Source organism: Nostoc sp. 'Peltigera membranacea cyanobiont' 213, from assembly GCF_002245975.1.
Lineage (GTDB): Bacteria > Cyanobacteriota > Cyanobacteriia > Cyanobacteriales > Nostocaceae > Nostoc.
The window spans coordinates 1-41850 of the sequence record NZ_NOLI01000066.1 but is presented as its reverse complement, the minus strand read 5'-3'; the positions used below and the strand labels follow the sequence as shown (position 1 = coordinate 41850).

10 protein-coding genes are annotated in these 41850 nt (G+C 41.0%); 9 read left to right on the top strand and 1 reads right to left on the bottom strand.

The window, feature by feature from the left end; genetic code table 11:
• On the top strand, positions 1–368 hold a 368-nt coding region (locus CDG77_RS18560; protein WP_143857053.1), incomplete at its 5' end, for a sensor histidine kinase.
• 69 nt (positions 369–437) lie between these two features.
• Here the strand turns inward: CDG77_RS18560 and CDG77_RS18555 are convergent.
• Positions 438–1133, bottom strand: coding sequence for a Uma2 family endonuclease (locus tag CDG77_RS18555; protein ID WP_094330816.1), 696 nt, complete (start codon positions 1131–1133; stop codon positions 438–440).
• A gap of 85 nt (positions 1134–1218) precedes the next feature.
• Between CDG77_RS18555 and CDG77_RS18550 the strand changes: the two genes are divergently transcribed.
• The 8 genes from CDG77_RS18550 to CDG77_RS18515 all read left to right on the top strand — a co-directional run.
• Entirely contained in the window at positions 1219–7062 is a 5844-nt protein-coding gene (locus CDG77_RS18550) for a trifunctional serine/threonine-protein kinase/ATP-binding protein/sensor histidine kinase (RefSeq protein WP_094330815.1), read from the top strand.
• A 77-nt stretch (positions 7063–7139) separates the two neighbouring features.
• Positions 7140–12563 carry a trifunctional serine/threonine-protein kinase/ATP-binding protein/sensor histidine kinase gene (locus tag CDG77_RS18545; RefSeq protein WP_094330814.1) on the top strand — a complete coding sequence of 1808 codons (5424 nt, stop codon included), beginning with the start codon at positions 7140–7142 and terminating at the stop codon, positions 12561–12563.
• 74 nt (positions 12564–12637) lie between these two features.
• Positions 12638–18475: a trifunctional serine/threonine-protein kinase/ATP-binding protein/sensor histidine kinase gene (locus CDG77_RS18540; RefSeq protein ID WP_094330813.1), complete on the top strand. Its 5838-nt coding sequence runs from the start codon at positions 12638–12640 to the stop codon at positions 18473–18475.
• Between the two features lie 74 nt (positions 18476–18549).
• Positions 18550–24333, top strand: a complete 5784-nt coding sequence (locus tag CDG77_RS18535; protein WP_094330812.1) for a trifunctional serine/threonine-protein kinase/ATP-binding protein/sensor histidine kinase — start codon at positions 18550–18552, stop codon at positions 24331–24333.
• Positions 24334–24407: 74 nt separating this feature from the next.
• A complete protein-coding gene (locus CDG77_RS18530) occupies positions 24408–29834 on the top strand; it encodes a trifunctional serine/threonine-protein kinase/ATP-binding protein/sensor histidine kinase (protein WP_094330811.1) in 5427 nt (1808 codons plus the stop codon).
• Between the two features lie 74 nt (positions 29835–29908).
• Positions 29909–35368, top strand: coding sequence for a trifunctional serine/threonine-protein kinase/ATP-binding protein/sensor histidine kinase (locus CDG77_RS18525; RefSeq protein WP_094330810.1), 5460 nt, complete (start codon positions 29909–29911; stop codon positions 35366–35368).
• A 78-nt stretch (positions 35369–35446) separates the two neighbouring features.
• Entirely contained in the window at positions 35447–41347 is a 5901-nt protein-coding gene (locus tag CDG77_RS18520; RefSeq protein WP_094330809.1) for a trifunctional serine/threonine-protein kinase/ATP-binding protein/sensor histidine kinase, read from the top strand.
• Between the two features lie 78 nt (positions 41348–41425).
• A partial coding sequence (locus CDG77_RS18515; RefSeq protein WP_143857052.1) for a protein kinase domain-containing protein occupies positions 41426–41850 on the top strand: 425 nt, incomplete at its 3' end.

The following is a 41850-nucleotide window of genomic DNA, read 5'->3' as shown; positions in this document are numbered from 1 at the left end:
AATGCTTTCCTGGGCAACTAAATCAGGTATTTATGAATATTTTGGCTAATGCTATTGATGCCTTGGATGAATCTAATCAGGGACGCAGTTTTGAACAAATCAAAACCAATCCTAACCGAATTACAATTACCACATCAGTAGAAAATTATCTGGTTAAAATTACCATTACTGATAATGGCAAGGGAATGAATGAATCAGTCAAACAAAAAATCTTTGACCATTTATTTACTACGAAAACTGTTGGTAAAGGAACTGGATTAGGGTTGGCGATCGCTCGGCAAATCGTCGAATCAACCCACGGCGGTAAATTAAGTTGTAACTCTGTTTTAGGTGAAGGTACAGAATTTATGATTGAAATTCCGGTGTAAATTTATTGAAAAATAAGATCCCCGACAACTTTTACGAAGTCGGGGATCTGGACACCGCAGATTTTCACGTTACAAATTATCTGGATCGATACCTCGCTGTTGAAGACGATAACGCAAGTCTTGTAGGGCTTGTTCAGCCTGTTCTATGCGTTCATCGGGGGTAAGGAAGCGATCGCCATCTCGATCGAACCAAAATAACCAGTCTCGCTCCCAACCTTTATGAATCCCCGCAGCTACCCCAATTCCCAACTGCAACTCCGGTATCCAAAACTGCTCTTGCGATTGCAACACAAATTCATCATCAACCCGTCGATACACTTCAAAGGGAGCGTGATTATCTCGTTGCGAATATTCTGGATTGTAGATGACGTAATACAATACCCCTAAATCTAAATATTTGCCCATTTTAATATCGTATTCTCCACCATAGGTTTGAGAGACGATTTCGACAACCAAAATGGGTGGTGTCCAATTTTCTTCCCAAAGCACATAACTGAGTCTTCCATTCGGCGGTCGTCGCCGTCGTTGGACACCCAAGCTCAAAAAGCCATCGGGGACAATGGATTTTCTCGGTGCAGTTGGGAGGTAGTAGATACTCATGTCTACACCAAAAAACCAATCGGTGCGATCGCTCCAAATTGCGGACAAAATAGCTAACAGTAAGTTAGGAATCAGGTTTTGCAGCTCGTTATCCACAGGAGTATCATCAGAATCGGGGAGTTCAGCCGAAGTTGGGAGCAGGGGTAAGGGAATGGAGTATTCCATAGGATAAATTCCCTCGCAACAATAAACCCATTTTACGATCTGGGAATACTAAATCCAGAATTGTCAAAATTTTGGTGGCAGAACAATGACTCTAGTTAGTATTCCCGGATATCAAGTTAGTGAAGAACTCTACAATGGTTCTCGCACTTTGGTTTATCGTGCAGTTCGAGAAATCGATCGAGAACCTGTAGCGATCAAACTGCTGAAAAATCCTTATCCCAGTTTCTCGGAATTAGTACAGTTTCGCAATCAGTATACCATTGTCAAAAATCTCAACTCACCCCTGATCGTTCAAACCTATAGCCTAGAACCTTTCCAAAATGGCTATTCGCTGGTGATGGAAGACTTTGGGGGAATTTCCTTAAAAGAATATTTTGCTGTTCTAGAAACCCGATATATCGCGTCTATAGAGGAGTTTTTAGAAATTGCGATCGCAATCTGCAACACCTTAGATATTCTCTACCACGAGCGCATTATTCATAAAGATATCAAACCCAGCAATATCTTAATTAATCCCGAAACCAAACAAGTCAAATTAATTGACTTTAGTATTGCATCACTTCTACCACGAGAAACGCAAACCCTTGTTAACCCCAATGTGTTGGAAGGAACACTAGCTTATATTTCTCCTGAACAGACAGGGAGAATGAATCGGGGAATCGATTATCGCACAGATTTTTATTCCTTGGGTGTAACTTTTTATGAATTACTCACGGGTGAGTTACCATTTGCATCAAACGATCCAATGGAATTGGTACATTCTCATCTTGCTAAAACAGCACCTTTAGGACATAAAATTAATCCACAGATTCCGGCAATTATCTCAGAAATTGTCAGTAAACTGATGATGAAAAATGCTGAAGATAGATATCAGAGTGCATTAGGATTGAAATTTGATTTAGAAAAATGTTTACATCAGCTAAAAGAAACTGGTGAAATTCAAAGCTTTGAAATTGCTAGTAAGGATTTGTGCGATCGCTTTATAATTCCTGATAAACTTTATGGCAGAGACCAGGAAGTTCAAACCCTACTAGAAGCATTTGAAAGAGTCAGCCTTGGCGCAACAGAAATGATGCTGGTAGCTGGGTTTTCCGGGATTGGCAAAACAGCCGTTGTCAACGAAGTTCATAAACCCATTGTTAGACAACGGGGCTATTTTATTAAAGGTAAATATGACCAATTTCAACGGAATATTCCCTTCAGTGCTTTTGTGCAAGTATTCCGCGATTTAATGGGTCAATTGTTAACAGAAAGTGATGTTCAACTAGAGGAGTGGAAAAATAAAATATTAGAGGCTGTTGGCGACAATGGAAAAGTAATTATTGATGTTATTCCCGAATTAGAGAAAATTATTGGCGCACAACCACCAGCAGCAGAATTATCAGGAGCAGCAGCGCAAAATCGTTTTAATTTATTGTTTGAAAAATTCACCCAAGTCTTTACAACTAAAGAACATCCCTTAGTGATGTTTCTCGATGATTTGCAATGGGCTGATTCTGCATCGCTAAAGTTAATGCAGCTATTAATGGCTGATACCGGGCATCTTTTCATTATTGGTGCATATCGTGATAACGAAGTCAATCCTGGACATTCATTAATGTTGACCTTGAGTGAAATCCAGAAAACACAAGCAATAATTAACACGATTACCTTAGCACCATTAAGTAAGGTACAAGTCAATAAGTTAGTTGCTGATACACTCAAATGCAGTAATAATTTAGCATCATCTCTAGCAGAATTAGTATATCAAAAAACTCAAGGAAATCCATTTTTTACCACACAGTTTATCAAAGCGTTGCATCAAGATAAATTAATCACATTTGACTTTGAATTAAATTGTTGGCAGTGTGACATTATCCAGATAAAAACTTTAGCAGCAACAGATGATGTGATAGCTTTTATGAGTTTACAACTGCAAAAACTACCGCTATCAACTCAGCAGGTGTTGCAGTTAGCAGCTTGTATCGGTAATCAATTTGATTTAGGAACTTTGGCTATTGTTGCTGAACAATCTCAAATCGAAACCGCAGCCTGTTTATGGAAAGCATTACAAGAAGGATTGATTTTACCAATTGGGGATGTTTATAAGTTTTACGTCGGGCAAGAAAGGATAATATCTACTTCCGAAAATCAGGAGATTGTTACTTACAAATTTTTACACGACAGAGTGCAACAAGCGGCTTATTCTCTGATTCCTGATGACCAAAAACAACTAAAGCATTTAAAAATTGGGCAACTTTTGTTGCAAGGAAATTCTCAGATCGAACAAGAAGAATACCTATTTGACATTGTAGGTCATTTAAATCTAGGTTTTGAGTTACTTCATTCAACAGAGAAACCAGAGTTAGCTCGGTTAAATTTAGCTGCTGGACAAAAGGCGAACATTTCTACGGCTTATAGTGCTGGAGCAGAGTATGCTCTTTTCGGGATCAAATTACTAGAGGCAAACTGTTGGCAACATCAATATCCTTTAGCATTAGCACTATATGAAACAGCCGCAGAAGGTACATATCTCAGTGGCGATTTTGAACAGATGGATCGGTTGACTGAAGTGGTTTTGCAAAAAGACAATCCGCTTCTCGACAAAATAAAATCCTATGAGCTAAAAATCCAGAAATTTCAAGCTCAGAATAAGTTGCTTGATGCTGTCAAATTAGCTCTTGATGTTCTCGAACTTTTAGGAGAGAAATTTTCCCTAGAACCAGACACTTCTGAAACTGAGCAAGCATTCAAAGAAACATTATTAATTCTAGACAACAGAGATACTTTAAGCTTAATCGATTTACCAGAGATGACAGATCCGTATAAGCTTGCAGTGATGCGGATTCTGTCAACCATGTTTGCCTCCACTTATCTATCAAGTCCTAAATTATTACCGTTGATTATCTTAAAGCAAGTTAATTTATCTCTAGAATACGGAAACGCCTCTGAGTCTGCCTCTGCTTATGCTAAATACGGGCTACTTTTGTGTGCAATTGTCAACAATATCGATCTGGGCTATCAATTTAGTGAGTTAGCTTTAAGGCTATTAGAAGATGCCAAAGTCAAAGACAGTAAAGCTCAAACAATTAATGTAGCTTGCGCCGCAGTTCAGTTTTGGAAAAAATCGCTCAGAATAGCAACTCAACTTTTTATAGAAGGGTATCAAAGTGGTTTAGAAAGCGGTGACATTCAAAATGCTTCCCACTGTATTATGAATTATTTAAGTTATGCCTATTATTATGGCAAAGAACTATTTGAACTCGAACGAGAAATGTCAATTTATGGCGAAGTGATTGCCAAGCTTAAACAGAAATCTTGCCTACAAAACATTAACAGTCTTCAACAAACTGTGATGAATTTAGTTATTAAAGTAGAAAATCCTGAGTTTTTGGAAGGCGATTTTTTTAGTGAAAATATAGAAATACCACGGCTCAATCAATCTAACGATCGCACTGCCTTGGCTTTTCTATATATTCAAAAACTGATGCTAAGTTACTTATTTGGAGAGATTGCACAAGCTAAGAAAATTGCAGTCATAGCCGAGCAATATTTAGACGGAGTTCCAGGAATGTTCTGGGTTCCTATCTTTTATTGGTATGATACATTAACTCAATTAGCTGGATATTCTGAATTAATAGATGTGGAGCAAAAAGAGAACATCTGGCTTCATGTCTTGGAAAAGCAAGCAAAAATGCGGCAATGGGCAGATTATGCTCCCACGAACTTCTTACATAAGTATGATTTAGTAGAAGCTCAGAGACATCAAATCTTGGGTAAGACAACTGAAGCCATAGACTTATACGATCGCGCGATCGCTGGTGCTAAAGAAAATGGCTATATCCAAGAAGAAGGTTTAGCTAACGAATTAGCAGCAAAGTTTTACCTCGACTGGGGAAAAGAGAAAGTCGCCGCAGGTTATATGCAGGAAGCATATTATTGTTATGCGAAGTGGGGAGCAAAAGCCAAAGTCGCCGACTTAGAACAACGCTATCCCCAATTACTCGCGCCTATATTACAGCAAAGCCGTTCGGTTTTTTCAACTAACGAAACTATCTTCACCGTGGGGACTGTCACATCTAGCAGTACCAGTGTTTCAGATACCCTAGATTTAACAGCAATTCTCAAAGCATCTCAAACGATCTCTGGTGAAATCGAACTTTCCAAACTAATTTCATCCTTACTTTCCATCATCATCGAAAATGCCGGGGCTGATAAATGCGTGTTAATGCTGTTGCAAGACAATCATTTACTAATTGCCGGATCAATTAGCCAGGAAACACAACCCGTTGTATTGCAAAGTCTTCCCATTGAAGACAGTCAGGATATTCCCCACAAGCTCATTTACAAAGTCAAGCGCAATCAAAAGACTTTTGTCTTGTTGGATGCAACCGCAGATATCACTTTCGCCAATGACCCCTATATTATCCGTCAACAGCCTCAAAGTATCTTGTGCAACCCGATTTTACACCAAGGCAAATTACTGGGCATTTTATATCTGGAAAATAATTTAGTAAAGGGGGCATTTACGAGCGATCGCGTCGAACTCCTTAACTTTCTGTGCGCCCAAGCCGCAATTTCTTTGGAAAATGCTCGACTTTACGAGCAGCAGCTAGAGTATTCCCAACAGCTAGAGCGATCGCTTGAGGAGTTAAGCACCGCCCAGTCTGTCTTGCAATCATCCCAGCAACGACTCCAGCTATTGGTTCAGCAAACTCCACTAGCAGTCATAGAGTGGGATACCAATTATCAAGTTACTGACTGGAACCCAGCCGCAGAAAGAATCTTTGGCTACAGCAAACAAGAGGCTTTGGGTTGTGGATTCAAATTCATCATTCCTGAAAAGATTCAAGGAGAAATGGAGCGAGTCAGCGTCGAAATTATCTCGCAGGAGGGCGGCAATTACAGTATCAATGAAAATTTGACAAAGGATGGTAAAATTATCATTTGTGCTTGGTATAATAATCCCCTTGTAAGTGCAGATGGCGAGTTAATCGGAGTTGCTTCCCTAGCAGATGATATTACAGAACAGCAAGCTGCGCTACGCGAACGCAAAGTTGCCGAAGTCCAACTTCAAGAAAAAGCACAAGAGCTAGAAGCTGCTTTACAAAACCTGCAACAAGCACAATTACAAATGGTGCAAACTGAGAAAATGTCTGCACTAGGCAACTTAGTTGCTGGTGTAGCTCACGAAATGAATAATCCCCTTGGTTTTATTGCTGCTAGTCTCAAACAAGCGAAACCTACTATCGCTGATATTGTTGAACATCTCAGACTATATCAATCAAGTTTCCCCAACAAAAGCGATGAAATCAAAGACCACGCCGAAGAAATCGACTTGGATTATAGCTTAGAAGACTTACCCAAGATGATTGATTCTATGTCTATGGCGTGTGACAGGCTAAAGAACATCAGCACCAGTTTAAGAACTTTCTCTCGTGCCGATCGAGACTACAAAGTACCTTTCAATATCCACCAAGGCATTGATAGCACTATTCTCATTCTCAAACATCGTCTTAAGGACAATGAACAACGTCCGGCGATTCAAGTTGTTGCAAACTACGGTAATTTACCTGAAGTAGAATGTTTTCCCGGTCAATTAAATCAGGTATTTATGAATATTTTTGCTAATGCTATTGATGCCTTAGATGAATCTAATCATGGACTCAGCTTTGAAGAAATTAAAGCCAATCCTAACTGCATTACTATTACAACCTCAGTCGAAAATAATCTCGTTAAAGTTGCCATTCGGGATAATGGTAAGGGAATTAATGAACAAGTTAAACAAAAAATATTTGACCATTTATTTACTACGAAAGCTGTTGGTAAAGGTACAGGGTTGGGGTTAGCGATCGCTCGGCAAATTGTCGAATCAACCCACGGCGGAAAATTAAGTTTTAACTCGGTTATAGGTGAGGGGACAGAATTTATCATTGAAATCCCAGTATAAGTTTTGTATGTAATGTTAAACACGCTTCAGATATCTGGGAATACTAAACCTGGAAATCTAAGGATTTAGCAGTATATATGGTTAGCACTCTTGTCAGTATTCCCGGATATCGGATCAGCGAAGAACTCTACAATGGTTCGAGAACCGTAGTTTATCGAGGATATCGAGAGACTGACTCATTACCTTTAGCCATTAAATTGCTGAAAAATCCATATCCAGATTTCAACGAACTCTTGTCGTTTCGGAATCAGTACACCATTGCTAAAAATCTCAACTCTCCTCTGATTGTCCAAACCTACAGCCTCCAAGCATACCAAAATGGCTATGCGCTGATGATGGAAGACTTTGGGGGGATTTCTCTCAAGGATTGGGAAGTTAAGGTAAGGGGGCAATCTCTACAGGAGTTTTTAGAAATTGCGATCGCACTCTGCAATACCTTAGATATATTGTATCGAGAGCGGATTATTCATAAAGATATCAAACCAGCCAATATTTTAATTAATCCCGAAACCAAACAAGTTAAGTTAATCGACTTTAGTATTGCATCTTTACTACCACGAGAAACGCAGACACTTGTCAATCCTAATGTTTTAGAAGGGACACTAGCTTATATTTCCCCAGAACAAACGGGGAGGATGAATCGGGGGATTGATTACCGCACAGATTTCTATTCTTTGGGTGTGACATTCTACGAATTACTTACGGGAGTTTTACCATTTGAATCAAACGATCCGATGGAGTTGGTACATTCTCATATTGCTAAACTTCCACCACTTTTAGGCAATAGAGAAGAGATTCCCCAAGTTATTTGTGATATTGTCATGAAATTGATGGCAAAAAATGCCGAATCCAGATATCAAAGTGCATTGGGACTGAAGTTTGATTTAGAAAATTGTTTACATCAACTACACGTTTCTGGTATAATTAAAGGTTTTGAGATTGGGCTTAGGGATGTTTGCGATCGCTTCATCATTCCCGACAAACTCTACGGACGAGAAACCGAAGCAGAAACTTTACTGCAAGCATTTGAGCGAGTCAGTCTTGGTGGAACAGAAATGATGCTGGTAGCAGGTTTTTCGGGTATTGGGAAAACCGCCGTTGTCAACGAAGTTCATAAACCAATTGTTCGGCAACGCGGCTACTTCATCAAAGGGAAATATGACCAATTTCAACGCAATATTCCCTTCTCTGCTTTTGTACAAGCATTTCGGGATTTAATGGGGCAATTGTTAACCGAAAGTGATGTCCAACTAGAGCAATGGAAAAATCAAATATTAGAAACTGTTGGAGAGAACGGTCAGGTAATTATTGAAGTCATTCCCGAATTAGAAAAAATCATTGGCGAACAATCACCAGCAGTAGAATTATCAGGAACGGCAGCCCAAAATCGCTTTAATTTATTGTTTCAAAAATTCACCCAAGTCTTTACTAGCGCCGAACATCCATTAGTGATGTTTTTAGATGATTTACAATGGGCTGATTCAGCATCATTAAAGTTGATGCAGCTATTAATGGCTGATACAGGTCATCTTTTCATCATTGGTGCTTATCGGGATAATGAAGTCAATCCAGCCCATCCATTAATGCTGACTTTGAGTGAAATCCAAAAAAACCAAGCAGTCATTAATACTATTACTTTAACACCCCTGAGTCAATCCCAAATCAATCAATTAGTCGCTGATACCCTAAAAAGTACAGAAACTTTGGCATTACCCCTTTCACAATTAGTCTATCAAAAAACTAAAGGCAACCCATTTTTTGCCACCCAATTTCTCAAAGCCCTACACGAAGAAAATCTCATTCAATTTAACTTGGAGTTAGGCTGTTGGCAATGCGATCTGTCCAAAATTAATCAACAAGCCTTGACCGATGATGTCGTAGAATTTATGGCGTTGCAGTTAGAGAAGTTACCCTTAGCAACCCAGAATATTCTGAAGTTAGCCGCTTGTATTGGCAATCAGTTCGATCTAACAACATTAGCAATTGTTTCAGAACACTCAGAAGTAGAAACCGCAGCCAATTTATGGAAAGCATTGCAAGAAGGTTTGATTTTACCGCTCAGTGATGTTTATAAGTTTTATCAACAAGAGTCATTAGTCATTAGTCATCTGTCATTAGTAGATAGTCAAAAACAAATGACCAATGACAATGGACAAATGACAGTTTCTTATAAATTTTTACACGATCGCGTTCAACAAGCAGCCTATTCCTTAATTCCCGATGACCAAAAACAAACGACTCATTACCAAATCGGACAACTGCTTCTACAACAGATTTCCGCACAAGCTAGAGTTGACCGGATTTTTGAAATCGTCAATCAATTAAATCACGGAACTGTTTTAATTACCCAACCAACTCAACGAGAAGAATTAGCCCAACTCAATTTAATTGCCTGTCGCAAAGCTAAAACTTCAACCGCCTATCAAGCAGCGCGTGAATATGCGACAGTGGGATTGTCTTTGTTAGAAGAAAATACTTGGCAGCAGCAGTATGAAATGACCCTCGCCTTATATGAATTAGCTGCGGAAGTAGCAATGCTAAACGGTAACTTTGAGGTGATGGAACAGTTCATTGATATTGTTATTCAAAAGGCACGCTCCTTACCTGAAAAAGTCAACGTTTACTGTATTAGAATTCAATCTCATATTTCCCAAAGTAAACTGACATCAGCGATCGCGATCGCCCAACCAATCTTACAACAGCTTGGTATAACCTTTCCTGAAACACCGACACCATCAGATATTCAACAGGAAATCCAACAGATTAAGGAACTCATTGGAGATCGGGAAATCGCTGATTTGGTTCACTTGCCTGAAATGACCGATGCAGAAAAACTCGGTACTCTTCAAATTGTCAATATCATCAGCCCAGCAGCTTACCTCACTGGCTCTGCGCTGTACCCATTGCTGAATACTTTGTCCGTTAAACTCTCGATTCAGTACGGTAACACATCGACTTCTGCTTTCGGCTATGCGAACTATGCCAATATTCTCTGCAATTTCTTCCAAATCGTGGATACAGGATCGCAGTTTGCTTCCCTGGCACTCCAAATTATTTCAAAACTCGATGCCAAAGCAAGTAAAACAGATGTTTTGATGATGTTGGGGTTATTTGTTGTACACCGCAAATCTCACATTAAAGAAACACTACCCCTCTTGCAAGAAGGTTACACCACTGCCATAGAATTTGGGAACTTGGTACTTGCTGGGTACAATGGCCACAGTTTTTGTCTCAATTCTTTTTGGAGCAGTCAACCCCTCGCTACCTTAGAGCAGGATATTTGCGCCTACTGCCATAGTTTGATGCAATTAAATCAATTGACAACCGCAAATTATAGCCGGATTTATTGGCAACCTGTTTTAAATCTGCTAGGTCTTGCAGAACATACCACCCTTTTGTCTGGAAAAGCTCTTGAAGAAACAGAATTTCTCCAGCAGCTACAGTCTGCCAAAGATGGATATGGATTGTATGTTTTCCATTTGTATAAACTAATGCTTTGTTTCTTGTTTGGAGAAATTGAGCCAGCGAAAAATCATGCTATTGAAGTCAGGCGCTATTTTATGGCTGGTGCGGGATTAGTCACCGAACCAGTATTTTATCTTTATGATTCTCTGCTAACTTTGGCACAATTAAATCCACAGTTAGATGAAACATCAGAAGCATTGCAGAGTGTAACAGAAAATCAAACCAAGTTACAGCAATGGGCGGATCATGCACCCATGAATTATCAACATAAGGTTGATTTGGTAGCGGCAGAAAAATGTCGAGTGTTAGGACAAAAAGCCGAAGCAATTGAGTTTTACGACAAGGCGATAACTCTAGCCAAAGCCAACGAATATACCCAAGAAGAAGCACTTGCTAACGAACTGGCAGCAAAATTCTACCTAGATTGGGGCAAACAGCGCATTGCTGGGGACTACATGATTGAAGCCTATTATGCCTATGCTCGTTGGGGTGCAAAAGCCAAAGTCGCTGACCTAGAAACTCGCTATCCGCAACTACTTAGACCTATATTAGAGCAAACCCGTTCTCCTCTCTCCACTCACGAAACTCTGTTCACATTGGGTAGTGTCACCTCCACCAGTTCAGCCATATCCAGTAGTAATGTTTCTCTGGCTTTAGATTTAGCTACTATTCTCAAAGCTTCTCATACTATTTCCGCTGAAATCGAACTGGAAAATCTACTTTCATCGTTGATGACGATCGTCATCGAAAATGCGGGGGCTGATAAATGCGTGTTCATGCTCTTGCGAGACTCGCGCCTGTTAATCAAAGGGTCAATTACCACAGGTTCAAAGCCAGTTGTCTTGCAGCGTATTCCCATTGAAGATAGCCAGGACATTCCCCACAGGCTGATTTACAAAGTCTTGCATGACAAGCAAACTGCTGTGTTGGTGAATGCAAGTGCCGATCGCACCTTAGCCAATGACCCCTATATCATCCATCAGCAGCCGAAAAGTATCTTGTGTAGCCCGATTTTGCATCAAGGGAAGTTGCTGGGCATTTTATATCTAGAAAATAATTTAGCAACGGGGGCGTTCACCAGCGATCGCGTGGAACTACTCAACTTACTCTGCGCTCAAGCAGCAATTTCTTTGGAAAATGCCCGACTTTATGAGCGATCGCAGCAATATGCCCAACAACTAGAACAGGCATTAAACAATCTGCAAAATGCCCAACTCCAAATAGTTCAAAGTGAAAAAATGTCTGCACTCGGTAACTTAGTCGCCGGAGTTGCCCACGAAATCAACAATCCCGTTGGCTGTATTATTGGCAACGTTGCCGCTGTCCAAAATTCCATCAATGACCTATTTGGACTGATTGACCTCTATCAAGAGGAATTCCCGCAACCCAGCCCCACCATTGCAGAGGAATTAGAGACAATCGACCTGGAATATTTACGGGATGATTTACCCAAATTAATCAGAGCGATGAAAGATGGTGGCGATCGCATCAAGTCTATCAGCAAGAGTCTCCGCACTTTCTCCCGTGCCGATAGCGACCAAAAACAAACCTTCAATCTCCACGAAGGCATTGATAGCACCATCTTGATTTTACGCCATCGCCTCAAAGCTTCGGAGACTCGTCCAGCGATTGAAGTTGTCACCAAATATGGTAATTTACCTCAAGTAGAATGCTTTCCTGGGCAACTAAATCAGGTATTTATGAATATTTTGGCTAATGCTATTGATGCCTTAGAAGAATCTAATCAGGGACGCAGTTTTGCAGAAGTTCAAGCGAATCCTAACTGCATAACCATTCAAACATCGGTCGAAAATGAAATGATAAAAATTGCGATCGCTGATAATGGGAAGGGGATGAATGAACAAATCAAATCAAAAATATTTGACCATTTGTTTACTACGAAAGCTGTGGGTAAAGGGACGGGGTTGGGGTTGGCGATCGCTCGTCAAATTGTGGAAGAAACCCACGGCGGGAAATTGAGTTTTAACTCAGTTTTGGGTGAAGGAACCGAATTTATCATTGAAATTCCGGGATAATTTTTAGTGATTTTTGGTAAACAACTTCAGATATCTGGGAATACTAAATCTGGAAATCTTCAAAATTTAGCAGCATGGTCAGCAATCGTGTTAGTATTCCCGGATATCGCATCAGTGAAGAACTATACAATGGTTCGAGAACCGTAGTTTATCGAGGGTATCGAGAGACTGACTCATTACCAGTAGTGATTAAACTACTGAAAAATCCTTATCCCAGCTTCTCTGAACTCTTGTCGTTTCGCAATCAGTACACCATTACCAAAAATCTTAACTCACCCCCGATCGTTCAAACTCATAGCCTGGAAGCGTACCAAAATGGCTATGCGTTGGTGATGGAAGACTTTGGCGGGATTTCTCTCAAAGATTATTTCACCTCTGACCAGACGCGATATATCGCCTCTAGTGAAGAGTTTTTACGAATTGCGATCGCACTCTGCAACATTTTAGATATATTGTATCGGGAGCGAATTATTCATAAAGACATCAAACCTGCCAATATTTTAATTAATCCAGAAACTAAACAAGTTAAATTAATCGACTTTAGTATCGCCTCCTTACTACCACGAGAAACGCAGACACTCATCAACCCCAACGTCTTAGAAGGGACACTTGCTTATATTTCCCCAGAACAAACGGGGAGAATGAATCGGGGGATTGATTACCGAACTGATTTTTATTCTCTGGGTGTGACTTTCTACGAGTTACTTACTGGAGTTTTGCCATTTCAATCAAACGATCCAATGGAGTTGGTACATTCTCATATTGCAAAACAACCTCCTTTAGTTATCAGAGATCAGATACCGCAGGTGATTTCAGATATCGTGATGAAATTGATGGCGAAAAACGCCGAAGATAGATATCAGAGTGCGTTGGGACTGAAGTTTGATTTAGAAAATTGTTTACATCAGCTACAATTTAATGGTATAATAAGCGCTTTTGAAATTGCACAAAGGGATGTGTGCGATCGCTTCATCATCCCTGATAAACTCTATGGACGAGAAACCGAGGTATCAACTCTATTGCAAGCATTTGAAAGAGTTAGCCTTGGTGCAACAGAAATGATGCTGGTAGCTGGGTTTTCGGGGATTGGGAAAACTGCGGTTGTCAACGAAGTTCATAAACCAATTGTGCGTCAACGGGGTTATTTTATCAAAGGGAAATATGACCAGTTTCAACGAAATATTCCCTTCAGCGCCTTTGTGCAAGCATTCCGAGATTTAATTGGACAATTATTAACTGAAAGTGATATCCAAATCCAGCAATGGAGAAACCAAATATTAGAGGCTGTAGGAGAAAATGGGCAAGTAATTATTGAAGTTATCCCCGAATTATCAAGAATTATTGGCGAACAACCAGCCGCCATAGAATTATCAGGAATGGCGGCAGAAAATAGATTTAATTTATTGTTTCAAAAATTTATCCAAGTTTTTACCAGTGCTGAACATCCCTTAGTGATGTTTTTAGATGATTTGCAATGGGCAGATTCAGCATCGCTGAAGTTAATGCAGCTATTGATGGCTGAGACAAAGCATCTTTTATTAATTGGTGCGTACCGTGATAACGAAGTCAAGCCAGCACACCCATTAATGTTGACTTTGAGTGAGATTCAAAAAAATCAAGCAACGATTAATACGATTACTTTAGCACCACTGAATCAAGTCATACTGAATCAATTAGTTGCCGATACACTTAAATGTACAGAAAGTTTGGCATCGCCTCTTTCTCAATTAGTCTCTCAAAAAACTCAAGGTAATCCGTTTTTTGCAACCCAGTTTCTCAAAGCATTGCATCAAGATAGGCTAATTGAATTTACCCCTCCAATCCCCCCTTACCAGGCAGGGGGGTGGCAATGTGACATCGTACAAGTAAATCAGCAAGCGGTTACAGATGATGTTGTGGTTTTTATGAGTTTTCAATTGCGAAAACTACCAGAATCAACTCAACAGATATTACAGTTAGCTGCTTGTATTGGCAACTCTTTTGATTTAGAAACTTTGGCAATTGTTTCTGAACAATCCCCAATCGAAACGGCTTCAGATTTGTGGAAAGCGTTGCAAGAAGGGTTGATTTTACCGATTAGTGATGTTTATAAGTTTTATCAAAATTCGTCATTAGTCATTAGTCATTGGTCATTAGAAAATAACAAACAAATGACAAATGACATAGGACAAAGGACAGCTTCATATAGATTTTTACATGACCGAGTACAGCAAGCTGCCTATTCCCTGATTCCCGACGAGCAAAAACAAGCAACTCACCTCAAAATTGGAAAATTACTACTGCACAGTTCCTCGGAAGTAGAACTGGAAGAAAAACTGTTTGATATTGCCCTACATTTAAACCAAGGAATTGAGCTAATAGCTCAACCGCAAGAACGGGAAGAATTAGCCCAAATTAACTTCAAAGCTGGAGTGAAGGCGAGAAATTCTACAGCTTATACTGCGGCAAGAGTTTATTTACAAACAGGGATTGAAATACTGACAGCCAACTGCTGGCAAGATCAATATGAATTGACTCTGAATCTCCATGTTGCTGCTACCGAAGCTGCTTATTTGAATGCTGATTTTGATGGCATGGAAAAAATAGCAGCACTGGTGTTACAAAAAGCTGAGACGATTTTAGACAAAATCAAAATTTACCAAATTCAAATCGTCGCCCAGACAGCCCAGGGCAAGATGTTAGAAGCGATCGCAGTCGGAAGAGATGCACTCTTGCAATTGGGGGTTGAACTCCCCATTGCACCTGACGAAGCCAAAATTGCTCAAGCCCTACAAACCGTAGCTAGTCTTCAAGGTGATAGAGGAATTGAGGAATTAGTCGATCTACCTGTAATGAGCGATTGCCAGACTCAGGCAGCTATGCAACTCTTAGGATTATTATTTTCATCGATTCTACCGGCAATGCCCGGATTACTGCCCATACTGAGCGCGACGATGGTGAGTTTATCACTCCAGTTTGGCAATGCACCAGGCTCGACTGTGGGGTATGCGATTCACAGTATGGTGTTGTGTGCCTTTTTGGGAGAAGTGAAAACAGGGTATAGCTTTGGGCGATTGGCAATCAACTTGCTAGATCAATTTAATGTCGGGGAATTCAAGTCTAAAGTTCTACTGCTGTTTGCTGTCTGGGTTCAACATCATCAAGAATCGCTCATGGTAACAACACTGACGATGAAAGATGGCTATGCAACTGGTATAGAAACTGGTGATTTTCTCAACGCTGGCTATAACTCGCTTAATTACTTTATTGCCAAATTTTTTGCGGGGTTAGAACTGGATATTTGGGAACAGGAAATAGCAGATTACAGGGCTGTCTTAGTGCAGATAAAACAAGATTCTGCCCTGACTTATTGGGATATGACGCAGCAAACTGTACATAACTTGAAGGAAGCCCGGATTCTGTCAGATTGCTTAGTTGGCAGTGCCTATGATGAAACGGTGATGATTCCTAAGCACCATCAGGACAAGGATCTTAGTGCGATCGCTCTTGTTTACACTTACAAACTGATGCTGGCATACTTTTCTGGTAACTACACCTCTGCCCTAGAATATAGTACCCAAGCGAAACCGTATTTAATGGCACTATCAGGGATGATTTCTATTCCCATTTTCCATTTCTATACAGCCCTGACGCATTTGGCACTCTTGTCCACACAGCCAGAGTCGGAGCAAGGCGAATTTTTGTCTTTGGCCCAAACCCATCAAACCACTTTGCAACAGTGGGCGCAAAATGCTCCGATGAATCATCTGCATAAATGGCATTTAGTTGAGGCAGAAAAACATCGGGTTTTAGGCAATAAAGCCGAAGCAATTGAACATTACGATCGCGCCATCATTGGAGCCAAAGAAAATGATTATATTCAGGAAGAAGCGCTGGCTAATGAACTAGCTGCAAAATTTTACCTCGACTGGGATAAACAGGAGATTGCCCAGGTATACATGATGAAGGCTTACTATGGCTATGCTCGTTGGGGTGCAAAAGCCAAAGTTGCTGACTTGGAAAGACGCTATCCCCAACTCTTGGCTCCTATTCTCCAAAAAACTCGCACGGCTCTCTCGGTTAACGAAACCGTCTTCGCATTAGGAACAGTCACCTCCACTAGTTCTTCTAGTTCTTCCTCCACCGTCTCCGATTCTCTCGATTTAGCTGCTATTTTCAAGGCTTCCCAAACTATCTCCGGTGAAATCGAACTAGAAAAACTGCTCTCATCGTTGTTGAAGATCGTCATCGAAAATGCGGGGGCTGATAAATGCCTGCTAATGCTCTTGCGAGACGAACGCCTGCTGATCGAAGGGTCAATTACTCTGGGTTCGGAGCCGGTAGTGTTGCAGCGCCTTCTGGTTGAGGAGAGTCAAGATATTCCCCTAAAGCTGATTTACAAAGTGAAGAACAACAGACAGACTGCTGTGCTACTGGATGCGACGGCCGATCCGACTTTAGCCAATGACCCGTATATCATCCGTCAACAGCCTCATAGTATCTTGTGTAGCCCGATTTTACATCAAGGGAAGTTGCGGGGCATTTTATATCTAGAAAATAATTTGGCAACGGGGGCGTTTACCAGCGATCGCGTCGAATTGCTCAATTTACTTTGCACTCAAGCCGCAATTTCTTTGGAAAATGCCCAACTCTATGAGCGATCGCAGAACTATGCCCAACAGCTAGAGGAGTCATTTGCCGAATTGAGTGCGAGTAACTCTCGCTTTGAGAAATTGGTAGATAATGTTCCTGGCGTTGTTTATCAATACTGCATATCTGCTGATGGTGCAATGTCTCTACCCTACATGAGTGCAGACTGTTATAAACTCTACGAAATTACTCCAGAGCAAGCGATGGCATCGGTGCAGCTGCTTTTGGAGAGAATACATCCAGATGATATTGCAAGTCACCAAGACTCTATTGCAGATTCAATTCAAACGCTGACTCCCTGGCGCTGGGAGGGACGAATTATCACAGTATCAGGTATTCTCAAGTGGATTCATGGGGAAGCTCGAATCCAAAAATTTGCCGATGGGTCTATAGTTTGGGATGGATTCTTATTGGATATTAGCGATCGCAAACGGGCAGAGCAAGAACTGCAAAACGCCCAATTACAAATAGTGCAAAGTGAAAAGATGTCAGCTTTGGGTAATTTAGTCGCAGGGGTAGCTCACGAAATGAATAATCCCCTCGGTTTTATTGCTGCCAGTCTCACACAAGCTAAACCCAGCATTGCTGATATTGTTGAACACTTGAAACTCTACCAAGAAAATTTACCAAATCCAGTCGATGAAATTACAGACCATGCTGAAGAAATCGACTTGGATTATACTTTATCAGACTTACCAAAAATACTTGATTCGATGTCTATGGCGTGCGATCGCCTGAAAAACATCAGCACCAGTTTACGTACTTTCTCTCGTGCAGACCAAGATTACAAAGTGCCTTTCAACATCCACCAAGGGATTGATAGCACCATTCTCATTCTCAAACATCGTCTGAAAGCTAACGAACAACGTCCTGCCATTGAAGTTATCACCAATTACGGTGATTTGCCCCAGGTTGAATGTTTTCCTGGTCAATTAAATCAGGTATTTATGAACTTGCTTGCAAATGCTATTGATGCATTAGATGAATCTAATCAGGGACGCTCTTTTGAAGAAATAAAAGCTAATCCTAACTGGATTACAATTAGAACCTCAGTCGAAAATAATCTAGCTAAAATTGCCATTAATGATAATGGTAAAGGGATGAGTGAAGAGATAAAACAAAAAATATTTGACCATTTATTTACGACGAAAGCTGTTGGTAAAGGGACAGGATTAGGACTCGCGATCGCTCGTCAAATCGTTGAATCAACCCACGGCGGGAAATTGACTTTTAACTCTGTTCTGGGTGAAGGTACAGAATTTAACATTGAAATTCCAGTGTAATGTTTGGATCTTGTTGGTAAACAACTTCAGATATCTGGGAATACTAAATCTGGAAATCTTAAGGATTTAGGAATATGGTTAGCAGCATGGTCAGTATTCCCGGATATCGCATCAGCGAAGAACTCTACAATGGTTCGAGAACCGTAGTTTATCGAGGGTATCGAGAGGCTGACTCATTACCTGTAGCCATTAAACTGCTGAAAAATCCATATCCAGATTTTAACGAACTCTTATCGTTTCGCAATCAGTACACCATTGCTAAAAATCTCAACTCACCCCTGATCGTTCAAACCTACAGCCTCCAAGCACACCAAAATGGCTATGCGCTGGTGATGGAAGACTTTGGGGGGATTTCTCTGAAAGATTATTTCATCGCCGACCAGGGGCGATATATCGCGTCTAGTGAAGAGTTTTTACGAATTGCGATCGCACTCTGCAATACCTTAGATATACTTTATCAAGAGCGGATCGTTCATAAAGATATTAAACCCGCCAATATTTTAATTAATCCTGAAACCAAACAAATCAAATTAATTGACTTTAGTATTGCCTCTTTACTCCCACGAGAAACCCAAACTCTCATCAATCCCAATGGATTAGAAGGGACACTCGCTTATATTTCCCCAGAACAAACAGGCAGAATGAATCGGGGGATTGACTATCGCACAGATTTTTATTCTTTGGGAGTAACTTTCTACGAATTACTGGCAGGAAAGTTACCTTTTGAATCCAAAGATCCGATGGAGTTAGTCCATTGTCATATTGCCAAAAATCCACCGCATTTAAGTGAAATAAAGGGGAGAGAGATTCCACAAGTTTTATGCGATATCGTTATGAAACTGATGGCTAAAAATGCAGAATCTAGATATCAAAGTGCATTGGGACTGAAGTTTGATTTAGAAAAATGTTTAGATCGGCTACAAGTTGATGGTGAAATTCAGAGTTTTGAAATTGGACAACGGGATGTGTGCGATCGCTTCATCATCCCCGACCAACTTTATGGACGAGAAACCGAAGTCTCAACTCTACTGCAAGCATTTGAACGAGTTAGCCTTGGGGCAACAGAAATGATGCTGGTAGCTGGGTTTTCGGGAATTGGTAAAACTGCGGTTATCAACGAAGTTCATAAACCAATTGTCCGGCAACGCGGTTATTTTATTAAAGGGAAATATGACCAGTTTCAACGCAATATTCCCTTTTCGGCATTTGTTCAGGCATTCCGGGATTTAATGGGGCAATTGCTATCAGAATCAGATCGGCAAATCCAAACCTGGAAAAACAAAATATTAGCCGCCGTAGGAGACAACGGACAAGTTTTAATTGACGTAATTCCTGAATTAGAAAACATTATTGGCTCACAGCCAGCAGCTACAGAATTATCAGGAACGGCTGCCCAAAATCGATTTAATTTGTTATTGCCAAAATTTGTGCAAGTCTTCACAAGTATTGAACATCCTTTAGTGATGTTTTTAGATGACTTGCAATGGGCCGATTCAGCCTCACTGAAATTACTGCAATTATTGATAGTAGAAACCGGACATTTATTGGTATTGGGTGCGTATCGAGATAATGAAGTGTCACCCGCTCACCCCTTCATTCTCACTGTAGATGAAATCGTCAAAACTGGCGCAGCAGTCAACACCATTACACTACAACCGTTAAGTTTAGTCAATCTGAATCAGTTGGTAGCAGATACGCTAAATTGCGAATTATCCTTAGCTCAACCTTTGACCGAATTGGTGTACCAAAAAACTCAGGGTAATCCCTTCTTTGCCACCCAGTTTCTCAAATCATTGCATGAAGATAAATACATTAATTTTGACTGGGAAACACGACATTGGCAATCCGATATTGCGGCAGTGCGGTTGCTTTCTCTGACAGATGATGTCGTCGAGTTTATGGCACTACAATTACAGAAATTGTCGCTGACAACTCAGAATACTCTTAAACTGGCTGCTTGTATTGGGGCACAGTTTGATTTGAATACCCTGGCGATTGTTTCAGAAAAATCCCCGGAAATAACCGCAGATGATTTATGGAAAGCCTTACAAGAAGGTTTGATTATTCCGAATACAGAAATCTATAAGTTCTTTATTCAATCTGACAGTGGATTGGTTGCTAATACAACAGCGAATCCAACTTATCGATTTTTACACGATCGCGTCCAACAAGCCGCCTATTCCCTGATTCCCGACGACCAAAAACAGACGATTCATTACCAAATCGGACAACTATTACTCCAACAGATTTCCCCAGAAGCTAGAGTTGACCGGATTTTTGAAATCGTCAATCAATTAAATTATGGCACGGCTTTAATTAGCGAACAAACACAACGAAATGAACTAGCGCAACTTAACCTCATCACCTGTCGCAAAGCCAGAACTGCCACCGCCTATCAAGCAGCGCGTGAATATGCCGTAGTTGGATTGTCTTTGTTGGGAGAAGACGCTTGGCAACAGCAATATGAAATGACTCTCGCCTTCCATGAATTAGCGGCGGAAGTGGCAATGTTATGCGGTGACTTTGAGACGATGGAACAGTTTATCGATCTTGTCACCGAACAAGCACATTCTTTATTAGAACAAGTCAATGTTTACCGCATTAGGATTCAAGCCAAGACTTCCCAGCGTCAACTCAGTGAAGTACTGGCGATCGGCATCAAGCTGCTGCAACAGTTGGGCGTAACGATCGCCGAATCACCCACACCAGATGATATTCAACAGTCAATCCAAGAAATTAACGAATTAATTGGCGATCGCAAAATTGCAGATTTTATCTACCTCCCTGTGATGACAGATGCAAATAAAATCGCCATTACCCAAATTGCCAGTAGCATCATGGCAGCAGCTTACACCTGTGGATCTCTTTTGTATCCATTACTAGCTACCTTGTTAGTCAAATTATTCCTGCGGCACGGCAATATATCTGTTTCTGCTACTAACTATGCTTGTTACAGCCTCGTTCTCTGTAATATGCAGAAAAATATAGATTTAGCTACACAGTTTGGACAGTTGGCATTGAATGTGGCAACAAAATTCGATGATAAAGCAAGTAAACTGGAAGTATTTTTCCTGCTGGGAAATTTTATCCTCCACCGCAAATCTCACCTCAAAGAAATGTTACCCCTCTTGAGTGAGAGTTATACCTTTGGGCTAGAAGTTGGAAACCTGGAATACGCTGGTTATGCGGTTCACAATTTCTGTTTAATTTCTTTTTGGTGCGGTCAACCCCTTGCTAACTTGGAGGAAGATACACGCACTTACTACCATGCATTAGTGCAACTGAAGCAATTGGGAGCAGCTAATTACTGTCTGATTGATTGGCAAGTAATTTCAAATTTACTAGGTTTGGCAAAGCATCTCACCATTTTGTCTGGATCGGCTTTCCAAGAGACAGAATTTATCCCCCTGTTGCAGTCTGCAAATGATATATATGGATTATATATTTTCTATTCGTATAAGTTGATGCTTTGCTTTTTGTTTGGGGAAGTTGAGCCAGCTAATAACTATGCCTTTGAGTGCAGAAACTATTTGATGTCGAGTGCGGGAACAGTTGCCGAACCTGCATTTTATTTCTATGATTCTTTGATAGCTCTAGCCCAATTGAGTCAAATGTCAGGCGAGGTATCAACCGCATTAGAAAGGGTGGCAAAAAACCAAACTCAGTTGCAGCAGTGGGCGCACTATGCACCGATGAATCATCAGCATAAGTTCGATTTGGTAGAAGCGGAAAAATGTCGATTTTTAGGACAAAAAGCAGAAGCTATAGAGTTATACGATCGGGCAATATCTGGAGCTAAAGCTAATGAATATATCCAAGAAGAAGCCTTAGCCAACGAATTGGCAGCTAAATTCTACTCCGACTGGGGCAAACAGCGCATCGCCGAAGAATACATGACTCAAGCCTACTATGGCTATACCCGTTGGGGTGCTAAAGCCAAGGTTGCTGACTTGGAAAGACGCTATCCTCAACTGCTAGCTTCTATCCTCCAACAAACTCGCACTGCTTTCTCGGTTAACGAAACCGTCTTCGCATTAGGAACAGTCACCTCCACTAGTTCTTCCTCCAAGGTCTCTGATTCTCTCGATTTAGCTGCTATTCTCAAAGCTTCTCAAACTATCTCAGGCGAAATCAAACTCGAAAAACTGCTTTCATCATTGCTTTCCATCGTCATTGAAAATGCGGGGGCTGATAAATGCGTGTTAATGCTGTTGCGAGACGATCGCCTGCTAATTAAAGGGTCGATTTCCGAGGGAACACAGCCAGTTGTGTTGCAGCGCCTTCCCATTGAGGAAAGTCAGGACATTCCCCTGAAGCTAATTTACAAAGTCTTGCATAACAAGCAGACTGTTGTGCTAATTAATGCGATCGCCGATCCGAACTTAGCCAATGACGACTATATCATGCGTCAACAGCCTCAGAGTATCTTGTGTAGCCCAATTTTGCATCAAGGTAAGTTGCTGGGCATTTTATATCTAGAAAATAATCTAGCAACGGGGGCGTTCACGAGCGATCGCGTTGAACTACTTAACTTACTTTGCACTCAAGCCGCAATTTCTTTAGAAAATGCCCGACTGTATGAGCGATCGCAGAACTATGCCCAACAGCTAGAGGAATCACTAAACTCATTGAGTGCGAGTAACTCTCGCTTCCATAGCTTGGTAAACAATGTGCCTGGGGTAGTTTTTCAATATCCCATGAGTGCCGATGGGGTTATATCGTTGAGCTACATTAGTGCCGATTGTTATAGTTTGCTGGAAATTACCCCAGAGCAAGCTATGTGCAATTGGCAGTTTTTCACCAATATGGTGCATCCAGATGACATGGCAAGTTTTCTACAGTCCCAAACTCACACCATTCAAACCGAATCTTCTTGGCACTGGGAAGGGCGAATTATCACCCCATCAGGAATTATCAAGTGGATTCATGGGGAATCTCAAATCCAAAGATTTGCCGATGGCTCTATGGTTTGGGATGGATTATTTTTGGATATTAGCGATCGCAAACGAGCAGAGCAAGAACTGCAAAATGCCCAATTACAAATGGTGCAAAGCGAGAAAATGTCTGCATTGGGTAACTTAGTTGCTGGCGTTGCTCACGAAATGAATAATCCTCTTGGGTTTATTGCTGCCAGCCTCAAACAAGCGAAACCTACGATCGCCGATATTGTTGAACACTTAAAGCTTTATCAAGAAAGTTTACCCAACAAAAATGATGAAATCATTGACCATGCCGAAGAAATTGACTTGGATTATAGTTTATCAGACTTGCCTAAGATGATTGATTCCATGTCTATGGCGTGCGACAGGCTAAAAAACATCAGCACCAGTTTACGTACTTTCTCTCGTGCTGACCAAGATTACAAAGTACCTTTTAATATCCATCAAGGTATTGATAGCACGATTTTAATTTTGAAACATCGTCTCAAGGCAAATGAACAACGACCATTAATTGAAGTTGTCACTAACTACGGTAATTTACCTCAAATTGAATGCTTTCCTGGTCAATTAAATCAGGTATTTATGAACTTGCTTGCCAATGCTATTGATGCCTTAGATGAATCTAATTATGGACGTAACTTTGACGAAATTAAAACAAACCCGAACTGCATTACAATTACAACCTCAGTCGAAAATAATCTAGTTAAGATTACAATCGCCGATAATGCTAAGGGAATAAATGAAGAGATAAAACAAAAAATATTTGACCATTTATTTACGACGAAAGCTGTTGGTAAAGGCACAGGATTAGGACTCGCGATCGCTCGTCAAATTGTGGAAGAAACCCACGGCGGAAAATTGAGTTTTAACTCTGTTATCGGTGAGGGTACTGAATTTATCATTGAAATTCCGGGATGATTTTTGGCGGTTTTTGGTAAATAACTTCAAATATCTGGGAATACTAAATCTGGAAATCTTCAGGATTTAGCAGCATGGTTAGGACTTTAGTCAGTATTCCCGGATATCGCATCTATGATTTACTCTACAATGGTTCCAGAACCCTGGTTTATCGAGGGTATCGAGAAACTGACTCATTACCTGTAGTAATTAAACTGCTAAAAAATCCTTATCCGAGTTTGGGCGAACTCTTGTCGTTTCGCAATCAATACACCATTGCCAAAAATCTTAACCATCCGGGAATTATTCAAACTTATAGCCTAGAACCATACCAAAATGGCTATGCGTTGGTGATGGAAGATTTTGGCGGCATATCCCTTAAGGATTTTGCCAAGGTAGAGAGGTTACATATAACGTCTCTAAAGGAATTTTTGCTCTCTGCTATATCTCTGTGTAACACATTAGATATTGTCATTCGTCATCGCATTATTCATAAAGATATTAAACCCAGTAATATTTTAATTAATCCCGAAACCAAACAAGTTAAATTAATTGACTTTAGTATTGCATCTTTGCTACCAAGAGAAACCCAAGAAATTCACAATGCCAACGCCCTAGAAGGCACACTTGCTTATCTTTCGCCAGAGCAAACTGGAAGAATGAACCGGGGAATTGACTATCGCAGTGACTTCTACTCATTAGGTATCACATTTTATGAATTACTCACAGGAAAATTACCATTTGTCTCAGAAGATCCGATGGAATTGGTGCATTGTCATCTTGCCAAAAATCCCATTGTCGTACACGATCGCAATCCCAATATTCCCTTAGTTTTATCTGAAATCGTCAGTAAGTTAATGGCGAAAAATGCCGAAGAGCGCTATCAGAGTGCCTTGGGAATCAAGCATGATTTAGAAATTTGTCTAAGTCAATTACAAGCCAGCGGAAACATTGAATATTTTACATTAGGAGAGCGAGATATTAGCGATCGCTTCCTCATTCCCGAAAAACTCTACGGCAGAGAAACCGAAGTATTAACCCTCCTCCAAGCATTTGAAAAAGTCAGCCTTGGGACAACAGAAATGATGCTGGTAGCAGGTTTTTCTGGGATTGGGAAAACTGCTGTTGTGAATGAAGTTCATAAACCCATTGTCCGGCAACGCGGTTATTTTATTAAAGGGAAATATGACCAATTTCAGCGCAATATTCCCTTCTCGGCATTTGTGCAAGCATTCCGAGATTTAATGGGGCAATTGCTTTCAGAATCAGATGCACAACTACAAGCCTGGAAAACCAAGATTCTCGAAGCCGTTGGCGACAATGGACAAGTCTTGATTGACGTAATTCCAGAACTAGAACGCATTGTTGGTACTCAACCTCCAGCTATAGAACTATCAGGGAGTGCTGCCGAAACCCGCTTTAATCTGCTGATGCAGAAATTTGTGCAAATCTTCACAAGTGTTGAACATCCTTTAGTGATATTTTTAGATGATTTGCAATGGGCAGATTCCGCATCGCTGAAATTGCTGCAATTATTGATGTCAGAAACAGGACATTTATTAATATTGGGTGCATATCGGGATAATGAAGTCTCACCAGTTCATCCATTCATCCTCACTGTAGATGAAATCGTCAAAACTGGGGCAGTAGTCAATACGATTGTTCTGCAACCGTTAAGCGAACCAGATATGAATCAGTTGGTGGCAGATACGCTGAATTGCAAATTATTGCTAGCCCAACCTTTGACAAAATTAGTCTATCAAAAAACTCATGGTAATCCTTTCTTTGCTACCCAGTTTCTCAAAGCATTAAATGACGATCGTCTAATTACCTTTGACTTAGAATCCTGTCATTGGCAGTGTAATATTGCCCAAGTCAGAGCCTTAGCAATTACTGATGATGTGGTGGAGTTTATGGCACTGCAATTGCAGAAGTTGCCGAACCAGACTCAGAATGTTCTCAAACTGGCAGCTTGTATTGGAGCGCAGTTTGATTTGAATACGCTGGCGATTGTTTCAGAACAATCCCTAGAGACAACGGCGGCTGATTTATGGAAAGCGTTGCCAGAAGGGCTGATTATTCCGAATACGGAAATCTATAAGTTCTTTCTTCAATCTGATGGTACCTCGGTTTCTAATGCCGCAGCTAATCCGATTTATCGGTTTTTGCATGACCGAGTTCAACAAGCAGCTTATTCCCTAATTCCTGATGATCAAAAAAAAGCAACTCATCTCAAAATTGGCCAGTTACTTCAGCAAAACTTTTCAGAAATAGAACGAGAAGAAAAACTGTTTGATATTGCCCTTCATTTGAATTTAGGAATTGAATTAATTAATCAACAACAAGAACGAGAAGCCTTAGTGCGACTTAACTTCAAAGCTGGCAGTAAAGCCAGAAGTTCAACTGCATACACTGCTGCCAAAGTGTATCTACAAACTGGAATTGATTTACTAGAGGTCGATTGTTGGCAACATCAATATGAACTAACTCTGAATCTGTATGTGACGGCTGCGGAAGTTGCTTATTTGAATGGTGACTTTGAGGGTATGGAACAGCTAGCCGCAGTGGTATTGCGACAAGCACAGACTATTTTCGACAAAGTGAAAATCTATGAAATTCAAATCGTGGCACTAGTGGCTCAGATCCAAATATCAACGGCGCTGGCAGTGGGAACAGAGGCTCTAGCACAATTTGGGGTGGATTTCCCGACGAAAGTAGACGAAGCTTTGATTGACAACGCCTTACAAGAACTTAACCAGCAACTAAATGGCAGAGAGATTGCTGGGTTGATCGATCTGCCCGTGATGAGCGATCGCACAGCCCAAGCCGCGATGCAATTGTTAAGAATGTTGGTTGCACCTGTGTTCCAGGGAATGCCAGGTTTACTGCCCCTGTTGAGCGCGACGATGGTACGGTTGTCGCTCCAGTTTGGCAATGACAAAGCCTCGACAGTCGGCTATGTGATGCACGGCCTGGTGCTATGTTCAATTCTTTGCGAAGTCGAAACAGGCTACGAGTTTGGTAAATTATCACTCTCCTTGCTGGAGAGGTTGAATGCTCAGTCGATGAAATGCAGCACTCTCAACATGTTTGGGAATTTCATTCAGCATCACCAGCAATCATTCTTGGCAACGCTACCAACCATAAAAGATAGTTACATCATTGGTATGGAAACAGGTGATTTTCTCTTTGCTGGCTACGGCATAGCAAATTACGCCTATGTTGCGCTTTTTGCAGGTGTAGACCTGGAGGCGTTGGCACCGGAATTGACTGGTTACAGTGCTGCCCTGGCTCAATTGAAACAAGATTCAGCGCGGATTATTTTGGGCATGGTGCGGCAAACAGTGCAGCAGTTCAGAGAAACGGTGAGCCAGCCCCATTGCTTAATAGGCACTGCCTACGATGAAACGGTGATGATTCCTAAGCACCACGAGGATAAGAATCTCACAATGATTGCCTTTGTTTCTACTTACAAACTGCTGCTTGCTTACTACTTTGGCAATTATCAGGCTGCCCTCGACTATATCACCCAAGGCAAGCCCTATTTGATGGCAGCATCGGGAATGGTGCATATTCCCACTTTCCATTTCTATGCAGCCCTGACGTACTTGGCACTTGTTCCCACAAACTCAGAAATTGAGCTTTCTGCAATTCTTGCCGAGTTTAAAACCCATGAAACTATTCTGCACCAGTGGGCGCACAATGCCCCGATGAATCATAAGCATAAATGGCATCTCGTGGAGGCCGAAAAGTGTCGAGTTTTCGGTAACAAATTGGAAGCAATGGAGCAGTACGATCGCGCCATCGCCACCGCCAAAGAAAATCAATACCCCAACGAAGAAGCTTTAGCCAATGAACTAGCCGCTAAATTCTATCTGGATTGGGGCAAAGAAAAAATCGCTCAAACCTATATGACTGAAGCTTATTATTGTTACACCCGTTGGGGAGCAAAAGCTAAAGTTGTTGATTTAGAAACCCGCTATCCCCAACTGCTCGCCACAATTTGGCAAAAACAGCAATCATCTTTCACATGTACGGAAACGATTATTTCTATCTCCTCTCACACCCTCCAAAGTTCCACTTTCGGTAATACTAGCTTCTCAGAAGCCCTCGATCTGGCGACCATTCTCAAAGCTTCTCAATCTCTGTCGAGTGAAATTGAGTTGGAGAAATTACTCTCAACCCTACTTGAGGTGATACTGGAAAGTGCGGGAGCGGATAAATGTGCGTTGCTGATGCCAAAAGGTTCATGCTGGGTAATTGAGGCATTATCTCAACTCGATCAACCTGCTATTCTCTTGCATTCGCTGCTCTTTGATGATGGTCAAACAGTACCCGTTACTCTAATCAATCGGGTCAAAAATACCCTCACCTTGACTGTAATTGAGAATGCAGTAGTTGAGCCAACCCTAGCGGCTGACCCTTATATTATTCGCCATTCACCTAAGAGTATTCTCTGTGCGCCAATTCTCAACCAAGGCAAGTTGATTGGCATTTTGTACCTGGAAAATAACCTAACGGTGGGAGCCTTTACGAGCGATCGCCTACAAGTTCTCAAACTCCTTACTACCCAAGCAGCTATCTCCTTAGAAAATGCTCAACTTTATAGCAAATTAGAAGACTATTCTCATACTCTGGAGCAAAAAATAGAAGAACGCACCCAGGAAATCACAGAAAAAGCAACTCAGCTAGAATCAACACTAGAGAAACTTTACTCGACTCAAGCCCAACTAATTCAATCGGAAAAAATGTCAAGTTTAGGACAGCTAGTTGCTGGAATTGCTCATGAAATTAATAATCCGATTAATTTCATCTACGGTAACTTAGAACCAGCGAATGAATATGTGGCATCCTTAATTGAATTAAATAATTTATATCAGCGACTTTATCCGCACCCATTGCCAGAAATTGCCGAAAAAATTGCCCATATTGACCTAGAATTTCTAGTAGATGATTTACAAAAGCTCCTTTCATCGATCGGGGTGGGAGCAAATCGCATCCACCAAATTGTCCTGTCACTGCGAAATTTTTCCCGCTTGGATGAAGCAGAAATTAAACCAGTAGATATTCACTCTGGTATTGATAGCACTCTGTTAATTTTGCAGCACCGACTTAATAATAGTAAACATCCAGAGATTAAAGTCGTTCAAAAATATGGTCAACTACCTTTAGTTAATTGTTATGCGTCTGCTCTCAATCAAGTGTTTATGAATATTATCACTAATGCTATTGATGCCTTAGAAGAATCACAGACAAATCCCCAACCTACTATTATTATTCACACTGAATTCAGAGATTCAAAAAAATTAATTATCCGCATTGCAGACAACGGGATAGGGATGAGCGAGTCAGTAAAAAATAATATATTTAATCCATTTTTTACGACGAAATCAGTAGGTAGTGGAACAGGCTTGGGATTGTCAACGAGCTATTCGATTGTGGTAGAAAAACATGGGGGTAATTTAAGCTGTATTTCTGCACCAGGAGAGGGTGCAGAATTTATCATTGAAATCCCGGTATAGTTTCTAGCTATTGTTGGTAAATAGCTTCAGATATCTGGGAATACTAAATCTGGAAATCATTGAGATTTAGCAGTATGGTCAGTATTCCCGGATATAAAGTAAGTGAAGAACTCTACAATGGTTCCAGAACTCTGGTTTATCGGGGGTATCGAGAGACTGACTCATTACCCGTAGTCATTAAACTACTGAAAAATCCTTATCCCAGTTTCCATGAACTCTTGTCGTTTCGCAATCAGTACACGATCGCTAAAAATCTAAACTCACCGCTAATCGTCCAAACCTACAGTCTGGAACCCTATCAGAATGGTTATGCGCTGGTGATGGAAGACTTTGGGGGGATTTCTGTTAAAAATTATTTCACCTCACCAGAGATACGATATATCGCATCTATAGAAGAGTTTTTACGAATTGCGATCGCACTGTGCAACACCTTAGATATATTGTATCGGGAGCGGATTATTCATAAAGATATCAAACCTGCCAATATTTTAATTAACCTAGAAACCAAACAAGTTAAATTAATTGACTTTAGTATTGCATCTTTACTTCCACGAGAAACGCAAACACTAATCAATCCCAACGTCTTAGAAGGGACACTTGCTTATATTTCTCCAGAACAAACAGGAAGGATGAATCGGGGAATTGACTACCGCACTGATTTTTATTCTCTGGGTGTGACATTCTACGAATTACTCACGGGAGAGTTACCGTTTAAGTCAAACGATCCGATGGAGTTGGTGCATTGTCATATTGCAAAACAACCTCCTTCAGTTATTAGAGATGAGATACCGCAGGTGATTTCAGATATCGTCAGCAAATTGATGGCAAAAAATGCTGAAGATAGATATCAGAGTGCTTTGGGACTGAAGTTTGATTTAGAAAATTGTTTACATCAGCTACAAGTTGATGGTAGAATTAATAATTTTGAAATTGCACAGAGGGATGTGTGCGATCGCTTCATCATTCCAGATAAATTATATGGACGAGAAGCAGAAGTCTCAACCCTACTCCAAGCATTTGAAAGAGTCAGCCTTGGCGCAACAGAAATGATGCTGGTAGCTGGGTTTTCGGGGATTGGGAAAACAGCGGTTGTCAACGAAGTTCATAAACCCATTGTGCGGCAACGCGGTTATTTTATCAAAGGGAAATTTGACCAATTTCAACGCAACATCCCCTTTGGTGCTTTTGTAATCGCCTTCCGAGACTTAATAGGGCAATTGCTAACTGAAAGCGATCCTCAAATCCAACAATGGAAAAATAAGATATTAGCTGCTGTTGGTGAAAATGGACAGGTAATTATTGAAGTCCTACCTGAACTAGAAATAATTATTGGTCAACAGCCACCCGCGATAGAATTATCAGGAACGGCGGCACAAAATAGATTTAATTTATTGTTCCAAAAATTTACCCAAGTTTTTACTAGCTTAGAACATCCGTTAGTGATGTTTTTAGATGATTTGCAATGGGCAGATTCGGCATCGCTGAAATTAATCCAGTTATTAATGACTGATACAAGTCATCTGCTTTTAATTGGTGCATATCGTGATAATGAAGTCAAACCAGGACATCCGTTCATGTTGACTTTGAGTGAGATTCAGAAAACACAAGCAACGATTAATACAATTACTTTAACACCACTCAGTCAAACAAAAGTCAATCAGTTAGTTGCTGATACCCTTAAATGTTCAGAAGATTTAGCATGGAATCTTTCTCAGTTAATATATCAAAAAACTCAAGGTAATCCGTTTTTCGCTACACAGTTTCTCAAAGCCTTATATCAAGATGGGCTGATTCAATTTGTTTTTGAGTCAGGCTGTTGGCAATGTAACATTGCAAAAGTGAAAAATCAAGCAGTTACAGATGATGTAATTGCCTTTATAGCATTTCAATTACGCAGACTACCGCCATTAACTCAAAATATATTGCAACTAGCTGCTTGTATTGGCAATCAGTTTGATTTAGAAACTTTAGCAATTGTTTCAGAACAATCAGAGATAGAAACAGCTACTGATTTATGGAAAGCATTGCAAGAAGGGTTCATTTTACCGATTGGTGATGTTTATAAGTTTTATCAGGGAGAAGATAATGACAAAATAGTGCTGTCAAATAGCAATATCAATCAACAATTAGCCAGATATCAATTTTTACACGATCGCGTCCAACAAGCCGCCTATTTTCTGATTGCAGAGGAAGAAAAACAGGCAACTCACCTGAAAATTGGGCAACTCTTGCTGAACAATACGCCAGCCACAGAACAGAACGAAAACCTGTTTGAGATTGTCAATCAACTCAATATTGGAAAATCCTTAGTTATTGAGCGATCGCCACAAATAAAACTCGCCCAACTCAATTTGCAAGCGGGACAAAAAGCCAGAGTTGCCACAGCTTACGCAGCCGCATCTGAATATTCTAATACAGGTATCGGCTTACTGAACTTACCTCACTCTCAACAGGAATCTTGCTGGAATATCTACTATGACCTCACCTTAGCACTGTATGAACTAGCGACAGAAGCCGCATATCTCAATGGCGATTTTGCCCAGATGGAGCAATGGGCAGATGTTGTCATCCAACAGGCAAAAACTGCTGTTGACAAAATGAAAGTCTATGCTGTCAAAATCCAAGGTTATATGGCGCAGGGCAAAAAGCTAGAAGCTGTCAAAATGGGATTAGAAGCTCTGGAATTAGTAGGGGTGCGTTTACCTAAATCACCTGAACCATCAGACATTCAGCAAGCACTTACTCAAACTGTAAGCAATCTCCAAGAGAAGAAAATAGAAGACTTAATTAATCTACCGTTAATGAAAGATGTCGAGAAGTTAGCAGCTACAAAGATGTTAGCAAGTATGTTTACTCCTACCTATCAAGCTGCACCTGCACTTTTGCCTTTAATTGCGTGTGAATTGATGAATTTATCACTCAACTATGGTAATTCACCTTTCTCTACGCCTGGTTACGTTTTTTATGGGATGCTGCTAAATTCAGTATTTCAAGATATTGAATCGTGTTATCAATTTGGTCAGTTAGCTATCAGTTTAGCAGAAAGATTCAACGATCTAGAGATCAAAGCATTTGTATTTAATGTGGTAGGGTCGTTTTCAACTCATGGCAAAGTTCACGTCAGAGAAACATTGCCTATTCTTTGGGAGAGCTACGAAAGTGGACTAGAAGGTGGAAATTTTGAATATGGTGGAATATCTGCCATGCTTATATACAAATACTCCTATTTTATGGGACATGAACTAACAATACTGTTAGGAGAAATGGCCTCTATTAGTGATGCCCTGGCTCGGATCAAGCAAGAAAATCCTCTACGTTGGCATCAAGCTTCTCAACAGTCAGTATTGAACTTGTTAAATCCCTCAGAAAATCCATGCAGTTTACGGGGTGAAGTCTTCAACGAAGAAATATCTTTGCCACTCATGAAAGATGCTAATGATAGAAGTGGGCTGAAGTGTGTATATCTTGATAAGCTAATGCTTTGTTACCTGTTTGGAGAATATCAACAAGCCCAAGAAAATGCACTGCAAGCTGAACTTTATTTAGATGGGGTACAAGGACTCATGTTAGTTCCAGTATTCCATTTCTATGATTCTTTAGCGCACTTAGCTATCTACCCATCGATATCGTCCTCGCAACAAGAAGATATCTTAATTCGAGTGGCTAACAACCAAGAAAAGATGAAGCGATGGGCAGACTATGCGCCAATGAATTTTCAGCATAAATTTGATTTAGTTGCAGCAGAACAGTGTCGGATTCTGGGTAAAAAAGGTGACGCAACAGACTATTACGATCGCGCGATCGCATCCGCCAAAGGACATGGCTACATCCAAGAAGAAGCCATAGCCAACGAACTAGCAGCTAAATTTTATCTCAACTGGGGCAAAGAGCGCATAGCTGGGGAATATCTGACTCAAGCCTACTATGGCTATGCTCGTTGGGGCGCTAAAGCTAAAGTCGCCGACTTGGAACGACGCTATCCCCAACTGCTTGCTCCGATCTTAGAAAAAATCCGTTCTCCCCTCTCAGCTAACGAAACTGTCTTCGCTTTAGGGAGTGTCAGCTCTACCGGTTCAGCTACTTCCAGCAGTAGCAGTGCCTCTGTAGCTTTAGATTTAGCTACCATTCTCAAAGCTTCTCAAACCCTTTCTGGTGAAATCGAACTCGAAAAACTACTTTCAGCTTTGCTACATTTGGTCATTGAAAATGCTGGAGCAGATAAGTCTGTGTTGATGCTTGTAGAAGAAAGTCGTCTACTGATTCGGGGGATAGCACAACTTTCTAGTAGCGTCACATCATTACAGCACAAGGAAATTGCCAGCGTCGTTTACCCAATGTTGCTTAAATCGGAGCCTGTTGAAGACTCTGTTGACGTGCCAGTTAGCTTAATTAATACTGTCAAACGCAGCTTACAACCAGCAGTGATTATTGATGCCACAGTGCATCCAAAATTAATCAACGATCCGTATATTCAGCAACAGCAGCCCAAAAGTATCTTGTGTAGTCCGATTTTGCATCAGGGTAAGTTGCTTGGCGTGTTGTATTTGGAGAATAATTTAGCAACTGGAGCATTTACAAGCGATCGCGTCGAACTCCTCAACTTACTTTGCGCTCAAGCAGCCATTTCCCTAGAAAATGCCCGACTTTATGAGCGATCGCAGCAATATGCCCAACAGCTAGAACAGGCATTAAACAATCTGCAAAATGCCCAACTCCAAATAGTCCAAAGTGAAAAAATGTCTGCACTCGGTAACTTAGTCGCCGGGGTAGCCCATGAAATCAACAATCCCGTTGGCTGTATTATTGGCAACGTTTGTGCTGTCCAAGATTCCATCAATGACCTATTTGGGTTGATTGACCTCTACAACGATAAATTCCCTCAACCTGGGACTGAGATTGAAGAAGAATTAGAGACAATCGACCTGGAATATTTACGGGATGATTTACCCAAATTAATCAGAGCGATGAAAGATGGTGGCGATCGCATCAAGTCTATCAGCAAGAGTCTCCGCACTTTCTCCCGTGCCGATAGCGACCAAAAACAAACCTTCAATCTCCACGAAGGCATTGATAGCACCATCTTGATTTTACGCCATCGCCTCAAGGCAAACGAGACTCGTCCAGCCATTGAAGTTGTCACGAACTACGCTAATATCCCAGCGATTAATTGCTTTCCCGGTCAATTAAATCAGGTATTTATGAATATTATCGCTAATGCTATTGATGCATTAGATGAATCTAATCATGGACGCAGTTTTGAGGAAATTAAAGCCAATCCTAACTGCATTACCATTCAAACATCGGTCGAAAATGAAAAGGTACAAATTGCCATTACTGATAACGGTAAAGGGATGAATGAATCAGTCAAACAAAAAATCTTTGACCATTTATTTACTACTAAAGCTGTCGGAAAAGGTACGGGGTTGGGATTGGCGATCGCACGGCAAATCGTCGAATCAACTCACAGTGGTAAATTAAGTTGTAACTCGGTTTTGGGTGAGGGTACAGAATTTATCATTGAAATCCCGGTATAGTTTTTAGCTCTCATTGTTAAACAGCTTCAGATATCTGGGAATACTAAATCTGGAAATCTTAAAGATTTAGCAATATATATGGTTAGCACTCTTGTCAATATTCCCGGATATCACATCAGTGAGGAACTCTACAATGGTTCCAGAACCCTAGTTTATCGGGGGTATCGAGAGACTGACTCATTACCTGTAGTCATTAAACTGCTAAAGAATCCATATCCAAGTTTCAGTGAACTAGTACAATTTCGGAATCAATACACCATAGCCAAAAATCTTAACTCACCTCTCATCATCCAAACCTATAGCCTGGAACCCTATCAAAATGGCTATGTGCTGGTGATGGAAGACTTTGGAGGGATTTCTTTAAAAGATTATTTCACCTCTGAGCAGGGGCGATATATCGCATTTCTACAGGAATTTTTGCAGATTGCGATCGCGCTGTGCAATGCCTTAGATATTCTCTATCGTCAGCGGATTATTCATAAAGATATTAAACCCAGCAATATTTTAATTAACCCCGAAACCAAACAAGTTAAATTAATTGACTTCAGTATTGCATCTCTGCTACCACGAGAAACCCAAATATTCATCAATCCCAATGTGTTAGAAGGCACACTTGCTTATATATCCCCAGAACAAACAGGAAGAATGAATCGGGGAATTGACTACCGGACTGACTTTTATTCTTTGGGTGTCAGTTTTTACGAATTACTGACAGGAGAACTACCATTTTCATCCAAAGATCCGATGGAGTTGGTGCATTGTCATATTGCTAAACCAGCACCCAATTTAAGGGAAAGGGTCAAGGGAAAAGAGATTCCTCAAGTCCTTTGCGATCTTGTCAGCAAATTGATGGCGAAAAATGCTGAAGATAGATATCAGAGTGCATTGGGACTGAAATTTGATTTAGAAGATTGTTTATATCAGCTAAATAAAACTGGTGAAATTAAGAGTTTCCCAATTGCGCGACGGGATGTGTGCGATCGCTTCCTCATCCCCGATCAATTATATGGCAGAGAAACCGAAGTATCAACTCTACTGCAAGCATTTGAAAGAGTCGCTAACTCCCCTGAATCCCCCCTTAATAAGGAGGGACATAAGGGTGTAGAAATGATGCTGGCATCTGGTTTTTCGGGAATTGGTAAAACTGCGGTTGTCAATGAAGTTCATAAACCGATTGTCCGACAACGGGGTTATTTTATCAAAGGTAAATTCGATCAATTTCAACGAAATATTCCCTTGAGTGCTTTTGTGCAAGCATTTCGAGATTTAATCGGGCAATTATTAACCGAAAGTGATGCCCAAATTCAGCAATGGAAAAACCAAATTCTAGAGGCAGTTGGTGAAAATGGACAGGTAATTATTGAAGTCATCCCCGAATTAGAAACAATTATTGGCGAACAACCAGCAGCGATAGAGTTATCAGGAACGGCGGCACAAAATAGATTTAATTTATTGTTTCAAAAATTTACCCAAGTTTTTACCAAGCCAGAACATCCATTAGTGATGTTTTTAGATGACTTGCAATGGGCAGATTCAGCATCACTACAATTAATGCAGATATTAATGGCTGATACAGGTCATCTTTTATTAATTGGTGCTTACCGTGATAACGAGGTCAATCCAGCACATCCCTTCATGTTGACTTTGAGTGAGATTCAAAAAACTCAAGCAACGATTAATAAGATTACTTTAGCACCACTGAGTCAAGATCAAGTAAATCAGCTAGTTGCTGACACATTGAAATGTCCAGAAAGTTTGGCATGGACTCTTTCCGTATTGATTTATCAGAAAACCAAAGGGAATCCGTTTTTCGTAACCCAGTTTCTCAAAGCACTGCATCAAGAAAATCTGATTCAATTTGATTTGAAATTCGGCTGTTGGCAATTTGACATTGCCCAAGTGACAATTCAAGCGGTTACAGATGACATTGTGACCTTTATGGCATTGCAATTAGGAAAACTACCGCCATCAACTCAAGAGGTATTGCAGTTAGCTGCTTGTATTGGCAACCAGTTTGATTTAGCAACTTTGGCAATTATTTCCGAACAATCCCAAATTGAGACAGCTGCTGATTTGTGGAAAGCATTACAATCAGGGTTGATTTTACCGATTGGTGATGTTTATAAGTTTTATGTTGGGCAAGATAATCTGGTAGTTACTCAAGAAAATCAAGAGACTGTTACATACAAATTTTTACATGACCGAGTACAACAAGCAGCTTATTCCCTAATTCCCGATGAGCAAAAAACAGCAACTCATCTCCAAATTGGACAGTTACTGCGACAAAACTTGTCCGAGATTGAGCTTGAGGAAAAACTGTTTGATATTGTCCTGCATTTGAATTTAGGACAAGAGTTAATTACTCAAGTGAGCGAACGAGAAGTACTTGCTCAACTGAACTTCAAAGCTGGAGTCAAGGCGAGAAATTCGACAGCCTACGCCGCAGCAAGAGTTTATTTCCAAACCGGGATGAAGCTATTACAGCCAGACTGCTGGCAACATCAGTATGAATTGACTCTGAATCTGTATATTACCACTGCTGAAGCTAGCTATTTGAATGGTGACTTTGAGGAGATGGAACAGCTAGCCGCATTAGTGTTGCAAAAAGCTCAGACCATTTTAGACAAAGTTAAAATCTACGAAATTCAAATCGCTGCACAAATGGCTCAGAGCCAAATATTAGAAGCGATCGCAGTGGGAAGAGATGCACTGAGTCAATTAGGCGTGGATCTGCCGATTGCAGCCGATGAAGCCCAAATCAACAAAGTGCTACAAGACCTTGTAAATCTTCAAAGCGGTAACAATCCATCTACCCTGGTTAATTTACCCAGGATGAGCGATCCCACCGCGATCGCTGCAATGCAACTATTAGGAGTGTTGTTTGCACCAGTGTTGCTGGGAATGCCCGGATTACTGCCTCTTTTGGGCGCAACGATGGTGAAGTTGTCGCTCCAGTTTGGCAATGCCCCCGCCTCGACGGTAGGATATGGGCTTCATGGCATGATCCTATGTGCCTTTTTGGGCGAAGTCGAAACAGGCTACGAGTTTGGTAGATTAGCGCTATCGTTGCTAGAGGCGTTGAATGCTCAGTCTATGAAGTCCCTGACTCTAAACTTGTTTGGATCTTTTATCCAACATCACCAGCAAGCAGTCTTGGCAACATTACCGACACTGAAAGATGGCTACACCACCGGCATAGAAACAGGCGATTTTCTCTACGCTGGCTACAACGTAGCTGGTTACGCCTGTAATGCGCTTTTCGCAGGTGTAGAGGTGGACACATTGTCATCGGAATTGGCTGCTTACAATGCTGTCCTAGCTCAGATGAAACAAGATTCGGCGCATATTTATTCGGATATGGTGCGGCAAACGCTGGAGCATTTCAGAGAAACTGTAAGCCAACCAGATTGCTTAACTGGCACTATCTATGATGAGACGTTAATGCTGCCAAAGCACCAGCAAGATAACGATCTTACCTCCATCGCCATTGTCTACATCTACAAACTGCTGCTTGCCTACCACTTTGGCAATTATCAGGCTGCCCTCAATTACATCACCTCAGTCAAGTCTTATTTGATGGCAGTATCGGGAATGTTTTTTACTTCTATTTTCCATTTTTATGCTGCCCTAACTCATCTGGCACTCTTCCCCACCCAGCCAGATGCAGAACAAGCAAAGCTGCTTGCTGTTGCCATAACTCATCAAACTGTTCTGCATCAATGGGCGCAAAATGCCCCGATGAATCATTTACATAAATGGTATCTAGTTGAGGCTGAACGTCATCGAGTTTTGGGTGAAAAAGTCGCCGCCAGTGAGTGTTATGACCAAGCTATAACTCTTGCTAAAGCACATCAGTTTATCAACGAAGAAGCCTTAGCCAATGAACTGGCAGCCAAATTCTATCTAGATTGGGACAAAAAGCGCATTGCCCAGGAATACATGATTGAAGCCTACTATGGCTATGCTCGTTGGGGTGCAAAAGCCAAAGTCGCCGACTTGGAAAAACGCTATCCTCAACTCCTCGCCTCCATCCTCCAGCAAACCCGTTCTCCTCTGTCAACTAACGAAACAATCTTCGTTTTGGGGAGTGTCACATCCACTAGTTCCCCTAGTTCCAGCAGTAGCAGCGTCTCTGTTGCTTTAGATTTAGCCGCTATTCTTAAAGCTTTTCAAACGATCTCAGGCGAAATCGAACTGGAAAAACTGCTTTCATCGTTGCTGGAAATCGTCATTGAAAATGCGGGGGCTGATAAATGCGTATTAATGCTCTTGCGATCCGAACACCTGCTGATCGAAGGGTCAATTACCCTGGGGACACAGCCAGTCGTGTTGCAGCGCCTTCTGGTTGAGGAGAGTCAGGATATTCCCCTGAAGCTGATTTACAAAGTCAAACACAATCGGCAGACTACTGTGCTGATTGATGCAAGTGCCGATCCGACCTTAGCCAATGACCCCTATATCATGCGTCAGCAACCGAAGAGTATCTTGTGTAGTCCCATTTTGCATCAAGGGAAGTTGCTGGGCATTTTATATCTAGAAAATAATTTAGCAACGGAGGCGTTCACGAGCGATCGCGTGGAACTCCTCAACTTACTTTGCGCTCAAGCAGCCATTTCTTTGGAAAATGCCCAACTTTATCAGCGATCGCTAAAATATGCTCAACAACTAGAGGAGTCATTCGCCGAATTGAGCGCGAGTAATTCTCGGTTTGAGAGACTTGTAGATAATGTTCCTGGGGTTGTTTATCAATATCGCGTAAGTGCCGATGGGGTCATATCGTTGACCTACATTAGTGCCGACTGTTACAACCTGTTAGAAATTACCCCAGAGCAAGCCATGTCCAATTGGCAGTTTTTCGACAATCTGGTGCATCCAGATCATGTCCTGAGTTATCAGCAGTCCAAGACTGAAGTCCTTCAAGCCCTATGTCCCTGGCAATGGTCAGGACAAATTATTACACCTTCTGGAATTATTAAGTCAATACACGGAGAGTCACGCATCAAAAGATTTGCTGATGGATCTATGGTTTGGGATGGATTATTTCTGGATATTAGCGAACAGCAAGCTGCACTTCGTGAACGTCAACTTGCAGAACTTGCCCTACAGGAGAAATCCCTTGCATTAGAAAATGCCCTGAACGATTTGCAGCACGCCCAACTCCAAATAGTTCAAAGTGAAAAAATGTCTGCGTTGGGGAACTTAGTCGCCGGAGTTGCCCACGAAATCAACAATCCCGTTGGCTGTATTATTGGCAACGTTGGTGCTGTTCAAAATTCTATCAATGACCTATTTGGGCTGATTGACCTCTACAACGATAAATTCCCTCAACCTGGGACTGAGATTGAAGAGGAATTAGAGACAATCGACCTAGAATATTTACGGGACGATTTACCCAAGTTAGTCAGAGCAATGAAAGATGGCGGCGATCGCATCAAGTCTATCAGTAAGAGTCTTCGTACTTTTTCCCGTGCCGATAGCGACCAAAAACAAACCTTCAACCTCCACGAAGGGATTGATAGCACCATCTTGATTTTACGCCATCGCCTCAAGGCTTCGGAGACTCGTCCAGCCATTGAAGTTGTCACCAACTACGGTCAGATTCCAGCAATTGCCTGTTTCCCTGGACAACTCAACCAGGTATTTATGAATATTTTGGCAAATGCCATTGATGCATTAGATGAATCAAATAATGGTCGGAGTTTTGCAGAAATTCAAGCCATTCCCAACTGCATAACCATTCAAACATCAGTCGAAAATGAAAGGGTGAAAATTGCCATTACTGATAATGGTAAAGGGATGAGTGAGTCAGTCAAACAAAAGATATTTGACCATTTATTTACTACAAAGGCTGTCGGTAAAGGTACAGGTTTGGGGTTGGCGATCGCACGGCAAATAGTTGAATCAACCCACGGCGGTAAATTGAGTTGTAACTCGGTTTTGGGTGAGGGTACAGAATTTATCATTGAAATCCCGGTATAATTTTTAACTCTCATTCTCAAACAGCTTCAAATATCTGGGAATACTAAATCTGAAAGTCTTCAGGATTTAGCAGTATATATGGTTAGCACTCTTATCAAGATTCCCGGATATCCTATCAGTGAAGAACTCTACAACGGTTCCAGAACATTGGTTTATCGGGGATATCGAGAAACTGACTCATTATCGGTAGTCATTAAACTGCTAAAGAATCCATATCCAAGTTTCAGTGAATTGGTACAGTTTCGCAATCAGTACACCATTACCAAAAATCTCAACTCACCTCTAATCATCCAAACCTACAGCCTGGAACCCTATCGAAATGGCTATTCGCTGGTGATGGAAGATTTTGGAGGAATTTCTCTAAAAGAATATTTTGCTGCTAACCAGATGCGAGATATCGCGTCTCTAGAAGAGTTTTTACAGATAGCGATCGCCCTCTGCAATACCTTAGATATATTGTATCGAGAGCGGATTATTCATAAAGATATTAAACCCGCCAATAT

Excerpts from the sequence above, each read along its gene's own strand:
- CDG77_RS18545 (WP_094330814.1), top strand. The coding sequence starts at position 7,140 with ATGGTTAGCACTCTTGTCAGTATTCCCGGATATCGGATCAGCGAAGAA.
- CDG77_RS18520 (WP_094330809.1), top strand. The coding sequence starts at position 35,447 with ATGGTTAGCACTCTTGTCAATATTCCCGGATATCACATCAGTGAGGAA.
- CDG77_RS18530 (WP_094330811.1), top strand. The coding sequence starts at position 24,408 with ATGGTTAGGACTTTAGTCAGTATTCCCGGATATCGCATCTATGATTTA.
- CDG77_RS18555 (WP_094330816.1), bottom strand. The coding sequence starts at position 1,133 with ATGGAATACTCCATTCCCTTACCCCTGCTCCCAACTTCGGCTGAACTC.
- CDG77_RS18535 (WP_094330812.1), top strand. The coding sequence starts at position 18,550 with ATGGTTAGCAGCATGGTCAGTATTCCCGGATATCGCATCAGCGAAGAA.
- CDG77_RS18550 (WP_094330815.1), top strand. The coding sequence starts at position 1,219 with ATGACTCTAGTTAGTATTCCCGGATATCAAGTTAGTGAAGAACTCTAC.
- CDG77_RS18540 (WP_094330813.1), top strand. The coding sequence starts at position 12,638 with ATGGTCAGCAATCGTGTTAGTATTCCCGGATATCGCATCAGTGAAGAA.
- CDG77_RS18525 (WP_094330810.1), top strand. The coding sequence starts at position 29,909 with ATGGTCAGTATTCCCGGATATAAAGTAAGTGAAGAACTCTACAATGGT.